The following is a 41,542-nucleotide window of genomic DNA, read 5'->3' as shown; positions in this document are numbered from 1 at the left end:
CTGAATAATATATTGCCAAAAATCTATTTAAACTATTCATGAAGAAAATATTATTAGTCTGAGGTTTAATATTTTAAATCATTCTTGATTTAGTTATGATAGATTGATAAATAGGAATTATTTATTTTGGTGAATAATACTGAATTAATTTATATTATAAAAAAGTATCAAATAGGTGGCATGTTTCCAGAAATTGCCGACTTAATTTATTGTTCTTTTTAAAGTATAAAACACCATGAGCAAGCAGTTTGAATTTACGCAAGAGTTTGTGGATTGCTAATAAGCTTTGCCAATGTTCATCGGAAACTTGTTGCTTCCAATAACATAATGCTCTTCGTTTTTGTGCGATGGTGACGCGTTCGATACGGCATAAATCCATCAGTAATAGATAAATGTCTCTTGCTTTGAGTTTCGGACTTGCATGCATGATGGACTCTTCAAAGTCAATCAGGCTGAGCTGATTATGCTGGTCGATTAATATATCGCGAAGTGCCGGGCGTCCGTGAGCAATATCCGCATTGTGTAACTTGATGAATAGAGCGATGAGTTGCATCAATATATCATCGGTGATTCGTTCAGCTTCAACTTGAGAGAGCGGCAGGCCTTGATCGGGAGTGACAAAGAAACGTTCCCCTTCCAGCGCGATCTGAGGTACCTGAAACCCAATTGAATTTAAATAAAGCAACATCGACTTTTCATGTTCAAAACGTGACCATGAATTCATCGTTGCTTTTGACTGAAGGCATGAAAATAAATTCAGCTTGCCAGCGAGCGATGATAATTTCCGAATAAAGTTCGACTTATCCTCACCGCCAATTTTTAGCCAGTAAGTTTTCTTTTGGTCAGTGATTTTAATAACACCATTAATATTTTTATCAATGTGTTTTATGCATTGTTCTCTTAACATAATATGAATGTATTATTTGTATAGTATTTGGAATGGGCAATGATGAGTTGCGGCACATTCTATCCATTTTTTTTATTAAGTTAAGATCAAATGAAGAAAAAATCAAAATAAAATATCGGGCTGAAGATAATTTCATCAAAATGCCCGATATCTATTATAAGCGGTGATATTCAGAAGGTGGATAATAAAATAAATTAATTTGAAAATGGTTATGCAGCAACGAGCAATAACTCTTTTGCATTGGCTAACGTAGTTTCAGTAATTTGACTCCCGCCAAGCAATCTTGCTAATTCTTCAATTCGTTGCTGATTGTCCAGTTTGAGCATCTGTGTTTCTGTTTTTCCGCCTTTGGTTTGTTTGGCGACAAAAAGTTGCTGATGCCCACAACCGGCAACTTGTGGTAAGTGGGTCACACACAAGACTTGGGTCGATTCACCCAATTGACGTAGCATTTTACCGACCACTGCTGCTGTCGGTCCACTGATACCGACATCGACTTCATCAAAGATCAAACTTGGGGTTTCGACTTTTTGTGCTGTAATGACCTGAATCGCCAGTGATATCCGCGATAGTTCACCGCCCGAGGCAACTTTGGTCATCGGTTGCAATGGTTGTCCCGGGTTGGTGGAAACCATAAAGTTCACCGAATCGAACCCGAGTGGAGACGGGTGTTTGTCATCATAATGAATATCCATTTGGAACTTGGCTTTTTCCATGCTCAGTTCATGCATACTCTGACTGATTAATTTATTGAGTTCTTTGGCGTAGCGCATTCTGGACTGATGCAGTTTTTCAGCGCGGTGAACAAATGACTGATACGCCTCTGCCACCATATTCTCCAGTTGTTCAAGTTTCTCATCGGAATAGTCCAGTGCGGTGATCTGCCGGAGCAGGCTTTGGTGATGCTGATAGAGATCTTCCGGGAGAACATTATGTTTACGGGCCAGTGACATAACTTTGGAATAGCGGCTTTCAATATACGCCATTTGTTCCGGATCGACTTCAATGCGATCCAGATAGTGACGGAGTTCGCTGTTTGCTTCTTCCAATTGAATCAGAGCTTCCGCAATCATTGTGGGCAACATCGCCATTTTTTCATCCAGTTCGGCTAACTGGACCAGAACCTGACTGGTTGACTGAAGTAAACCGATAGCATTGACTTCATCGCCTTCATTTAATAGCTGAATTGCATTTTGGCTCAGTGTGAGTAATTCGCCGCTGTTACTCAGACGCTTGTATTCCTGTTCCAGTTCGGGGAACTCATCTTCATCGATCGATAATTCGTTCAGTTCTTTGATTTGATATTCCAGCAACTGGAGTTGGGCCTGATTCTGCTGACTGTTTTCACGGATCTGTTTTAACTCATTACTGGCCTGACGCCAGTTTTGGTAAGCCAGCCGTGTCTTTTTCAACAAATCTGCGTGACCGGCATATTGGTCCAACATAGTAAGTTGGTGCTCACTTTTCATCAGTTGTTGATGAGCGTGCTGACCATGGATATTGACCAGTAACTGACCGAGTGATTTGAGTTGTGAAATCGGGACCGGATTACCATTGATAAATGCGCGTGAACGGCCTTCTTTGGTAATCACCCGGCGGAGAATACACTCGCTGCCGTCCAGAAGTTCATTATCTTCGAGCCACCGGGTGGCGTGCAGATTGTGATCGAGAAGAAATGCAGCACAGACTTCGGTTTTTTCTTCACCTTGACGCACCATACTGGCTTCCGCTCTGCCACCGAGGCACAGACTGAGTGCATCGATAGCAATGGACTTCCCTGCACCGGTCTCTCCGGTAATGGTGGTCATTCCTTGAGAAAGTTCTAACTGTAATGATTTTACGATTGCAAAATTATTGACACTTAAATGAGCCAGCATGTTCACACCTGTACATTTTACCAATACTGTATAAAGAAACAGTATATACTGTTTCTTTATACAGTAAAGATGTTTGGTGATTTTATTTTCACCAATATGTCAGGCAGGACAACAGGGCTGAATCGATGGCGTATTCAGCTTTGACAAGTGACAATGAATACCAGCTATCGGGGCTCTAGAACAACTTACTTGACCAACCCAGTTTGTTTCTCAGCACATGGTAGTAGCTGTAATCTTTGGGATGAATCAGATGTAACTTATTTGGGCTGCGGTAGATCAGCACTTCATCTCCGGGAGAGACGGGGAGCGAAATCTGCCCGTCACAACTGATTTCCTGTGTGCCTCTGTTATTCGGTGAGACAGAGAGTTTAATGCGGCAATCTCCATCAACCACCAAAGGGCGGGATGACAGTGTGTGTGGGAACATCGGGACAAGTGATATGGCGTTTAAGCTCGGTGACAGAATCGGACCGCCACCTGAAAGTGAATAAGCGGTTGAACCGGTCGGGGTTGAAACAATCAGGCCGTCTGAGCGCTGGGAAAAAGCGAAAGCATCGTTAATGTACACCTCGAACTCAATCATATGGGCGATTTTTCCCGGATGGAGGACGGCTTCGTTTAAGGCGGCATTATGACTTTTGATCTGCCCGTGGCGGTGAATTTCGGTTTCCAGCAGAAAGCGTTCTTCTTCAATATATTCGCCTTCGAGCACTTTTTGTAAAGCGGCCTGAAAATCTTCGGGATTTAAGTCGGTGAGAAACCCCAGGCTGCCACGGTTGACACCGATCACCCGAATTTCAAAACGGGATAATACTCTGGCTGCGCCAAGCATGTTACCGTCACCACCGACGGCAATTGCCAGATCGGCTTTTTTGCCGAGTTCAAGTAAAGATGAGAAACATTGGGGCGGAATATCGGTGAGAATATTACTCAGTCGATCATCGATAAACACTGAATATCCTTGCTCTGACAGCCACTGGTATAATTCACGATGGGTTTGTATCGCAGACTGGTCCCGTGGTTTACCGATGATGGCAATCACGCCAAAAGATTTTTTCATAATGTTTCCAATCGAATTAGGCTTGAATCAGGAATCTTCATCCCCATAATAAAGGCAAGTTATGCTTTTATGCGAATGTTTAGTGTGTTGAATGTTGATCATCAATACAAAAGATCATGGAACTCTGGAGATATCATGAGCAACGAAGAGAATAAAGTCAAAGAAGAAGAGCTGCAGCAAGAATCGGTAGCACAAGAACAGACTGAGGCTGAAGTCGTCGGTGGTGAGGCTGATATCGAGTGGAATGAAAGCGATGCCCCAGAGGATGAGCAAGACGCGAAAATTGCCCAATTGGAAGCAGCGCTACTGACCAGTGAAAGTAAGGTGAAAGAGCAGCAAGATGCGGTCTTACGTGCTCAGGCAGAGGTGGAGAATATCCGCCGTCGGAGTGAGCAGGAAATCGATAAGGCGCGCAAATTTGCCCTGAGTCGTTTTGCGGAAGAGCTACTGCCGGTTATTGATAATCTTGAGCGCGCCATTCAAGCGGCAGACGCTGAGAATGAAGTGATCAAGCCACTGCTGGAAGGGGTTGAACTGACTCATAAAACCTTTATCGGTACCATTGAAAAATTTGGTCTCAAAGAGATTAATCCTGAAGGGGAAGCGTTTAATCCGGAATTACATCAGGCGATGTCGATTCAGGAAAGCCCTGATCATGAATCAAACACAGTGATGTTTGTGATGCAAAAAGGTTATGAACTGAATGGTCGTGTGGTTCGCCCTGCGATGGTGATGGTTGCGAAATAAGCGCCTCTCCGTCATGAGGTTATCACCTCGCATCAATAAAAAGGTTGGCTTGTGCCAACCTTTTTTATGTCACTTTTTTATGTCACCGGGCGTGGCTATTGCTCGTACGATGAGGCGGGACGTTGGTTATGAGCGTCACGGCTTTTCTTCCACTCCCACATCATCATAACAGCAATGCACACTATGCTGATCAAGCGATAATTATCGACAAGAAACAGTGTTGCGGCCGCGAGTAACAGAAAAACCAACCGATAAAGCGCTGACATCGGACGGAACAGGTAGCCTTCGATCCCGCCGGCAAAGGCAAGAATTAAGGCGATACATCCGAGGATGGATTCCACAAATGCCAGCGGCGTTTCTGTCTGCGTCCAGATCAGGCCGGAAAATGCCATCATTGCTGGGATCAGGAAAAATCCCTGTGCCAGTTTGAAGGCCTGAACCGCCGAACGCATCGGTGAGGCATTGGCGATGCCGGCCCCCGCAAAAGCGGCCAGTGCAATCGGTGGTGTGACATTGGAGGTCTGAGAGAGCCAGAAGACGATCATGTGTGCGGTGAGCAGCGGCACACCGAGATCCATCAGGGCAGGCACCGCCATCACCGACAGCACGATATAAGCAGCGGTGACCGGAAGCCCCATGCCCAGAATGACGGCTGCGATGGCAATAAACAGTAGGGCAGACCAGAGGTGACCACCGGATAGTGAGGTCAGAAACTGGGTAAATTGCAGGCCGATCCCCGTCTGTCCGACCACCCCAACCACAATACCAGCGGTTGCACAGGCAATCGAGATTGGCAACGCGAGAATTGCCCCTTGTTTCATCCCTTCCAGCACGAGTCTGATACTGATTTGGGTATGCTTGCGTGTCAGCGCTGCGATGAGTATGGCTGCGCATCCGGCAATCCCGACTAAAATCGGGGAGTAACTCATAATCAGCAAGGTGGTGATGATCACCAATGGCAGCAGGAAGTGCCATCCCTGTTTCACAATACGGCCGATTTTCTCTGTTTCACTCATGCCTTGCAGATTGAGTTTACATGCCATCAGATGGACGTAAAGTAACGTACAGGCAAAATAGAGGATTGCCGGTGCAATCGAAACCAGAATGATTTCACTGTAAGGAATACCGGTAAACTGCGCCATGACAAATGCGCCAGCCCCCATGACCGGTGGCATGATTTGTCCTCCGGTTGAGGCAGCGGCCTCGATACCGGCTGCTTGTTCAGCTTTGTAACCGAGTTTTTTCATCATCGGAATGGTCAGAGAACCGGTGGTGACCGTATTGGCAATGGCCGAACCTGAGATTGACCCTAAAGCTGCAGAGGCCAGCACACTGGCTTTAGCCGGGCCGCCTTTTGATTTGCCTGCAATTGCAAATGCGGCATCGATAAAAAATTGCCCGGCTCCGCTGACTTGTAGAAAAGCCCCGAACAGGACGAAAACAAAAACGACGCCGGCTGCGATTGCCAGCGGTGCACCGAAGACACCGTTGGTGGAATAAATATGAAAGCGGACCATTTCTTCCAATGAAAACCCTTTACTGGCGATAGCGTCCGGCAGGACATTGCCGAATAATGCATAACTCAGAAATATGACCGCTACGAAAACCATGACCATACCGACCGTCCGGCGGGTTGCTTCTAAAAGCAGAAGGATCAGTAACAGCCCGGCGTATTGGTCCTCCGGCTGTAATCCGTCCAGCAGAAAACTGATATCATCATAATCAAATGGAATCACCCGGCTGGCTGCCCAGCAAGTGAGGATAATCAAAACGATATCGAGACATCGCAGTACCACATATTTAGCCGGAGAAGTGGTGTCAATGTGTGCGAAGGGAAATGCCAAAAAAACAAGGATTAAGACCCAGCTGAGATGAGTGGGTCTGAATACGGTTGCTGACAGATCGGCGGTGATGCCTTGCCATATCTGGAATACAGTCAGCAAAACTGCGATCAGGCCGGTCACGAGCGTGAGACTATTGGCAAATGTCGTGTGACGGGATAAAACCTGAGTCATAGCTAACTCCAAATGTTATTACATGAAGGCAATCAGATGACATGTTTGGTTGATGACTGTCATCTGATTGGTTGAATCATCGTGGGAATGGTTTTATTGGTGATGCTCTTGGTAGTATTTCATTGCACCGGGATGAAGCGGCACGCCTTCCAGCTTAGGCATATTATCGATGGTCATAAATTTCGTGACACCTACCGCCTGACGGATCTTGTCGATGTTTTCAAAAGCAACTTTGGTCATTTCATAAGCTAGCTTGTCATCCATTTTTTGATTGGTTACCAGAACGTTCCAAACGGCTGGCACCTCGAATGCCGGGACGTTTTTATAACTGTCAGCCGGGGCGTTGAATGCTTGATAAGATGGGTTGGCGGCTGAAATTTTCTTCAGTTCTTGCGGGGTAAACGAGAGAATCCGGATTTTGCGGGTCAGTGCCAGCTCCGTGATCGCACCGACGCCCAGACTGCCGACAATCACACCAGCATCGATTTGTCCGTTTGCCAGCGCACTTGTGGTTGCGGTGTAGTTCAGTGATTGTGCTTTCACATCGTTTTCAGTAATGCCGAGTATGTTCAGGATATTGACGGCACTCACCCGTGTCCCTGAGCCAGGGGCACCAAGTGAAATTTTCTTACCTTTCAAATCACTGATGGTATGGATATCGGAATCAGCCGGGACAATGAATTGAACGACATTCGGATACAGGGCGAAGAGAACCTGAGTCGGCATTTTTCTCGGAAATGGCTTTTCCCCTTCGTAGGCTTTCAGGGCGACATTCCCCATGGCAATACCGACCAACTGTTTTTGCGTGGCAACTTTGATGATATTTTCCACCGATGCGGCGGTGACCTCGGCGCGCATATTGAAACCAGGGATATTTTCACTCCAGATTTTAGCCAGTGTGCCGCCAAGTGGATAGTAAGTACCGCTCTGACTGCCTGTTCCTATAGTGTAGTTATCCGCAAAGGCCGGTAGCGCAATACTCAGCCCAAGAATCATCAAACCTTTCTTGACGATGTTGTACATAAGAAACTCCCTGTTTTTCTGCTGATATAAAAGGTGTATTTACATTGAGTGCGTCCATCACCATGCCGAGCATGAACAATGGGAATAAATGTGAATGTCGTGTATCAGTTTTGATATCACGATGTTGACGTCTCTGGGTATAGTGGAATTGACAAAATACTGGTTAGGTCACCAAACCGAGAGTAACTTTGTGAAGTGTGAGTAAATTGCACTTTGAAGGTCGTGATTCATTTGGGCGATTATCCGGTGTTTGAGCTGTGTTGAATCACTATCTCCGGTCAAAAAATAAGGAAATTTATATTTTTTTCATTTTTCCCCTTGAAAAGGTATTTTCTGCCCTTATCTAAGGGGCATAGAGAAGCAAACTTCGTTTGTTGAGCGGCGAGTCAGGGGTTGAAACCCGATTCTCCAACCCCATATATGGGGTACTGGCAAAACGACAATAGAATTATTCGGAGATGTCCTGATGGGTAAGATCATTGGTATTGACTTAGGTACTACAAACTCTTGTGTTGCTGTACTGGACGGTGGAAAACCTCGCGTAATTGAAAATGCTGAGGGTGAACGTACAACACCATCTGTAATTGCTTACACAGATGGCGAAACGCTTGTTGGTCAGCCAGCAAAACGTCAAGCGGTTACAAACCCTGAGAATACATTATTTGCAATTAAGCGTTTGATCGGTCGTCGTTTTGAAGACGAAGAAGTTCAACGTGATATCGAGATCATGCCTTACAAAATTGTCAAGGCTGATAACGGTGATGCATGGGTTCAGGTTAAAAATGAAAAACTGGCAGCACCACAGGTTTCTGCTGAAGTTTTGAAAAAAATGAAAAAAACCGCAGAAGACTATCTGGGTGAAGCCGTTACCGGTGCCGTAATTACCGTACCAGCGTATTTTAATGATGCGCAGCGTCAGGCAACAAAAGATGCGGGTCGTATCGCGGGTCTGGAAGTGAAACGGATCATCAACGAACCGACCGCTGCTGCGCTGGCTTATGGTCTCGACAAAGAAGGCGGTGACCGTGTTATCGCAGTATACGACTTAGGTGGTGGTACATTCGATATCTCTATCATCGAAATCGATGATGTTGAAGGCGAGAAAACATTTGAAGTACTTGCGACCAACGGTGATACACACTTAGGTGGTGAAGACTTCGATACACGCATGATCAATTACTTGGTTGATGAGTTCAAGAAAGAGCAAGGCATCAACCTGAAAAGTGATCCGTTGGCAATGCAGCGTCTGAAAGAAGCGGCTGAGAAAGCGAAGATTGAACTGTCTTCTGCACAACAGACTGACGTGAACCTGCCTTATATTACGGCAGATGCAACGGGTCCTAAGCACATGAATATCAAAGTGACTCGTGCAAAACTTGAGGCTCTGGTTGAAGATTTGGTGCAGCGTTCTCTTGAGCCAATGAAAGTTGCGCTGGCGGATGCGGATCTGTCTGTTAATGATATTACTGACGTGATTCTGGTCGGTGGTCAGACTCGTATGCCAATGGTTCAGAAGAAAGTGGCTGAATTCTTCGGTAAAGATGCACGTAAAGACGTGAACCCGGACGAAGCGGTTGCTGTTGGTGCTGCGGTTCAGGGTGGTGTGCTTGCCGGTGATGTAAAAGACGTCCTGCTGCTTGACGTGACACCACTATCGCTGGGTATCGAAACCATGGGCGGTGTGATGACCAAGCTGATTGAGAAAAACACTACGATTCCAACTAAAGCGAATCAAGTGTTCTCAACTGCAGAAGACAATCAGAGTGCTGTAACGATTCATGTGCTGCAAGGTGAACGTAAACAGGCGACATACAACAAGTCTCTGGGGCAGTTCAACCTCGAAGGCATTCAGCCTGCACCACGTGGTATGCCACAAATCGAAGTAACCTTCGACTTGGATGCGGATGGTATTTTGCACGTGTCTGCGAAAGATAAACAGACCAACAAAGAGCAGAAGATTACTATTCAAGCTTCTGGTGGTCTGAGCGACGATGAAATCGAAAAAATGGTTCAAGAAGCTGAAGCCAATAAAGAAGCGGACAAAAAGTTCGAAGAGTTGGCGACCGCTCGTAACCAAGCTGACCAAATCATCCATGCAACCCGTAAACAGGTAGACGAAGCCGGTGACGCACTGCCTGCGGAAGATAAAGCACAAATCGAAACAGCGATCAGTGAACTTGAAGCTGCAAGTAAGAGCGGTGACAAAGAAGAAATTGATGCCAAGACTCAGGCACTGATGACAGCGTCTCAAAAACTGATGGAAATTGCACAGCAGCAAGCGCAAGCGCAGCAAGCTGGTGGTACAGAGCAAGCGTCTGGTCAGGAAGATGATGTTGTTGATGCTGAATTCGAAGAAGTCAAAGACGAGAAAAAATAATCAGTGAATAGTAATTCACTGATATGACTTCAGACCTTTTCAGGTATGATACGGGCGTTTGGGGGGACTCTGACGCCCGTCTGTTTGTAATCTTGGTGTCGATTTAGGTCATGTTTCATCATTGTGTGAAATATCATCTATATCGATACATCTACCGGGCGACAAGCGTCGCTTGCAGTAATTAATTGGTGACGAAGAACATGTCAAAACGTGATTTTTACGAAATCTTAGGCGTAAGCCGTGATGCCTCTGAGCGTGATATCAAAAAGGCCTATAAACGCTTGGCGATGAAATTCCATCCTGACCGTAATCCGGGCGATGAAACTTCAGCTGATAAGTTTAAAGAAGTAAAAGAAGCGTATGAGGTGTTAACTGATCCTCAGAAAAAAGCCGCTTATGATCAGTATGGTCATGCCGCATTTGAACAAGGCGGTGGTGGTTTTGGCGGAGGCTTCGGCGGCGGTAACGCTGACTTTGGTGATATCTTTGGCGATGTGTTCGGGGATATCTTTGGCGGTGGCCGTCGCGGTGGTGGTCAGGCCCGGGCGCAGCGCGGTGCGGATCTTCGCTACAATATGGAACTCACTTTAGAAGAAGCTGTCCGCGGTTGTTCGAAAGAGATTGAAGTCCCGACCATGGTGCATTGCGATACATGTAACGGAAGTGGTGCGAAGAAAGGGACCTCTCCTGAAACATGTGGTACTTGTCACGGACATGGTCAGGTTCAGATGAGACAAGGCTTTTTTGCAGTGCAACAGACTTGTCCAACTTGTCATGGTAAGGGAAAAATCGTCAAAGATCCTTGCCGTGATTGCCATGGTCAGGGCCGCAAGCAACAACGCAAGACTCTCAATGTGAAGATTCCTGCCGGTGTGGATACGGGGGACAGAATTCGTCTTACCGGAGAAGGTGAAGCCGGTGAAATGGGCGCGCCAGCCGGTGATTTGTACGTTCAGGTTCATGTGAAAGAGCACCATATCTTTGAACGTGAAGGCAATAACCTATTCTGTGAAGTCCCGGTTAGTTTCTCGATGGCAGCACTCGGTGGCGAAGTTGAAGTGCCGACACTGGATGGGCGTGTGAATCTGAAAGTGCCGGAAGAAACGCAGACCGGCAGAATGTTCCGGATGCGCGGTAAGGGCGTGAAGAATGTCCGTGGCGGTGCCGCTGGTGATTTGATTGTACGTTTGGTTGTTGAGACACCGGTGAACCTGAGTTCGCGTCAGAAAGAATTGCTCCGAGAGTTTGAAGAATCCTGTGGCGGTGAAGCGGCAAGTAAGCACAAGCCCAAGTCGGAAGGTTTTTTCAGCGGTGTGAAGAAATTTTTTGATGATCTCACGAGCTGATAAAGACACATTGATTCAAATAAAAACCTGCTTCGGCAGGTTTTTTTATGTCCGCTCACCCGACTTGTCAGCTTGGGAGAGGAATGTCTCGGAACAAATGTGTAATTGTTATGTTTATCATGTGGTTATTTATTTGATGTCACTACGAGATAGTTGCCTCATAGCCAAATGAATTGCTTTATTTTTTTATCATAGGGGGAATGAAATTAATCGATTGGAAAAAATATGCGTACAGGATTCTCTTTGCTTGAACTTGTTGTGGTCATCGCATTACTGAGCCTTTCACTACTACTGGTTGTGCCTCAATTCTCCCAACAAATGGAAAAGGAACAGTTAAAAACGGCGGTCAGTGATGTTCAGGCATTTATATTACAAGCAAGGTCACTGGCAATCACTCACCATCAAAATCTGTGGTTACATCTGATCTCTCAGTCATCATCATCCATTGACAAAGGTGTATCACTGGATTGGCAGTTGCGGGTTATTACCTCTGAAGACCGCCACAAAGGTCAGCGTTTACTGACGCTATCCGGACAACGCTATCGGAAAATTATCATTCGTTCCGGATTCCCTCAAGATCGGTTATTTATTGATGGTCATTCCGGCAAACTCGGCAATGGCAGCATCACGCTCCTGGCCCGCAATACACCGGAACGACAAGTCAAAGTCATTACTTCTTACGGTGCGGGGCGAGTTCGCCATTGTAGCGTCGGTACTGCGATATATGGTTATCCGGCATGTTAGTGAGATCCGCACATTTCTATCATGCACAGCGAGGATTGACGCTGTTGGAAGTCCTGTTGGCCAGTGTTATCAGCAGTGTTTTAATTCTCATGGTGAGCCGGTTGATCGTGAGCGAACTCCGGGTGACTGAACACTTGAGTCGCAAAATTCAATTACATCAACAGTTACGGGCATCATTAGTCTTAATCAAACGGAGCCTGTTCATGGCTGGATTGAATGCGGCACCACAAAAGCCTGTGTTTCTGCAAGGAAGCCGGACGCTCACTGATGTCCGAAACGATACACAAGTAGGGTATGTATATCAGGGAAATCCCACTGCTGAGAACGATTTCCACCATGTTGTCTACCAGCTCACAGCAAATCAAGTCGGAGAGCGAGCCTTACGATTGTGCGAGAAGCAGCATGACCGTCGATTCACATTTGAACAAGCGGCATCTTCCGGTGAATCAGGGCCATGTTTCTCGCTTTTCGATACAGACTGGATTCGTGTTGATGAATTCCAGGTTCGCTATTCCCCCCTCCGAACCAGAACAGGAGCGCAGATCAATACAGGATGGATAGCAATACACCTGAGTTTATCTTTGGTACGAGACCCGTCGATTCATGAATCTGCTGATTTTGCATTTTTACAGCGGCATTGGTCGTTATGAAGTGGTTCTGTCTTGGTCAGTCATCGATTCGGCAACAGGGCGCTGCGACATTGTTGTTGACGACACTGATGGTCAGTCTCATGTTGATCGTGGTTGGCCGCGCGACACTGCTCAGTCGTTATCAATTAGCTGAGGTTCAGCATGAAATTGAGCGTCGCCAGTCTTTCTGGCTGGCTGAAGGTGAACTTGAGTGCCTGTGGACACAAGTCCGTTCAGTACAGGCAGGGGAAAGCTTACCTTCAGCGTGTCAGCAAATTGCGCATCAAGTCCGGTGGGCGTCTCCGCGGGATCGACAACTGACAGCGACCGTCGGCACAACGACGCTACACAAGCGCTACCGTTTGCCCTTACCGGATTCTGCCGGTGTCGTTAAGACCAGCAGTCGTTTAATGCTGATGAAACATGCCGCGTTTGCCCCGGATCTGGCTCGTTTATCCACTGAAAACGGTTGGGAATGTATTGCTTTGCGCTATAAGTATGATGTCTATGCTCCGTCGCTAACCACCTATCATCCGGACCAGTTGCCTTATCGGCTATATCAGGGGTTTCCGAGTGATTCAGGACGGTGTGCCGAGTCGTATCACTCAGTCGATTTATCAGCAAAAAGCGCGAGATCTGACTATCAGTATTCGCCAACGTTATCACCTTTTCGGGATCTGTTTGGTGTTGCGGTGCAGGATTGGTTTCAAGTGATGTCAAATCCTCAGGTTGGGCGGATCCCGGCATCACTGAATGAAGCCAGCGGTCAAATTCGCTATCAGAATGCTCTTGAGTTACCACACAGTCAGTTGAACCCGGAATGTGCTTCTCAAATTGAAGATCTCATCTGGCAGGGGAAAATGATCATCTGGGTCTATGGGGGTTGTGTGCTGTCCGATCTGGATATTCAACGGATTAATGTTGCGATTCAGGCACAATTTTCTCAGCAGGGCATTATTGTGCTGATTCAGGATGGGCTCGTCGGAATTGAAAGTCATCACCTGTTACAGGGAATGCTCTATCAATTTATTTCACCGCAACATGCGAATATGGTATTTCAAGGCTGGGCAGATACAGGATTACAGGCGGCACTGATTAAATCTTTGGCTCAAGTCCCGCAATACAACATCTCTCCGGAGCAAGTGAGTTACTTTCAACTCGGCTCTTTCTATCCGGCGGGAGGGCTGGTGTTGGATGCAGATAAACGTTTTGCTGTGGTTCAGGGACGCATTGATTTTCATTATCGACGCGATTTGATGAGCAAACCGCTCAGCCTGATTCGTCCAGCCGAGTGGCGCGGGGAAAGCTGGTATGAGCCGTAGCGGCGTGAACCGATATGATCAACGCCATTATCGGGGGAATACGTTACTCGAAGTGATGATTGCTTTGGTGATCTTGAGCATTGGTATACTGAGTGTGGGGCAGCTACAGCGTCTGACGATGTTTCAGACCCGGGATATTTTTCAGCGAACCCAAGCGTTGGACCTTGCCAGTACAACGTTGGAACGTTTACGGACGCATGGTGCACAGGGGACATATGGTGCACAGGCAAGTGGCGTGATGAAGCCAGATGAGACGGTTGATTCAATTGGTTTTGAGCAGATTGAGAGTAGCCGGCATTGTGATGCTCAGGATTATTTTTGTATCCAGATTCAGGTGAGCACACCGCTATTTCACGGTGATCTGAAGCCGGTTCGTGTGGTTGTGAGTTGGCTGGGACAAGAGGGGAAAACGCATCAAGTTACGCTTTCCACCATGATTTCACGATTCAACGAATTTGAATCGCGTATGCCTAAGAGCGCTGCCCCAACAGATATAACGCATGGAATTGCAGATGTGACTCAATGAAGCTTTGAATAAAGTAATAGCTGTGATCATAACCGGGATGAGACTGATAGGTTAGTTCACAATGTTGGTGATCTGCGACTTCGAGCAAATCCCAAGGTTTCAACTGCTCTTCCAAAAATGGATCCATTTCACCTTGATCAATCAAAATGGGAAGCGCGCAGCCTTTTTGTCTCAGTAGCTCCGTTGCATCATAGTTTTGCCACAGTGTCTGATCCTCTCCCAAATAAGCCTTCAGGGCTTTTTGTCCCCAAGGGCAGGCTACAGGATGACAAATTGGACTGAAGGCTGAAATCGCACGATAGCGCTGCGGATTTTTGATGCCGATTGTCAGCGCACCATGCCCGCCCATACTGTGTCCTGAAATAGAACGCTCAGCGGTCACTGGAAAGTTCTTCTCGATAAGCGAGGGCAGCTCATTGACGATATAACTATACATCTGGTAATGCTGGCTCCAGGGCGGTTGAGTCGCATTGAGGTAAAATCCGGCACCGAGTCCCAGATCATAGTCTCCTTGCGGATCATCCGGAACGCCTTCTCCTCTCGGGCTGGTGTCCGGTGCAACAATCGCAATACCGAGCGAGGCTGCTTTTTGGAGTGCTCCTGCTTTCTGCATGAAATTTTCATCCGTGCAGGTGAGACCGGATAACCAGTAGAGCACGGGAACCGGATGGCTGTCACTGGCATCTGGCGGCAGGTAAATTGCAAATCGCATTGTACAGTTGAGTGCATCTGAAGGGTGTGTATATTGTTTATGCCATCCACCAAATACTTTTGATTGGCTGATCTGTTCTAACATGTCGGGCTCCTTTTCCCGTCTCCGGAGCAGATGAACCAGAGACGGGCGCATAAAATTATGGTTTGAAGTGAACCACAGAACGAATACTTTCACCGGAATGCATCAGGTCAAATGCATCGTTAATTGCTTCTAACGACATGGTATGCGTAATAAACTCTTGCAGACCAAATTCACCGGCAAGATATTGTTCAACGATGCCGGGCAGTTGTGAACGGCCTTTCACTCCGCCAAATGCACTACCACGCCATACTCTGCCTGTCACCAGTTGGAATGGACGCGTTGAGATTTCTTGTCCTGCACCGGCGACACCGATAATTACCGATTCTCCCCATCCTTTATGACAGCATTCCAGAGCCTGACGCATGACATTGACATTACCGATACATTCGAAGGAGAAGTCCACGCCGCCGTCAGTCATCTCAACAATCACTTCCTGAATCGGTTTGTCGAATTTTTGCGGATTGATACACTCTGTTGCGCCCAGTTGCTGAGCGAGCTCAAATTTACTTTCGTTAATATCAATCCCGATAATTCGGCTGGCCCCGACCATTTTAGCGCCGATGACAGCGGATAAACCAATCCCGCCCAGGCCGAAAATTGCGACGGTGTCACCTTTTTGAACTTTGGCGGTGTTCATCACCGCCCCCATACCGGTAGTGACACCACATCCGAGCAGGCAAACCTCTTCCAGCGGGGCTGCTTTGTTGACTTTGGCCAGCGAGATTTCCGGTAAGACGGTATACTCGGAGAAGGTTGAGCATCCCATGTAGTGGTAGATTGGCTGACCGTCTTTGTAGAAACGGGTTGTTCCATCAGGCATGAGACCTTTGCCCTGTGTTTCACGAACAGCCTGACACAGGTTTGTTTTGCCTGAAGTACAGAACTTACACTCGCCACACTCTGCGGTATAAAGCGGAATGACGTGGTCACCGACTGCAACGCTGGTTACACCTTCGCCAACCATTTCAACGATACCACCGCCTTCATGACCAAGAATCGACGGGAATATTCCCTCTGGATCTTCACCGGACAGTGTGAATGCATCTGTATGACAGACGCCGGTTGCTACGATGCGTACTAAAACCTCACCGGCTTTCGGGTACATGACATCGACTTCTTCAATGCTGAGTGGCTGATTTGGTCCCCAAGCAACAGCAGCTCTGGACTTGATAAATTTCTGCTCTGACATTTTCTTCCTTTCCTGTCTATAAGGTGATCGGGATCGTGTGATAAACCACAGTGAAACTGAGTATAGTTCTTTTCTTATATTTTATAATCAAGTAAAAAAGAGAATGACTTTTACACTGTGGTAATAATAAATCATGGCGATATGGGACGGTGTCAGCGAATTTGTCGCAGTTGCTGAGACAGAAAGCTTTACCCGGGCGGCACAAAAATTAACCACGTCGGTGGCAAATGTCAGTCGTCGAGTTGCAGCGTTGGAGGAGCGTCTGGCAATTAAGCTGTTGTTGCGTACAACACGGAAGGTGTCATTGACGGAAGCCGGGCAGGTCTATTACCAACAATGTAAACAGTTGGTGGAAGGTCTGGAACATGCCGAGCGTACCGTGACGCAAATGCAGCAGATGCCGATCGGACGGTTGAAAGTGACGGCACCGGTGACCTACGGTGAGCAGAAAATCGCCCCGTTGTTGCATGATTTTTTACAACTGTATCCGAAACTGGAACTGGAGCTGGTGCTGACTAACCGCCAATTGGACTTGATCGAAAACGGTGTTGATCTGGCAATTCGACTCGGGCAATTACATGATTCCAGCTTTGTCGTCAGGAAGTTAAGCCCCAGACGGTTGCATGTGTGTGCAGCACCGGCATATCTGGCGCAGTATGGTGAACCGTACACCTTATCCGAATTATCCAAACATCAGTGTCTGGTCGGTACTTATGATCACTGGCGTTTCAAAGATCATCATCATGCCCGCTCTCTGGGAATCCGCGGACGCATCCGCTGTAACAGTGGCGTGGTGTTGCTTGATGCGGCATTAAAAGGGATGGGGCTCGCTCAGCTACCGGATTACTATGTGGAACCGTATCTCGCGAGCGGCCAGCTGGTAGAAGTATTGACGCGTTATCGGGATGATCGGGAAGGCGTCTGGGCGCTGTATCCGCAAAATCGGCATATCTCACCGAAAGTTCGTTTACTGTCTGACTATCTTTATGAGTCCCTTTCAGAAAAGGGCAAACACAGGTGATATCGGCGTACAACATCTGGCAATAATTCAGGGTATAATGCGGTCAAGGATAAGATACCAAGAGACAGAGTATTCATGCAGGCGCAACATTTTTCTGCTGACGATGAACGGTTTATGCGCCGGGCGATCCAACTGGCACATCAAGCGGAGCTGGAAGGGGAAGTTCCGGTCGGAGCCGTATTGGTCAAAGACGGTCAGATTATTGCGGAGGGCTGGAATCGGTCAATCACCACCCATGATGCGACAGCCCATGCGGAAATTCAGGTCTTGCGCAAAGCCGGGCAAGTGTTGGAAAACTATCGGCTGGTGGACTCGACACTGTATGTCACGCTGGAGCCTTGCCCAATGTGTGCCGGTGCGTTATTGCACAGCCGGGTCAAACGGATTGTTTTTGGTGCATCGGACTTGAAAGCCGGTGCAGCAGGCACCGTGATGAACTTATTTGAGAGTGATGTGGCTTATCATTATGCGCAGATTGAACCTGGGTTACTTGCAACAGAATGTCGTGAACAGCTGCAAGGCTTTTTCCGGCGTCGGCGTCGGGAGATTAAAGATACCAAGCGTCAGCAACGGGAAAATCATCAATCCGATGAGCCGCCAGCCTGATAGTGATATCAGCCTATGGCGCAGATATAGATTGATCAGCGGTACATAAAGCCAAATGTGAAACAACGGAAGTAACAAAATAAAGTAAAAATTACTGGTCGCTGACGAGCCTAAAATGATGGTAGGGTGCCGGGAGAATACTGTCTCCTTCTTTTGATTTTGGGAAGGAGACGTCTGTGGTTACTGGATATTCCCGTTGTGGGATAGTGATTCAGACTGCTGAGTCAGTACGCTCAGGCAGTCTGATGAGTAAAAGCCCGGTGACGAGCAAAAATTTTCTTTTTATTGTTCGCGAGCTTACGTTTGCGGTGAATCGCTGCTGTTGTCCGCCATAAATGCTTGGACTTCAATCTTTTTTTCAGCATGGATTAACCTCCTTTCAAAAATACCAATAAATAGTCAGTACAATCTCTTCTTGAGCGCCTGTCATCAGCTTCAAGAATCAGACAATTGTCTTTTACAGATGTATTATGACCGGAAGATGAACCCGACGAACGTCGGGTATCTCTAATATGTAAGGTTTTCCATTACAAAAATCAAGCATTGAATACCGTTATTGTGTTGCCGCCTCGCTGGTATCCGCGGTTGTGGCTGTATGTTCATCGGGTTCAATATCTTCAACAGCCGGATCCGGTTCTGTGGCTTCATCCGCATCAGGAATCATTGCCTGAATGACCGTGAGATCATCGACACTGGTACTATCGCTATCTGCTGCTGTTTTTGCGTTGATGTGACCGATCATACTTTGGTAATAGCGGCGGATATTTTCGACATAGGCCAGCGCTTCATCACCCCGGGCGTAACCGTAACGGGTTTGACTGAAATAACGACGCTTTCTCAGCAGAGGAAGGCGATCTTTGACTTCTCCCCAAGCATTCGGATCTCCGCCTTGCTGTTTGGTCAGGTGACGCGCATCCATCATGTGTCCGTAACCCATATTGTAAGATGCCAAAGCGAACCAGATTTTTTCATGATCGGGAATTGAATCAGGGACGCGACTGACCATCCGACGCAGATATCTGACACCGCCTCGAATAGACTGTTCCGGATTGAGCCGGTTGGTGATCCCAACGGATTTCGCGGTCGTTAACGTGAGCATCATCATCCCCCGCACTCCGGTCGGTGATTTGGCTCTGGGGTTCCAGTGAGATTCCTGGTAAGACAATGCCGCGATGAGACGCCAGTCAAATTCACTCGCATATTTTTGGAATAGTGGCATCCACTGAGGTAGCCTGCTGTCCAGTGCACGAATAAATGCTCTGGTATCCACATAATCAAACGTACCGATATGGCCGATATATTTTTCTTCAAGCGAAGCTATGGTACCGGCTTGTTTCTGATTGCCGAAAAATTCAATCATCAGTGCATAGAGGCTTTCATCATCCGAACGACGGATAAACCAAGAGATGGGCTGATCATCGGTAATTTCAAATGCCGTGGCTAAATCGGGATAGATGCGTTGTGCCAGAGAGATTTCAACCGAGTCAGCGATGGTAAACATCAACTCTCCCTGAGAGACTTCTTTCAACAAATCATGAACATCTGAATCCGCTTTTATCTGAAACTGAAATTGAGGATATTTCTTCTTGAGTCGCACCAGTGTTTGTTCAAAGTGAGAATCATCGACAACATTTAATACCTTGTCCTGTTCTGGTGTGTTTAACAGCTCTTGCTGTTTTTGAATCAGTTGATGCATGTTACGGGGGTGCCACTGACCCTGACGGTAAACAATTTGCTGACTGACATAGTAATAAGCAGGGCCGGGCCGGAATTTTTGGATGCGTTGGGTATTTTGGATCTGACCTGCGGCAATAATATCGACTTCTCCTCTTTCCAAGGCAGGGAAAAGCGCAGCAACACGATACACGGGTTTCATTTCCAGTTTGACACCGAGGGATTTGGCAAATTCGCGTGCCAGTTCATAATCCATGCCCGATGGTCCTTCCGGCCCGATAAAATAGGAGAGCTGATTGTTCAGGGTGCCGACACGTAACACTCCTCGCTCACGGATCTGGTCGAGTTCGCTTTTCGGTTTGGAGTCGATCTGACAGCCGCTGAGTAGGGTTACCATGAATACAAAAGCGAGGATGCTCTGGGCCTGACGTTGGAATATTCGGGTCATGTACAACTTATCTCTTCTCATCATGATGCTTTTATATCAAAGCACCACCGAATCGCAACTTTTTGATGTATAAAATGGTAAATTATGTCGCTGAGAATGGCATGAAAGCGAGAGATTTCAAAATTCATAAAAAAAATGACGCAAACGGTTGCGTTTGGTGTTACATCACAAAAATAATTCCTTTATAATGCGGCCGCACAACATAGGTAAAATTGGTATGTATTCAAGTTTTTTCAATTTAATTGTTTGAATTTATTCCAATACTATCTTAACCAACAGCAACAGAGACCTAAGCACATGAGAATTTTCCGTGGCTCCCCAGCGCTTTCTGAATTCCGAGTAAACAAACTTCTTGAACGGTGTCGCGAGCTGCGTTTGCCCGTGACCGGTATTTACGCAGAATTTATGCACTTTGCTGATTTGACAGCCGATTTGGATCGTCAAGAAACAGAGAAATTAGAAAAATTGCTGACTTATGGCCCGACAATTGAAGAGCATCAGCCAGAAGGTTTATTGTTGCTGGTTACGCCGCGTCCGGGCACCATTTCTCCGTGGTCATCGAAGTCGAGCGATATTGCACATAACTGCGGTCTCGATAAAGTCAAACGTTTGGAGCGGGGGACGGCCTATTATATTGAGTCCTCAACAACATTGACTGATGCGGAGCACATCGTACTACAAGGTTTACTCCATGATCGCATGATGGAGGTGGTTTTCGCCGATCTGGAGTCGGCTGCTCAGCTATTCCACAGTGCGACACCGGCAGCGGTTACCGCGGTTGATGTGCTTGGCGGCGGACGCAAAGCATTGGAACAGGCCAACCTTACACTGGGTTTGGCACTGGCTGAAGATGAAATCGACTATCTGGTGGAGAGCTTTATCAAACTTGGCCGTAATCCAAATGACATTGAACTGATGATGTTTGCACAGGCAAACTCAGAGCATTGTCGGCACAAGATTTTTAATGCGGACTGGACGATTGACGGGGTTGAACAGGAAAAATCCCTGTTTAAGATGATTAAGAATACCTACGAAACGACGCCGGATTATGTGTTGTCTGCCTACAAAGATAATGCAGCGGTCATGACCGGTTCTAAAGTCGGTCGTTTCTTCCCTGATCCGCAGACGCGTCAGTACAACTACCATACGGAAGATACCCATATCCTGATGAAGGTGGAAACTCATAACCACCCGACTGCTATTTCGCCTTGGCCGGGTGCTTCAACCGGAAGCGGCGGTGAAATTCGTGATGAGGGCGCCACCGGGATTGGCGGCAAACCGAAAGCCGGTTTGGTTGGTTTTACAGTTTCTAACCTGCGTATTCCGCATTTTGAACAGCCATGGGAGACCGATTTCGGTAAACCGGGTCGTATAGTCAATGCGTTGGACATCATGATTGAAGGCCCATTGGGCGGCGCGGCATTTAACAATGAATTTGGTCGTCCGAATCTGTTGGGGTATTTCCGTACCTATGAAGAGAAAGTGACGTCTCACGCCGGTGAAGAAGTTCGTGGTTATCATAAGCCGATCATGATTGCCGGTGGGATGGGGAACATTCGCGCAGACCATATTCAGAAGAAAGAGATTCCGGTCGGTGCGAGCCTGATTGTGCTGGGTGGCCCGGCGATGAACATCGGTTTGGGCGGCGGTGCCGCATCTTCGATGGCTTCCGGCCAGTCGGCTGAGGATCTGGACTTTGCTTCGGTTCAACGGGAAAACCCTGAGATGGAGCGCCGTTGTCAGGAAGTGATTGACCGTTGTTGGCAGTTGGGAGAAAACAACCCGATAGCCTTTATTCATGATGTCGGTGCCGGTGGGATTTCGAATGCGTTGCCGGAGTTGGTCAATGACGGCGAACGCGGCGGTAAATTCCAGTTGCGTGACGTGCCGAATGATGAGCCGGGCATGAGCCCGCTGGAAATCTGGTGTAATGAATCGCAGGAGCGTTATGTTTTGGCGGTTGCGCCTGAGCATATGGAAACCTTTGATGCGATCTGTCGTCGTGAACGTGCTCCTTATGCGGTGGTCGGCACTGCGACGGAAGAACGTCATCTGACACTGGAAGATTCACACTTTAACAACACACCAATCGATATGCCGATGGATATTCTGTTGGGTAAACCACCGAAAATGCATCGCGAAGCCACAACACTGAAGGTTCAGGGCTCTGCTTTAGACCGTAGTGGTATCGAGTTAAATGAGGCGGTTGAACGCGTCCTGCGCTTACCCGCTGTGGCTGAGAAAACCTTCCTGATTACAATTGGCGATCGTTCTGTAACCGGTATGGTGGCCCGCGATCAAATGGTTGGTCCGTGGCAAGTGCCGGTTGCCAACTGTGCGGTCACTACGGCCAGCTTTGATACCTATTGCGGCGAAGCCATGTCGATGGGCGAACGGACACCGGTGGCGTTGCTTGATTTTGCTGCCTCTGCGCGTCTGGCTGTGGCGGAGTCGCTGACCAATATTGCGGCGACCGACATTGGCGACCTGAAACATATTAAATTATCGGCTAACTGGATGTCTCCGGCCGGTCACCCCGGTGAAGATGCCGGCTTGTATGAAGCGGTAAAAGCGGTTGGTGAAGAGTTATGTCCGGCCCTTGGGCTGACCATTCCGGTCGGTAAAGACTCGATGTCGATGAAAACCAAATGGCATGAAGATAATGGTGAGCAGAAAGAAGTGACGTCACCATTATCACTGATTATTACCGCTTTTGCCCGGGTTGAGGATGTACGTAAGACCGTAACACCTCAACTGCGTACAGATTTGGGGACGACCCGACTGATTGCGATTGATCTGGGGAACGGCAAAAATCGCCTTGGTGCAACGGCGCTGGCGCAGGTATACAAGCAGTTAGGTGATCAGCCGGCTGATGTTGATGATGCGATGCAACTGAAAGGCTTTTTTGATGCGATTCAGGTACTCGTTCGTACGAATAAGCTGTTGGCATACCATGATAAAGGCGATGGTGGTCTGTTGGTGACATTGGCTGAAATGGCGTTTGCGGGTCACTGTGGTGTCAATGTTGACATTGCTGGGTTAGGCGATGATGTGCTCTCTGTTCTGTTTAACGAAGAGTTGGGTGCCGTTATTCAGGTGCATGAGCAGGATGTCGATACTGTGCTGGACACACTGGCACAACAAGGTCTGCAAGACTGTACTCACGTGATAGGAACGGTGGAATCTTCTGACCGTTTCGTGGTGACGCAACAGGGGCACGTTGTTTATGAACGTTCCAGAACGGAGCTCCGAACCATTTGGGCAGAGACCACCTATCAGATGCAGGCGTTGCGTGATAACCCGGATTGCGCTCAGCAAGAATTTGCAGCGAAGCAAGATAATGCGGATCCGGGACTGAATGTCCATCTGAGCTACGATATTCATGAAGATGTGGCTGCACCATTTGTGAATACCGGTGTCAGACCGAAAATGGCTGTGCTGCGTGAGCAGGGCGTCAATTCTCATGTTGAGATGGCCGCCGCGTTTGAACGGGCAGGTTTTGATGCGATTGATATCCATATGAGTGATGTGCTGTCCGGTCGGATTACATTCGAACAGTATCAGGGATTAGTCGCTTGTGGTGGCTTCTCTTATGGGGATGTCTTGGGTGCCGGTGAAGGCTGGGCAAAATCAATTCTGTTTAACGCTCAGGCAAGAGAGATGTTTGAAGGGTTCTTTAACCGTCAGGATACTTTTGCCCTTGGGGTTTGTAACGGATGTCAGATGTTGTCGAACCTCAGAGAGTTGATCCCGGGGGCTGATTTATGGCCGCGGTTTGTTCGTAACGAGTCTGAGCGTTTTGAAGCCCGCTTTAGTTTGGTTGAGGTTCAGCCATCTGATTCAGTTTTCTTTAGTGGTATGGCGGGATCCCGGATGCCGATTGCTGTTTCTCACGGTGAAGGCCGGGTCGAAGTGCGTGATAATGCTCATTTGGCTGCAATTGAGCAATCCGGTACGGTTGCCATTCGTTATGTCGACAACTATGGACAAGCGACGCAGCAGTATCCGAATAACCCGAATGGTTCACCGAATGCAATTACCGGGCTGACAACTACGGATGGCCGTGTCACCATCATGATGCCTCACCCGGAGCGTGTTTTCCGCACTGTCGTGAACTCATGGCATCCGGATTCATGGGGTGAAAATGGCGCTTGGATGCGGATGTTCCAGAATGCCCGGAAAAATCTTGGCTAACGGCTGAGTCAGCACATCGCAAATACGAGAGAAATCCCTTGTCAGTCGGCGAGGGATTTTTTTTGCTCATTTCATGTTGTTAATTTGTTTCAGAAGTAAATAGCTTGCTCACTTTTTTTTACATATTTTCTGGCGGCATCTGCTAAAAAAATAATTAAAATTAATATTATTGTCTTAATTGTTTTTAATATTTAATATTTAAATCTAAAATTGAGCTAGATCATTAGTTTTTAATACTTATTTTTATTGATTTATTGGTTTAAATCACTGTATTGTCTGCATACTATAACAACGTTAATTTTTTGCAGAGGATAAGGATATGTTGATCGGTGTACCAAAAGAAATTAAGAACCATGAATACCGCGTTGGGATGACGCCTGCGAGTGTTAAGGAATTAACCCAAAGAGGCCATCACATCTTGGTTGAGACATTAGCCGGTGCCGGGATTGAGTTTTCAGATCAGGATTATATTGATGCAGGAGCAATGATTAGCCCTGATGCCGCGAAGATTTTCGCGGAAAGTGACATGATTGTGAAAGTGAAAGAGCCTCAGGCAAGTGAGCGTGCGATGCTACGGGAAGGACAAATCCTGTTTACCTATCTTCATCTCGCCCCTGATGCGGCTCAGACCCATGATTTAATTCAAAGTAAAGCCGTATGTATTGCCTATGAAACCGTTACTAGTGCGAACCGGACATTACCTCTGCTGGCGCCAATGTCCGAGGTTGCCGGACGGATGTCGATTCAGGCGGCAATGACATCATTAGAAAAATCACACGCAGGTCGTGGCTTATTACTCGGTGGTGTTCCGGGCGTTGAACCGGCCAAAGTAACCGTCATCGGTGCCGGGGTCGTTGGACGCAATGCTGCACAAATGGCCGCTGGTCTGGGGGCTGAAGTGGTGATTATCGATAAAAATATCGATACTCTGCGCGATATTGATGCAATTTATCAAGGGAAAGTCACCACGGTCTATTCCACGGCTGATTCGATTGAGAAGCATGTTTTATCTGCCGATGTTGTAATCGGTTCGGTGCTGCTTCCCGGTGCTGAAGCCCCGAAACTGATTACCGCAGACATGGTGAAAAGAATGAAATCAGGCGCTGTTCTTGTTGATGTCGCGATTGATCAGGGAGGATGTGCCGAAACGTCGAAGGCCACGACCCATCAGGAGCCGACCTATATTGTCGATGATGTGGTACATTATTGTGTCGCAAACATGCCCGGTGGCGTAGCCCGGACATCAACCGTTGCGTTAAACAATGCCACGCTGCCTTATATTATTGCGCTGGCTGAAAAAGGTTATCGCGCGGCATTGCTTGCTGATGAGCATTTCCTGAATGGGTTGAATGTATACCACGGTCAGTTGACAAACCGCTTTGTCGCAGAGAGTCACGGTTTAGATTATATCGAGGCAAAGGTTGCTTTAGCAGGTTAACAGTTGATTGATCGCGGCGATGCTTCTGATTGCTGTCGGTGGGCGGTTGAATCTCAATCGCTCACTTTGTTTCCTCTGCACAATACACCGAGCTGATTTTCAAACCGTTCATTCCATTGCATTATTCTTTTCTATTGCTGTCACATCACCTCAAGCGATAAATGCTTCTCAGGCGTGCTCAATGTTCTATAGCGGATAACAGGATAGATTTCTTCTATAGAATGGATAGGTCGAAACCATTATCACTTTCAGTAGTCTATTCCTATACTGGAATCTGATTGAGCAGATTGCAAAAGAAGGATTCCTTATGTCTGAGCCGTTGCGTGAAAAAATAACCAGTATTGACCATCAGGTTGCAATAGAAACGCTTTATCACTATGAAAGTGAAGCCTGTCAATCCTTCGCATGTCATCAATACTTATTGGTTGAATCACTCGCCAGTGAAACGCCTCAATCATACTCATTCTGGGATATGTTCTTTTTTTAATTTTTCGGTTGAAACATGTTGAATGGAACGTTTCAGGTCATTGAGTGACTGATTGATGAGTTGTTTTTATTCATCACACTGACCCCCATTTTTCATGGGTGCAAAAGTCACTCATTAGAGTATCGAGTTCAATAAATCAAAACGCTAAAACGCTGCGAAGCAGGAGACAGACGATGGAACAGAATAAAATGTCAGGAAAATGCCCCGTCATGCATGGTAGTCATACCCGTGTCGGAGGAAAAGGAACCAAGAATGTCGATTGGTGGCCGAATCAGCTCAATCTCAAAATTCTTCATCAGAATGATGAGAAATCGAACCCGTTAGGTGAAGATTTTGATTATGCTGCTGCCTTCAGTGCACTTGATTTAAGTGTCGTTAAGCAAGATATTGAGGCGGTTCTGAAAGATTCAAAATCATGGTGGCCGGCTGACTATGGTCATTATGGCCCTTTTATGATTCGGATGGCGTGGCATGCTGCAGGTACTTACCGGACGGGTGACGGTCGGGGGGGCGCGTCAACAGGAAACCAACGTTTTGCACCATTAAACAGTTGGCCGGATAACGCGAACCTAGATAAAGCACGGCGCCTTCTCTGGCCGGTGAAACAAAAATATGGCAACAGCCTGTCTTGGGCGGATTTGTTTATTCTGGCGGGTAATGTGGCTCTGGAATCGATGGGATTAAAAACCTTCGGCTTTGGTGGCGGGCGCAAAGATATCTGGGAACCGGAAGAAGATATTTACTGGGGCGCAGAAGATGAATGGCTCGGTAACGACAATCGTTATACCGGAGAGCGGGATTTAGAAAATCCGCTGGCTGCGGTCCAGATGGGACTGATTTATGTTAACCCTGAAGGCCCGAATGGCAAGTCTGATCCACTGGCTTCAGGTCGTGATGTTCGTGAAACATTCGCTCGGATGGCAATGAATGATTATGAAACCGTTGCTTTGACTGCCGGTGGACATACGTTTGGTAAAACCCATGGTGCAGGCGATGCTGCGCTTGTCGGGCCAGAACCGGAAGCGGCACCACTTGAAGAAATGGGATTAGGCTGGAAGAGCGCCTATGGTAGCGGTAAAGGACGCGATACGATTACCAGTGGTCTGGAAGGTGCGTGGACACCAACACCTACTCAGTGGGACAACAGCTATTTTGACGTACTGTTCGGTTATGACTGGAAACTGGTGAAAAGCCCTGCGGGAGCGACACAGTGGGTGCCTGTTGATTTGGCTGAAAAAGATAAAGCACCGGATGCCGAAGACAGTGCGGTAAAAGTCGGAATTATGATGACTGATGCTGATATGGCAATGCGGGAAGACCCGATATACCGGAAGATTTCACAACATTTCCATAAAAATCCGGATGAGTTTGCCGATGCATTTGCCCGGGCTTGGTTTAAGCTGACTCACCGGGATATGGGACCGAAAGTTCGCTATCTTGGCCCTGAAGTGCCTCAGGAAGATCTAATCTGGCAAGACCCATTACCAGCGGTCGATCATGGTTTAGTTGATGCGCATGATGTCTCGGCTTTAAAAGCGGAAATTCTTGCTGCTGATTTGACGGTATCCGAATTGGTTTATACCGCATGGTCTTCCGCTGCAACATTCCGTGGTTCGGATAGTCGTGGTGGCGCCAACGGGGCGCGAATTCGCCTTGCACCGCAGAAAGACTGGGAAGTCAATCAGCCAGAACAACTACAGAAAGTATTGCGTGTGCTGGAAGGAATTCAGCAGAAGTTTAATGCGGCACAGAGCGGCAATAAGAAAATTTCGCTGGCAGATTTGATTGTGCTGGGCGGCTCAGCAGCGATTGAACAGGCAGCTCGTCAAGCCGGTCATGCGATTACGGTTCCGTTTGCTGCGGGACGAACTGATGCAACCGATGAGCAAACTGATGCTGAATCATTTGCGGTGCTTGAACCGGTTGCCGATGGTTTCCGCAACTACCAGAAACGTACTTATACCGTTTCAGCAGAAGAGTTGCTGCTTGATCGTGCTCAGTTGCTGACTTTGACGGCTCCGGAGATGACGGTTTTGATCGGTGGGATGCGGGCACTGAATGCGAACTTTGGTCAGTCTCAGCACGGTGTGCTGACAAAAACTCCGGGCGTTCTGACCAACGATTTCTTTATTCACTTGCTGGATATGGAAACTGAATGGAAACCGACGTCTGAAGCGGCTGATATTTTTGAAGGTCGTGATCGCCAGACAGGGGCTGTGAAGTGGACGGCTTCCCGAGTCGATTTAGTCTTCGGTTCTAACTCTCAGTTACGTGCATTGGCTGAAGTTTATGCAGGTCATGATGCTGGAGAGAAATTCATCTGCGATTTCGTCAAAGCATGGGTGAAAGTGATGCAAGCTGATCGGTTTGATTTAAAATAATCCAATGTCATATGCACCATGTGAAATCCCCTGTCTGTCGGCAGGGGATTTTTTTATTGTGGTAACGTGATTGAGGTATTGGGTCACGCCTTCTGCTTTATGCAAATTAGTGAGAACTCAACTGAACGGGGTTTATTCTATTCACCGTTTTATTTCGGACTTTTAAATATAGAGGGGGATTCTTTTTATAGATTGATTTGCTGTCATGATTGAATGTTTTTTTCTGTATTTTTTTATCAATGCCTACATTTCGCGACTTATCTTGCATTTTTATCAACTCATCGTACCTGAAGCTTATTTTTCATCTTTAACCGTTGAGCAAACAGGATAAGTAAGTTGTTGTATACTCAACAAATTGTGATATTATTTCTCACTTGTGAGACATTTTTACTATTGACTTATCTTTTTTTATCTGATCTGTTTTTTATTTGCAGCCAATCTTTGGGGTCAATAACTTTTACTTTGTGTGTTTGAATCGGCGTTTATGTGGGTGTTTATGAAACAACTTGGATTAAAAAAATTGTTAATTTTGTCCGTCATGTTGCTGGTCGGTATGTCGGTTTCAATTACCAGTTATGTACTTTATTCTCAGGAACAAGAAATCCTGACAGACAATATTTTTCAGTTGAGTGAAAATTATGTCGCATCAAAAGCAGTGGTGATAGAAACTATTTTGCAAGAGAAAATTAATGGCATTCATCAACTGGCTCGGCAGTATCAGCATCAGGAGATCACGAAATCGGAAGATGAGCTGATTAGTTTGACCCAGTCACTGGCGGCTGCCATGAATCTGGATAGTTTTGTGATTGGCCTGGATGATGGCAGAGCATATTGGAGTATGGAAAATCAGGCTTGGCCGAATCATCGACTGAAAGGTGACGCCCGGGAAACACCTTGGTATAAGCAGGGACAGATGTCTGATATTGTGAGTGTGACGCCACCATACCTTGGTTCGTCGAAACAAAAATATTGGGTCAGTATTCTGGAAAGGATAAAAGGTGGTGTGATTACGACCGATATGGAGCTCGATTTTTTAAGTCAAATCGTGAAAGAATCAAACAAAATCCCGGGAGCCGTGGCGCTCATTCTTGATGAGGATAGCCGGATTTTAGCAACAACTTCATCCGCATTGAAACTTGGTGATCGTCTCAGTGATAAAGCGTGGGGGCGTCCGTTAACCTCACATATGGTAGATCATGAGTCTAGCCATCTTGATTATGTGCTTGATGGGACAGACAAGCTGATGTTCTCACACCGGATTCATTTGGGGCAGAAAAACTGGTACTACATGATCGGTCTGGATAAATCGATTGTTTTTGAGCAGTTAACCAAAGCAAGAAACAGTGCGATTATTTTCTCGCTACTGGCTTGTTTCGTGAGCGTCATTATCACTTATTTCCTGATTCAGGTGCTTTATCGTCCTATTTTATCGTTAAAAGAAACCATTCAGGGGCTGGCCAGCGGAGAAGGTGATCTGACCCAGCGGCTGAAAGTCGAAACGAATGACGACTTAGGCCAAATTTCTCAGGGGGTAAATCAGTTTATTGAGAATCTGCAGCACATGATGTTGGAGATTCAGAATTATTGCCACGCACTACAAGCAAATGTTGAACATATGCTCAGTCAGTCGGAAAAAAACAGTTCAATTTTGAAAAAACATGTTTCGGAGACTGAACAGGTTGTGACGGCAATTGAAGAAATGAGCTCGACGGCTGACTCGATGGCGACGGATGCGGCAAATACAGCCAGCCTGGTGGCTCGAACCAATGAAACCAGTATGGAATCTCGTGACACTATTGACCGTTCGAAACATACCGTTTCAGTCCTGATTGATGATGTGGAACACTCTGTTAGCGATGTACATAATATGACGCTCGAAACTCAGAAAATTAACGAAATACTTAGTGTTATCGGTGAAATTGCGGAGCAAACCAATTTACTGGCTTTGAATGCGGCAATTGAAGCAGCTCGTGCCGGAGAACAAGGACGGGGATTTGCGGTCGTCGCTGATGAGGTTCGTAGTCTTGCCAGCCGGACTAAAGATAGTACTACAGAAGTTGAATTAGCGCTGAAGAGCCTCGCAAATGGTAACCATGCGGTGGTGAGTTCGATGGAGCATACGCGAACTCGTTGTCAGGAAACTGCCGAAGGCGCAGGTCAGGCCGCAGACAGTTTGGAAGCTATTTCCCGACATGTGATGGAGATTCATGATCTGAGCTCTCAAATTGCGACAGCGGCTGAAGAGCAAAGCTGTGTGACTCAAGAGCTGAGCCGCAATATGTCAGCAATCAATGATATGGTTGTTGAACTGGAGTCCATCGGTGTGCAGTCGGTGAAAGATATGGGCGATATTGCTGATATCAATAACAATCTGACGACAATTGTCTCACGTTTCAAATTGTAAGATAGCGATTGCCGATACTGAGTGAATGTGCTCGGAATCGATAAAAAACCGAAGCGGATGCTTCGGTTTTTTGATCAAGGTAAAATACTTTCAAGTGCATATTCTTGCACCTGCTGATATGATGCTTAAAAAATTCAACCCCACGTCAGACAAGGCTCTCAATGGATAAAGTGCAATTTTCCGTCGGTCATATTACCTTCTTCTATCAGTTGACGCCTGAGCAGCAAAAACTGGCATCGTTAACCGAAACAACGATGTTGGATCTGAATGAGTGGCCGCAGTTTTCAGAACAATTGACCAATGCAATTCAATCTGCGATTCCGGATGACCTGAAGTTGCCGACGGAGAAGCAACTGAATTATGCTCGTCGCATTGCCACGGATCTCAAGGTTGAACTCCCTGATGGTTATCAGGATAGTGCACTGATTTGTCTGGCCTTTTTTGCTGAACATAAACCCGCCCATGATCGCATGCTGGCAATTTATAAAGGCATTAAAGGGAACTTATTGGGATAAATCAGGTGGCGATGACAGGAAGAGGTGTGAATATTCACTTCCTGTCAATCAGCGGTGGAATCTTGTTACGGATCAGCGTTTATGGCAGTCGTGAACACACTCTGTTAGCGGAATTGGCCAACTTCCGGAAGGAATTCAAATCCAGCGCTCGCAAGACGGTCGATCAGCGCTTGTTTATCGAGATCGTAATAAGACGCGAGCTGATCCAGATCACCGGCAAAATCATCCCGTAACTTGGTATTGACTAAACTGAACAGCAGAATCGGATCCATCGTGGCAAAGTTGGCAAGATTCATGATTTATCCTCAAAGTCTGAGATCAATAAGTTAGCAGCGGCAAATGCGGCTTGCTCACGCGCTTCCTGTGGGAGAGATGCATCGGCGGCAATACTGTTGAGTGCGCGCAGAGCACAACTAATCGCCTGAGGGATGTAAGCCTGATCGCCACTGCCAATATGGGCGTATCGCTCACGGACTAAATCACAGCAATCGTATACTTTCATAATGGGTATCCTTGCAATTGTTTTTGAGTCATGCCAATGAAAAAGGGCTGCCGGAGCAACCCTTTCGAACCGACCAGCCGTTATCGAGTGAGCTGAGTTTGAAGATGTGCAACAACTTCCCCCATCGCTACCGGGGTTTTTTCACCGGAACGACGGTTTTTGTATTCGAAATTGCCTTCATCCATACTGCGGTCACCAATAATAACCATGTGTGGAATACCGATCAGTTCCATATCGGAAAGCATCACACCGGGGCGTTCTTTACGATCATCAAACAGGACATCGATCCCTTGTGCTTGCAAGTCAGCGTACAGTTTTTCTGCCGCTTCCTGAACGCGCTCGGATTTATGCATATTCATCGGTACGATCACAACTTCAAACGGCGCAATGGCATCCGGCCAGATAATGCCATTCTGGTCATTATTCTGTTCGATTGACGCTGCCACAACCCGGGTACATCCGATCCCGTAGCATCCCATTTCCATGGTCACGCTCTTACCATCCGGTCCCAACACATTGGCTTTCATCGACTCTGAATAGTTGGTGCCCAACTGGAAGATGTGGCCGACTTCAATGCCGCGTTTCAGCAGGAGTGTGCCTTGTCCGCATGGGCTTGGATCGCCTTCAACCACATTACGTAAGTCGGCAACTTGTCCGAGTTCAACGTCACGACCCCAGTTAATTCCGAAGTAGTGTTTATCATCGATGTTCGCACCTGCCGCAAAATCGCTCATTACGGCGGCAGAACGGTCAACCACAAACGGTAATTTCAGACCGACTGGCCCCAGAGAGCCGGGACCTGCACCAATCAGGGCTCGAATCTCTTCTTCGGTGGCAAACGTCAGTGGCGCTGCAACTTCAGGCAGATTTTCAGCTTTGACTTCGTTCAGCTCGTGGTCACCGCGAATCAACAGGGCAATAATCGGTGCCTCAAGGTGATCAGACGCTTTGACGTAAAGTGTTTTGACAGTCTTTTCAATCGGCAAATGAAACTGTTCAACCAACTGTGCGATTGTTTTGGCATTCGGCGTATCGACCAGAGTCATGGCTTGAGTCGGTTCAGCACGAGGCGTCGTTGGTGCCAGAGCTTCTGCTTTTTCAATGTTGGCCGCGTAATCTGAATCGGTAGAGAAAGCAATTAAGTCTTCACCACTTTCAGCCAGCACATGAAACTCTTGTGAACCGCTGCCACCAATAGCGCCCGAATCAGCCAATACCGGACGGAAATCGAGACCCATGCGATTGAAAATATTACAGTAAGCGGCGTGCATATCCTGATAAGTTGCTTCCAGACTCTCCCGATCGATATGGAAGGAGTATGCATCTTTCATGATAAATTCTCGTGAACGCATCACACCGAAACGAGGACGAACTTCATCACGGAACTTCGTTTGAATCTGGTACAAACTCAAAGGCAACTGTTTATAGGATTTGACTTCATTGCGAACCATGTCAGTGATGACTTCTTCATGAGTCGGTCCCAGTACAAACGGTCGATCGTGGCGGTCTGCAATCCGCAGTAATTCAGGGCCGAATTTATCCCAGCGGCCGGTTTCCTGCCAGAGTTCGGAAGGTTGGACAACCGGCATTAGCGTTTCTACGGCACCGGCCTTGTTCATTTCTTCCCGGATAATATTCTCGACTTTACGCAGCACACGCAGCCCGGTGGGTAACCAAGTATAAAGGCCGGAAGCGAGTTTCCGAATCATACCAGCCCGTAGCATGAGCTGATGGCTGACGATTTCTGCGTCGTTTGGTGTCTCCTTCAATGTTGAAAGAAGATATTTACTGGTACGCATGATGGTATCCATTCATTAAGTTATACAACAACCCTCGGATGATTTGAGGGCGCATTCAATTAGCCGTCAATAATATCAGTCATTTTCGTTTGTCAAAAGCGTTCTATTGCGGTAACCGTGATGATCGATTGACTGACTCTGAATTTGACGTTGAGATCGAACAAATTCACCGCATATTCTTTCTCATCATGCTTCTCTTTCTTATAAGCCGGGCGCGGATCTTGCGCTAAAACCTGAGTAATGACGGTTTCAATCTCATTCGCACGAGGATGTGCGGCTAGTGATTGGCGTGCGGCATCACAGAAACTGACATCGGTAGACGTCGGTTCGCTGTCAGCATATCCGCCGTGGGCATGTTCAATTCGATCAGCATAAGGGAGATAAGGTTTAATATCGATAATCGGTGTGCCATCCACCAGATCAACACTGCCGACATCGACCCATGTTTGGTTGCCTTCCTGCCGAATACCGTGTAATTCAACGGCTGACATACCAATGCCATTGGGACGAAAGGTTGAGCGAGATGCAAATACGCCAATCCGCTCGTTACCACCCAATCGGGGCGGACGAACGGTTGGTTTCCAACCGGCACTGAGATTCTGATCGAACAGGAACAGGAGCCATAAATGACTGAATTGCTCGATACCGCGGACAGACTCCGGACAGTTGGCTTCACCAATCAGTTGAATTTGAGCGGTTGCCGCAGAGACCAGCCGTGGTTGCCGCGGCACCGCAAATTTCTCTTGGTAAGGACTATGAATGATACCAATCGGATCGAGCGTATGACCGGTTGGCATCATGATTGTGGCCCTGATGCAGCCCGGGTTGATTTGGCTAAAATCCGATCAAGATGATTGGCAAAGTCACGGCGTTCGGCCTGACTCATGACCGGAGGCCCACCGGTTTGAACACCGCTGGCACGCATGGTCTCCATAAAATCGCGCATGGTGAGTCTGGCTTTAATCGTATCGAGGGTAAACCAGTCGCCACGCGGACTTAATGCCATGGCTTGATGATCCAAGACTTCACTGGCAAGCGGAATATCGGATGTGATCACCAAATCATCGGCTGCAACGCGGCGGACAATTTCGTTGTCGGCAATATCAAAACCGCTTTCTACTTGTAAGAAGCGGATATTGTCCCGGCGGGGCAGTGGAATGACGTGGTTGGCAACAAAAGTACATGTAACACCGGTGCGCTCGACAGCCCGCAGGATGACTTCTCGGATGACTTTCGGACAGGCGTCGGCATCGACCCATATATTCATAATTTCTGACCTGACTGTTGTTCTAGTTGTGCCACACGGGAGACAAGATCAGCGACTTGCTGTTCAAGCCGGGCAATTCTTTGTTCGGTTGTAGACGCTGAAGGTTGGACTGCGACTTCGACTTTGGGAATTTGCTGAGATGATTTCCAGCGTTTGATCGTAGTAACAATTGCGGGAATAGGGATTTTGGAATGCAGACGCGCTTTGATAAGTGCAACCGTCGGTTCCTTGCCTTCATCGACCAATTGTAGAATCACAGATTCAAGCTCTTGTGATATGTCTTTTGTCAGCATAGATATCCTTTTTTGAGACCTTCAATGTATACGCTGTTGTAAGACGATTTTACGCTGGATAGGGTAGCAACAAAAGCGCTAATTGGTTTGTAAGAGATCGCTTACAAGTGCTGTGAGATATAGCGGTATTTGTGATGGTGTAAATGCTTTAACTCAGTTTAATTTATTGATTTATATTGTTTTTATTAGGTTGTGATGCGACAGGTTATAAAGTGAGCAGACCAGTGTGTTGTCGGAAAAATGCAAACGTCGTACATTGAACAGGTCGGCAGGGAACGACATGGATAAAGCATTAAGGAATGATGTCTTCGGGAATGAAGATGAATGTCTGGGATGCATTCAGGCTGGAGAGCTTAGGACAGCGTAGGGAAGCGACAACAGGCGTGATGTCTGTTGCAGGAAGCGTTAAACGATCACTTTGAACAACCATCACTTTGAATAAAATGATGCCAGCGTGATTGAAAATCATCAGGATGATGAAGGAAACCGCTTAGGGACGAGTGATGTGTACTGGATACAGGAAAGCCAGTGTTACGGATAACTGAGGACACCGCTTGGATGCGATGCAACAAGGATAGGTTGAAGGATTAGCCTTCGTTATGGATGATGCAGGGAGCTCTTATTGGTGGCCGGATCGCTACTGTAAGACTGAGCCCCGATGCCATTATGGTGTCGGGGCTTTCCGCCATTTTTATTCCGAGACTGGCATCCACCATATCTATAAATTAATCAATCTTTATTGATTTAACATTGATATTCGCAACGAATCATCAGGTTCGGGCGAATGGAACAAGGATGAATTGTGACAATAGCAACGCAAAGAATGCTTTTGCTGCCTTATACGGATGAATATGAGTTCGATTTTCTATCGCTGTTATGCTCTCCGGGGAACCGGTTGTTTCATCAGCAGCCGTTCAGCGTGTCCAGTGCCCGGGCAAAGTTTCATCAAGTTTTAGCGGATTCAAATGTCTACGCAATGGCCATTGTCGATAATGGACATCGTGAATATATGGGACATCTCGCTTTGGATTTACATGAAAAAGACGTCGGAGAACTCCAGTTTATCCTCAGCCGTCTTTATTGGGGCAAAGGTTATGGCACGGAGGCATTGAGTGCTTTCTTACAAAATGTGTCTTTACGCCTTTCATTGAAAAAAATCCGTATTTTTGTGAATGAACAGAATCAGCCCGCAGTCGCTTTAATGCGAAAACTGGGGTTTATCTCTCGACCCACATTATCGGAAACCCCGGAGACTCTCTATGAGTATCAACTCACAGTCGATGGACCGGCACAAAAAATTTGGCAGGGGTGAAGCGGATCATATCCAAATACCCTTCATAGCAATCATCTCCCAGGGATGAAAACTCGAATGTGTATCTGGTGTGCCATCGCCATCGCTGTTGTTCATCAATCAGACGGTGTCTGAACGTAATGCTGACCACTTGCAATTCCAGTTGCCGGCATTTTTTTTCAATCGTCTGTCTGGCAATTTCGGCTTGACGCCGTTGTTGCCAGAATAAGAAGCAGCCAAAGCAAACCAACAGAATCGTCATCAAGTCCTGCATGGCTTATCGGCTTCTGGTTTGTTGCTGGAGCGTTGCCAGTGCGGTTACCAGTTCTTCAGATGCCGTTGCGTGCAGCATTGGCAGTAAGATCACCCTTAACTCCGGAAGCATCACTAAATCAGCAAAAAGCTGATTAAATAGTGTCTGCTGACCGGTTTGAGCCAGTCGGGTCAGGAACAACTCGGCTTGCTGTGGGTCAGTGAGTGCTGACCAGCTGCGACCGGCAATGCCGATTAATATCTCTGCATGACACAGTTGCGGCTGTGCCAGCAGGCTGGCAACGGTTTTTTCCAATTGCTTGCCCGGTGCGCCTGATAGAGCTCGGAGTAAGGCTGAAAGGAAGAACAGATCAGGGGCTGCTTGCTGCATTTCTTCATGCGCCATCGCTTGTAGTTTATCGGCAATTTTTTCGGTCAGAGGCGTGTGTTCTAAAGCCCCCAATAGCGCATAGCAAGGTTCTGACGGGAGATGATTCAGAGCTTTGAGCAGGCTTGGTGCGTTTTGTTCTTGCCCCAGCCGGGCGCATATATCGGTAATACCTTGTAATCCGATCGTTTGCCAATTGTTCCAGCCGAGACTTCCCTGAAAATAGCATTGTGCATGTTCATAGTACTGGCTGGCCGGTAATTTGAGCATTGCTCTCACCTGACTATGAAACACCGCCATTTTTTCTTCCGGTGGGGTGAAGGTATAGGGGTTATTCGCCAGTTTCTGTTGTTGTTCTTCCGTCAGGTTCTGCTGAATCCGGGTGCCCATCGCTTCCAGCATAAAACGGATGAATTCACTGATATCTGTGGGTTGCAGCAATCCTCGTTCATCCAGTTCAAACTGCAAAAACCAAATCCAGGGCTGCTTGGTTGCATTCCAGTAAACAATTGCCAGTCGAGCCGTTCGTCGGAGCGGATAAGGATATGCTTGTTGTGCCTGTTCTATTCTGGCAAAGCTCTCAGGAGCTATGGATTGAATGCGGCGTCCGAGATCAACAACCTGATATTGGCAACCACTCTGCTTCAGAAGCTCGGTCAGGGTATATATTGTTTTCATAAGTTCCATTCTTGTCAGGCTAATGTTGTCGAAGAGGATTCCTGTCGGAATCACAGCCTCTTAGCCGCTGGGATAAGTTTAGTTTTGTCTTCAATACATGGTACCCTATCTGCCGATTTCAAGTCGTTTTTTTCTTTATGTCAAAATATTACCAATTAAATCAATCATTAAATGAACTCGAAGGATGTCTTAAAATGTTGCAGCTATGGCAGGACAAGCCGCCACCAGCGCAGGATTTGTCGAGTCAGCAGCCATTTGCGGTGGATACGCTATTACCGCAACAGTGGCTCCAGTGGATTTTTATTCCGCAAATGCGACAACGAATTGCTGCCGCCACGGTTCCGAGCGGGTTTGAAATGACACCGTATTTTATTGAAGCCTGGCGGGACAATCCGGGTTATCAGTCGGTGATTGCCGCATTAATCAAGATTGAGGAGCACTGTCGTGGTGCTTGAGATTATTTATCGGGACGAGTTTCTGATTGCAGTCAATAAGCCTGCTGGAATGCTGGTGCACCGCTCGTGGCTGGATAAACATGAAACTAACTTTGTGATGCAGACGTTACGTGATCAGATTGGGCAGCATGTTTTTCCCTTACATCGGCTTGATCGGCCGACCTCCGGGGTATTGGTATTTGCGTTATCCAGTGAAGTGGCCGCACAGGTGATGCCATTATTTGCCAGCCATCAGATGGAAAAAACGTATCATGCGGTGGTGCGGGGATGGATTGAAGAAGCGGCTGTGCTTGATTATCCGCTCGTCGAGGAACTGGATAAGATCGCCGATAAGCACGCAAAAACCGATAAACCGGCGCAACCGGCCGTCACGGCTTATCGGCCGTTGGCAAAAGTCGAAGTGCCATATTCCACCGGACGTTTTCCGACCAGCCGTTATGCGTTGATTGAAATGCAGCCTCAGACTGGGCGTAAACATCAGCTACGACGGCACATGCATCACTTAAGCCATCCGATCATCGGTGATACGACTCATGGAGACGGTAAACAAAATCGTCTGTTTCGGACATACTATGATTGTCACCGACTGTTACTGCATGCATCGCACCTCAGCTTTGTTCATCCAGTGACCGGAGAGTCTGTCACGATTCAGGCTTCATTCGATGAATCATGGCAACAGTTATTCGATCATTTCGGTTGGTCCGGTGTGGTTGAACGGTGAGATAATCAGTCACCATAAAAACGAAGCAATAAAAAAACTCCCAGAGGGAGTTTTTTTATTGCGGGTTATCCATGCCAATCAGTTATCTATGCCAATCAACTGGGAGCTCAGTCAGCTGATAATCCCATGACCGCTTTATTGAATATAATCGCGAATGGCCTGCTCAATTCCGGTAGCATCTAATCCGAGTTCGGCATGTAATTCGCTTTGTGTTCCCTGATGAATAAAGTGGTCCGGCAATCCCAGATTCAAAGTGGGTTTAAGCAGCTTTTCTTTCATCAGCAACTCAATCACACCGGCACCGGCACCGCCGGCAATCGCATTTTCTTCCAGCGTAACAAGCACATCATGGTGCTGTGCCAGATCGCGAATCAGTGTTTCATCCAGCGGTTTCACAAAGCGCATATCCGCGACAGTTGCGTCCAGCGTTTCTGCTGCTGTCAGCGCGTGTGGCAGCAAAGCGCCAAAATTGAGAATGGCCACTTTTTTACCCTGTCTCACGATGCGACCTTTACCGATTTCCAACGCGGTAAACTGGTGTTGGATCTTGGCGCCGGTGCCAGTCCCTCTCGGGTAGCGCACGGCACTTGGACCTGAATGTTGATGACCGGTGTAAAGCATTTGCCGACACTCATTTTCATCACTCGGTGCCATAATGACCATATTGGGAACACAGCGCAGAAAACTGAGATCAAATGCACCCTGATGGGTTTGTCCATCGGCACCTACCAGACCGGCCCTGTCAATCGCAAACATGACCGGTAAATCCATAATGGCCACATCATGAATCAACTGATCGTAGCCGCGTTGCAGGAAGGTGGAATAGATAGCGACAATCGGGTGATAGCCACTAATCGCCATACCGGTTGCTAAGGTCACGGCATGTTGCTCAGCGATAGCGACGTCAAAGTATTGGTCAGGATAGGCTTTGGAAAAGCCCACCATACCGGAGCCTTCTCTCATCGCAGGAGTGATGGCCAGCAGTTTCGGATCAAGCGCTGCCATATCGCAGAGAAAGTCACCGAAGACTTTTGAATAGGTTGGGAATGCCCCGCTATTTTTAGGCAGTGATGTACCGTTTGGATCAAACTTCGGTACCGCATGATAGCCGATCGGATCTTTTTCGGCTTGCTCATAACCTTTGCCTTTTTTGGTCATGACATGAAGAAATTGAGGGCCTTTGAGCTCACGCATATTTTTCAGCGTTTTTGCCAGCTCAACGACATCGTGCCCGTCAACCGGGCCGATATAATTGAACCCGAGTTCTTCAAACAAGGTGCCCGGAACGACCATCCCTTTCAGGTGTTCTTCGGTTTTCTTGGCAAACTCTTTGATCGGTGGCAGGCCGGAAAGGACTTTTTTACCGCCTTCACGGATCGACGTATAGAAATGACCGGAGAGCAGTTGTGCCAGATGATTATTCAGAGCCCCGACATTTTCTGAAATAGACATCTCATTATCGTTGAGAATGACCAGCATATCAGGATGCAGATCGCCGGCGTGGTTCATCGCCTCAAACGCCATTCCCGCAGTAATGGCACCATCCCCAATGACACTGACAACTTTTCTTGATTTTCCTTCTTTACTGGCACAAATCGCCATCCCCAATGCGGCACTGATCGAGGTAGACGAGTGACCGACTGACAATGTGTCATATTCGCTCTCTTCACGCCATGGGAACGGGTGAAGACCATCTTTTTGGCGAATCGTCGGCATGGCCTCGCGTCTGCCGGTCAGGATCTTATGGGGATAGGCCTGATGACCGACGTCCCAGATCAACCGATCAAAAGGTGTCTCGTACACATAGTGAAGCGCAACAGTCAGTTCGACTGTTCCTAAACCGGAGGCAAGATGTCCACTGGACTGACTGACCGAGTTGAGCAAGTAAGTTCTCAGTTCTTCACACAATTTCGGTAGCACGTCTTTCGGCAGCGTTCTCAGCTCCTGAGGCGTATTTGCCAATGCCAGTGTCGGATATTTTGAAATATCAAGGGTCATTATTTTATGCTTATGATCTTATTAACTTTTCCGCTCAATTACATATTGAGCGAACTGTTCAAGTAAATCAGTATTATAAGGAATAGATGCCAGAGCCTGAATTGCTTCATTCAATAAAGACTGTGTTTTCTGCTCCGCTCCGTCGAGTCCCAGTAGTGAGGGATAAGTACTT

Annotated in this window: 37 protein-coding genes (1 of these 37 cut by a window edge); 18 read left to right on the top strand and 19 right to left on the bottom strand. The window is 47.2% G+C overall.

The genetic code is table 11. The features are described 5' to 3' along the window. Nucleotides 1-154: 154 nt before the first annotated feature. The 3 genes from AC55NX_RS03355 to nadK all read right to left on the bottom strand — a co-directional run bounded on the left by AC55NX_RS03355 (nt 155) and on the right by nadK (nt 3,844). Nucleotides 155-907, bottom strand: a complete 753-nt coding sequence (locus AC55NX_RS03355; protein WP_496994449.1) for a hypothetical protein — start codon at nt 905-907, stop codon at nt 155-157. A gap of 209 nt (nt 908-1,116) precedes the next feature. Continuing rightward, on the bottom strand, nt 1,117-2,784 hold the full coding sequence (gene recN, locus AC55NX_RS03350; RefSeq protein WP_496994448.1) for a DNA repair protein RecN: 1,668 nt from the start codon (nt 2,782-2,784) through the stop codon (nt 1,117-1,119). Nucleotides 2,785-2,959: 175 nt separating this feature from the next. Next, complete coding sequence (gene nadK, locus AC55NX_RS03345; RefSeq protein WP_496994447.1) at nt 2,960-3,844, bottom strand: NAD(+) kinase; 885 nt, start codon at nt 3,842-3,844, stop codon at nt 2,960-2,962. Between the two features lie 135 nt (nt 3,845-3,979). Here nadK and grpE point away from each other — a divergent pair, with 135 nt between their 5' ends. Next, nucleotides 3,980-4,591: a nucleotide exchange factor GrpE gene (gene grpE / locus AC55NX_RS03340; protein ID WP_496994446.1), complete on the top strand. Its 612-nt coding sequence runs from the start codon at nt 3,980-3,982 to the stop codon at nt 4,589-4,591. A 95-nt stretch (nt 4,592-4,686) separates the two neighbouring features. Here grpE and AC55NX_RS03335 read toward each other — a convergent pair whose 3' ends face one another. Together AC55NX_RS03335 and AC55NX_RS03330 are read right to left on the bottom strand one after the other, a co-directional pair. Beyond that, nucleotides 4,687-6,606, bottom strand: a complete 1,920-nt coding sequence (locus tag AC55NX_RS03335) for a TRAP transporter permease (protein WP_496994445.1) — start codon at nt 6,604-6,606, stop codon at nt 4,687-4,689. Between the two features lie 93 nt (nt 6,607-6,699). Continuing rightward, complete coding sequence (locus tag AC55NX_RS03330; protein WP_496994444.1) at nt 6,700-7,629, bottom strand: TAXI family TRAP transporter solute-binding subunit; 930 nt, start codon at nt 7,627-7,629, stop codon at nt 6,700-6,702. 466 nt (nt 7,630-8,095) lie between these two features. On the opposite strand from AC55NX_RS03330, the gene dnaK reads away from it, so the two are divergent. From dnaK to AC55NX_RS03300, 6 genes are all read left to right on the top strand, one after another. Next, nucleotides 8,096-10,006 carry a molecular chaperone DnaK gene (gene dnaK, locus AC55NX_RS03325; protein WP_496994443.1) on the top strand — a complete coding sequence of 637 codons (1,911 nt, stop codon included), beginning with the start codon at nt 8,096-8,098 and terminating at the stop codon, nt 10,004-10,006. 200 nt (nt 10,007-10,206) lie between these two features. Continuing rightward, a complete protein-coding gene (dnaJ, locus tag AC55NX_RS03320; RefSeq protein ID WP_059120216.1) occupies nt 10,207-11,352 on the top strand; it encodes a molecular chaperone DnaJ in 1,146 nt (381 codons plus the stop codon). 225 nt (nt 11,353-11,577) lie between these two features. Further along, the gene (locus AC55NX_RS03315; RefSeq protein WP_496994442.1) at nt 11,578-12,096 is read left to right on the top strand and encodes a pilus assembly FimT family protein; all 519 of its coding nucleotides are present in this window, start codon (nt 11,578-11,580) and stop codon (nt 12,094-12,096) included. After that, a complete protein-coding gene (locus AC55NX_RS03310) occupies nt 12,090-12,746 on the top strand; it encodes a PulJ/GspJ family protein (protein ID WP_496994441.1) in 657 nt (218 codons plus the stop codon). Before AC55NX_RS03315 ends, AC55NX_RS03310 begins: the two co-directional genes overlap by 7 nt. Then, on the top strand, nt 12,743-14,047 hold the full coding sequence (locus tag AC55NX_RS03305) for a hypothetical protein (RefSeq protein ID WP_496994440.1): 1,305 nt from the start codon (nt 12,743-12,745) through the stop codon (nt 14,045-14,047). The genes AC55NX_RS03310 and AC55NX_RS03305 overlap by 4 nt, the downstream gene beginning before the upstream one ends. Further along, a complete protein-coding gene (locus tag AC55NX_RS03300; protein ID WP_496994439.1) occupies nt 14,037-14,573 on the top strand; it encodes a type IV pilus modification PilV family protein in 537 nt (178 codons plus the stop codon). Before AC55NX_RS03305 ends, AC55NX_RS03300 begins: the two co-directional genes overlap by 11 nt. Here AC55NX_RS03300 and fghA read toward each other — a convergent pair. Then, nucleotides 14,518-15,369, bottom strand: coding sequence for an S-formylglutathione hydrolase (fghA, locus tag AC55NX_RS03295; protein WP_496994438.1), 852 nt, complete (start codon nt 15,367-15,369; stop codon nt 14,518-14,520). The two genes, AC55NX_RS03300 and fghA, sit on opposite strands and share 56 nt — an antisense overlap. Nucleotides 15,370-15,424: 55 nt before the next feature. Further along, nucleotides 15,425-16,558, bottom strand: a complete 1,134-nt coding sequence (locus AC55NX_RS03290; protein WP_496994437.1) for an S-(hydroxymethyl)glutathione dehydrogenase/class III alcohol dehydrogenase — start codon at nt 16,556-16,558, stop codon at nt 15,425-15,427. A gap of 133 nt (nt 16,559-16,691) precedes the next feature. On the opposite strand from AC55NX_RS03290, the gene AC55NX_RS03285 reads away from it, so the two are divergent. Together AC55NX_RS03285 and tadA are read left to right on the top strand one after the other, a co-directional pair. Continuing rightward, nucleotides 16,692-17,579 (top strand): LysR family transcriptional regulator, encoded by an 888-nt coding sequence (locus tag AC55NX_RS03285; protein ID WP_496994436.1) that lies wholly within the window; start codon nt 16,692-16,694, stop codon nt 17,577-17,579. Nucleotides 17,580-17,654: 75 nt separating this feature from the next. Continuing rightward, nucleotides 17,655-18,185, top strand: a complete 531-nt coding sequence (tadA, locus tag AC55NX_RS03280) for a tRNA adenosine(34) deaminase TadA (protein ID WP_496994435.1) — start codon at nt 17,655-17,657, stop codon at nt 18,183-18,185. Nucleotides 18,186-18,418: 233 nt separating this feature from the next. On the opposite strand, the gene AC55NX_RS03275 is transcribed toward tadA, so the two are convergent. Next, complete coding sequence (locus tag AC55NX_RS03275; RefSeq protein WP_496994434.1) at nt 18,419-18,550, bottom strand: hypothetical protein; 132 nt, start codon at nt 18,548-18,550, stop codon at nt 18,419-18,421. A gap of 188 nt (nt 18,551-18,738) precedes the next feature. Then, complete coding sequence (gene mltF, locus AC55NX_RS03270; RefSeq protein WP_496994433.1) at nt 18,739-20,307, bottom strand: membrane-bound lytic murein transglycosylase MltF; 1,569 nt, start codon at nt 20,305-20,307, stop codon at nt 18,739-18,741. A gap of 297 nt (nt 20,308-20,604) precedes the next feature. Between mltF and purL the strand changes: the two genes are divergently transcribed. The 6 genes from purL to AC55NX_RS03240 all read left to right on the top strand — a co-directional run bounded on the left by purL (nt 20,605) and on the right by AC55NX_RS03240 (nt 31,726). Next, complete coding sequence (gene purL / locus AC55NX_RS03265) at nt 20,605-24,501, top strand: phosphoribosylformylglycinamidine synthase (RefSeq protein WP_496994432.1); 3,897 nt, start codon at nt 20,605-20,607, stop codon at nt 24,499-24,501. A 319-nt stretch (nt 24,502-24,820) separates the two neighbouring features. Continuing rightward, the gene (ald, locus tag AC55NX_RS03260) at nt 24,821-25,939 is read left to right on the top strand and encodes an alanine dehydrogenase (RefSeq protein WP_496994431.1); all 1,119 of its coding nucleotides are present in this window, start codon (nt 24,821-24,823) and stop codon (nt 25,937-25,939) included. A 307-nt stretch (nt 25,940-26,246) separates the two neighbouring features. Further along, on the top strand, nt 26,247-26,426 hold the full coding sequence (locus AC55NX_RS03255; RefSeq protein ID WP_496994430.1) for a hypothetical protein: 180 nt from the start codon (nt 26,247-26,249) through the stop codon (nt 26,424-26,426). A 173-nt stretch (nt 26,427-26,599) separates the two neighbouring features. Further along, on the top strand, nt 26,600-28,807 hold the full coding sequence (gene katG / locus AC55NX_RS03250) for a catalase/peroxidase HPI (protein WP_496994429.1): 2,208 nt from the start codon (nt 26,600-26,602) through the stop codon (nt 28,805-28,807). Between the two features lie 496 nt (nt 28,808-29,303). Continuing rightward, nucleotides 29,304-31,211 (top strand): methyl-accepting chemotaxis protein, encoded by a 1,908-nt coding sequence (locus AC55NX_RS03245; RefSeq protein WP_496994428.1) that lies wholly within the window; start codon nt 29,304-29,306, stop codon nt 31,209-31,211. A 161-nt stretch (nt 31,212-31,372) separates the two neighbouring features. Beyond that, nucleotides 31,373-31,726, top strand: coding sequence for a hypothetical protein (locus AC55NX_RS03240; protein ID WP_496994427.1), 354 nt, complete (start codon nt 31,373-31,375; stop codon nt 31,724-31,726). Between the two features lie 104 nt (nt 31,727-31,830). Here AC55NX_RS03240 and AC55NX_RS03235 read toward each other — a convergent pair whose 3' ends face one another. The 6 genes from AC55NX_RS03235 to AC55NX_RS03210 form a co-directional block, all read right to left on the bottom strand. Further along, on the bottom strand, nt 31,831-32,022 hold the full coding sequence (locus AC55NX_RS03235) for a DUF4250 domain-containing protein (RefSeq protein ID WP_311845595.1): 192 nt from the start codon (nt 32,020-32,022) through the stop codon (nt 31,831-31,833). Continuing rightward, nucleotides 32,019-32,228 (bottom strand): YaeP family protein, encoded by a 210-nt coding sequence (locus AC55NX_RS03230; RefSeq protein ID WP_496994426.1) that lies wholly within the window; start codon nt 32,226-32,228, stop codon nt 32,019-32,021. The genes AC55NX_RS03235 and AC55NX_RS03230 overlap by 4 nt, the downstream gene beginning before the upstream one ends. 80 nt (nt 32,229-32,308) lie before the next feature. After that, complete coding sequence (proS, locus tag AC55NX_RS03225) at nt 32,309-34,027, bottom strand: proline--tRNA ligase (protein ID WP_496994425.1); 1,719 nt, start codon at nt 34,025-34,027, stop codon at nt 32,309-32,311. Between the two features lie 92 nt (nt 34,028-34,119). Further along, a complete protein-coding gene (tsaA, locus tag AC55NX_RS03220) occupies nt 34,120-34,824 on the bottom strand; it encodes a tRNA (N6-threonylcarbamoyladenosine(37)-N6)-methyltransferase TrmO (RefSeq protein WP_496994462.1) in 705 nt (234 codons plus the stop codon). After that, entirely contained in the window at nt 34,824-35,294 is a 471-nt protein-coding gene (locus AC55NX_RS03215) for a YaiI/YqxD family protein (protein WP_059120235.1), read from the bottom strand. Before AC55NX_RS03215 ends, tsaA begins: the two co-directional genes overlap by 1 nt. Further along, nucleotides 35,291-35,587, bottom strand: a complete 297-nt coding sequence (locus AC55NX_RS03210) for a hypothetical protein (protein ID WP_496994424.1) — start codon at nt 35,585-35,587, stop codon at nt 35,291-35,293. The genes AC55NX_RS03215 and AC55NX_RS03210 overlap by 4 nt, the downstream gene beginning before the upstream one ends. 802 nt (nt 35,588-36,389) lie before the next feature. On the opposite strand from AC55NX_RS03210, the gene AC55NX_RS03205 reads away from it, so the two are divergent. After that, nucleotides 36,390-36,899 (top strand): GNAT family N-acetyltransferase, encoded by a 510-nt coding sequence (locus tag AC55NX_RS03205; protein ID WP_496994423.1) that lies wholly within the window; start codon nt 36,390-36,392, stop codon nt 36,897-36,899. Here the strand turns inward: AC55NX_RS03205 and AC55NX_RS03200 are convergent. Then, nucleotides 36,859-37,152 (bottom strand): DUF3301 domain-containing protein, encoded by a 294-nt coding sequence (locus tag AC55NX_RS03200; RefSeq protein ID WP_496994422.1) that lies wholly within the window; start codon nt 37,150-37,152, stop codon nt 36,859-36,861. The two genes, AC55NX_RS03205 and AC55NX_RS03200, sit on opposite strands and share 41 nt — an antisense overlap. A gap of 3 nt (nt 37,153-37,155) precedes the next feature. Beyond that, a complete protein-coding gene (locus AC55NX_RS03195; protein ID WP_496994421.1) occupies nt 37,156-38,196 on the bottom strand; it encodes a DUF3549 family protein in 1,041 nt (346 codons plus the stop codon). Nucleotides 38,197-38,333: 137 nt separating this feature from the next. On the opposite strand from AC55NX_RS03195, the gene AC55NX_RS03190 reads away from it, so the two are divergent. Together AC55NX_RS03190 and truC are read left to right on the top strand one after the other, a co-directional pair. Then, nucleotides 38,334-38,651 (top strand): YqcC family protein, encoded by a 318-nt coding sequence (locus AC55NX_RS03190; protein ID WP_496994420.1) that lies wholly within the window; start codon nt 38,334-38,336, stop codon nt 38,649-38,651. Further along, nucleotides 38,644-39,372: a tRNA pseudouridine(65) synthase TruC gene (gene truC, locus AC55NX_RS03185; RefSeq protein ID WP_496994419.1), complete on the top strand. Its 729-nt coding sequence runs from the start codon at nt 38,644-38,646 to the stop codon at nt 39,370-39,372. Before AC55NX_RS03190 ends, truC begins: the two co-directional genes overlap by 8 nt. 135 nt (nt 39,373-39,507) lie before the next feature. On the opposite strand, the gene dxs is transcribed toward truC, so the two are convergent. Both dxs and ispA read right to left on the bottom strand, forming a co-directional pair. Beyond that, nucleotides 39,508-41,370, bottom strand: a complete 1,863-nt coding sequence (gene dxs, locus AC55NX_RS03180) for a 1-deoxy-D-xylulose-5-phosphate synthase (protein ID WP_496994418.1) — start codon at nt 41,368-41,370, stop codon at nt 39,508-39,510. Between the two features lie 21 nt (nt 41,371-41,391). Beyond that, nucleotides 41,392-41,542: the final stretch of a (2E,6E)-farnesyl diphosphate synthase gene (ispA, locus tag AC55NX_RS03175; protein WP_496994417.1), read on the bottom strand. It continues 734 nt past the right edge of the window; only the last 151 of its 885 coding nucleotides appear in the window; the start codon falls outside the window, past its right edge; the stop codon is at nt 41,392-41,394.

The organism is Vibrio rubrogenes (assembly GCF_059641415.1).
Note: the sequence above shows the minus strand (reverse complement) of the source record. Positions and strands in the feature narration are given on the sequence as shown.

Coding starts and splice junctions, on each gene's coding strand:
- AC55NX_RS03355 (WP_496994449.1), bottom strand. CDS start 907: ATGTTAAGAGAACAATGCATAAAACACATTGATAAAAATATTAATGGT.
- recN (WP_496994448.1), bottom strand. CDS start 2,784: ATGCTGGCTCATTTAAGTGTCAATAATTTTGCAATCGTAAAATCATTA.
- nadK (WP_496994447.1), bottom strand. CDS start 3,844: ATGAAAAAATCTTTTGGCGTGATTGCCATCATCGGTAAACCACGGGAC.
- grpE (WP_496994446.1), top strand. CDS start 3,980: ATGAGCAACGAAGAGAATAAAGTCAAAGAAGAAGAGCTGCAGCAAGAA.
- AC55NX_RS03335 (WP_496994445.1), bottom strand. CDS start 6,606: ATGACTCAGGTTTTATCCCGTCACACGACATTTGCCAATAGTCTCACG.
- AC55NX_RS03330 (WP_496994444.1), bottom strand. CDS start 7,629: ATGTACAACATCGTCAAGAAAGGTTTGATGATTCTTGGGCTGAGTATT.
- dnaK (WP_496994443.1), top strand. CDS start 8,096: ATGGGTAAGATCATTGGTATTGACTTAGGTACTACAAACTCTTGTGTT.
- dnaJ (WP_059120216.1), top strand. CDS start 10,207: ATGTCAAAACGTGATTTTTACGAAATCTTAGGCGTAAGCCGTGATGCC.
- AC55NX_RS03315 (WP_496994442.1), top strand. CDS start 11,578: ATGCGTACAGGATTCTCTTTGCTTGAACTTGTTGTGGTCATCGCATTA.
- AC55NX_RS03310 (WP_496994441.1), top strand. CDS start 12,090: ATGTTAGTGAGATCCGCACATTTCTATCATGCACAGCGAGGATTGACG.
- AC55NX_RS03305 (WP_496994440.1), top strand. CDS start 12,743: ATGAAGTGGTTCTGTCTTGGTCAGTCATCGATTCGGCAACAGGGCGCT.
- AC55NX_RS03300 (WP_496994439.1), top strand. CDS start 14,037: ATGAGCCGTAGCGGCGTGAACCGATATGATCAACGCCATTATCGGGGG.
- fghA (WP_496994438.1), bottom strand. CDS start 15,369: ATGTTAGAACAGATCAGCCAATCAAAAGTATTTGGTGGATGGCATAAA.
- AC55NX_RS03290 (WP_496994437.1), bottom strand. CDS start 16,558: ATGTCAGAGCAGAAATTTATCAAGTCCAGAGCTGCTGTTGCTTGGGGA.
- AC55NX_RS03285 (WP_496994436.1), top strand. CDS start 16,692: ATGGCGATATGGGACGGTGTCAGCGAATTTGTCGCAGTTGCTGAGACA.
- tadA (WP_496994435.1), top strand. CDS start 17,655: ATGCAGGCGCAACATTTTTCTGCTGACGATGAACGGTTTATGCGCCGG.
- AC55NX_RS03275 (WP_496994434.1), bottom strand. CDS start 18,550: ATGCTGAAAAAAAGATTGAAGTCCAAGCATTTATGGCGGACAACAGCA.
- mltF (WP_496994433.1), bottom strand. CDS start 20,307: ATGACCCGAATATTCCAACGTCAGGCCCAGAGCATCCTCGCTTTTGTA.
- purL (WP_496994432.1), top strand. CDS start 20,605: ATGAGAATTTTCCGTGGCTCCCCAGCGCTTTCTGAATTCCGAGTAAAC.
- ald (WP_496994431.1), top strand. CDS start 24,821: ATGTTGATCGGTGTACCAAAAGAAATTAAGAACCATGAATACCGCGTT.
- AC55NX_RS03255 (WP_496994430.1), top strand. CDS start 26,247: ATGTCTGAGCCGTTGCGTGAAAAAATAACCAGTATTGACCATCAGGTT.
- katG (WP_496994429.1), top strand. CDS start 26,600: ATGGAACAGAATAAAATGTCAGGAAAATGCCCCGTCATGCATGGTAGT.
- AC55NX_RS03245 (WP_496994428.1), top strand. CDS start 29,304: ATGAAACAACTTGGATTAAAAAAATTGTTAATTTTGTCCGTCATGTTG.
- AC55NX_RS03240 (WP_496994427.1), top strand. CDS start 31,373: ATGGATAAAGTGCAATTTTCCGTCGGTCATATTACCTTCTTCTATCAG.
- AC55NX_RS03235 (WP_311845595.1), bottom strand. CDS start 32,022: ATGAATCTTGCCAACTTTGCCACGATGGATCCGATTCTGCTGTTCAGT.
- AC55NX_RS03230 (WP_496994426.1), bottom strand. CDS start 32,228: ATGAAAGTATACGATTGCTGTGATTTAGTCCGTGAGCGATACGCCCAT.
- proS (WP_496994425.1), bottom strand. CDS start 34,027: ATGCGTACCAGTAAATATCTTCTTTCAACATTGAAGGAGACACCAAAC.
- tsaA (WP_496994462.1), bottom strand. CDS start 34,824: ATGCCAACCGGTCATACGCTCGATCCGATTGGTATCATTCATAGTCCT.
- AC55NX_RS03215 (WP_059120235.1), bottom strand. CDS start 35,294: ATGAATATATGGGTCGATGCCGACGCCTGTCCGAAAGTCATCCGAGAA.
- AC55NX_RS03210 (WP_496994424.1), bottom strand. CDS start 35,587: ATGCTGACAAAAGACATATCACAAGAGCTTGAATCTGTGATTCTACAA.
- AC55NX_RS03200 (WP_496994422.1), bottom strand. CDS start 37,152: ATGCAGGACTTGATGACGATTCTGTTGGTTTGCTTTGGCTGCTTCTTA.
- AC55NX_RS03195 (WP_496994421.1), bottom strand. CDS start 38,196: ATGAAAACAATATATACCCTGACCGAGCTTCTGAAGCAGAGTGGTTGC.
- AC55NX_RS03190 (WP_496994420.1), top strand. CDS start 38,334: ATGTCAAAATATTACCAATTAAATCAATCATTAAATGAACTCGAAGGA.
- dxs (WP_496994418.1), bottom strand. CDS start 41,370: ATGACCCTTGATATTTCAAAATATCCGACACTGGCATTGGCAAATACG.